The following is a 56778-nucleotide window of genomic DNA, read 5'->3' as shown; positions in this document are numbered from 1 at the left end:
GTGCCGACCTGGGTGCGGACGTGCATCAGGATGTTGCCGGCATCGACCGCGGGGAAGAAGTTGCGCCCGAGGAACGGCACCAGCGCGAACGACGCGCCGACCACGCAGAGGAAGCCGATCACGAACACCGGACGGTGCGCGAGCGCGAGCCCTAGGAAATTGTGATAGCCACCGCGAATGCGCTCGAAGCGAGCCTCGAAACCGCGCTGGAACCAGACCAGGGGATTGCGCGACTTCGGCGGACCGTCCTCGTGGTGGACATGCGCCTGCAACAAATAGTTCGCCATGGTCGGCACCAGCGTGCGCGACAGCAGGAACGACCAGATCATCGCGAACATCACCGCTTCCGCCATCGGCACGAACAGGAAGCGCGCCACGCCGGTGAGAAAGAACATCGGTACGAACACGATGCAGATGCACAGCAGGGAGACGAAGGCCGGCGTCACGATCTGGTTGGCGCCGTCGAGGATCGATTGCTCGACCGGCTTGCCTTGCTCCAGATGGTAGTTGATGTTCTCGATCGTCACGGTGGCGTCGTCGACGAGAATGCCGACCGCGAGCGCGAGGCCCCCGAGCGTCATGATGTTCAGCGTCTCGCCGATCGCCGACAGCATGATGATGGCGCCGAGCACGGAGAGCGGGATCGAGACCGCGATGATCACGGTCGAGCGCCAGCTGCCGAGGAACAGCAGGATCATGACGCTGGTGAGCAGCGCCGCGATCACGCCTTCGAACGCGACGCCTTCGATGGCGCCCCGGACGAATACCGACTGGTCGCCGATGAAGCCGATCTTGAGCGCGTCCGGCAGCTGGTCCTTGACGTCGATCACCTTCTGCTTGATGCCCGCGATGATGTCGAGCGTCGAGGTCGCGCCCGCCTTCAGCACCATCATCAGCACCGAGCGGTTGCCGTCGACATGGACGATGTTGGTCTGCGGCGGGTTGCCGTCCCTGACGGTCGCGACGTCGCGCACATAGACCATCGCGCCATTGACGGCCTTGATCGGCAGATTGCCGAGCTCGTCGATCTTCAGCGGCGAGTTGTTGAGCTGGATGATGTATTCGAACTGCCCGATCTTCTGGGTGCCGACCGGCGTGATCAGGTTCTGGGCCGCCAGCGCATTGGCGACGTCCTGGCCGGACAGGCCGCGGGCCTGGAGCGCGGTCGGGTCGAGGTCGATTTGGATCTGGCGCTGCTTGCCGCCGAACGGGTACGGGATCGCGGCGCCAGGCACGGTGACCAGCGGCGTACGGAGCTGGTTGATGCCGATATCGGCGAGGTTCTGCTCGGTCAGCCCGTCGCCCGACAGCGCCACCTGGACGATCGGCACGGTGGAGGCAGAGTAGTTCAGGATCAGAGGGGGCGTCGCGCCTGGCGGCATCTGCTTGATCAGCGTCTGCGAGATCGCGGTGACCTGCGCGTTGGCGGTGCGGATGTCGACGTTCGGCTGGAAGAAGATCTTGATGATGCCAAAGCCGTTATAGGAATTGGCGGTGATGTGCTCGATGTCGTTGACCGTCGTCGTCAGCGCGCGCTGGAACGGCGTGGTGATGCGGCCCGACATCTGGTCGGGCGGCAGGCCGGTGTATTGCCAGACCACGCCGATCACGGGGATGCGGATGTCCGGAAAGATGTCGGTCGGCGTCCGCAGCGCCGCCAGCGGTCCGATGATCAGAAGCAGGAGCGCGAGCACGACAAACGTGTAGGGCCGGCTCAGGGCAATACGGACCAGAGCAATCATTCGCCGGAAAATTCCAGGTCAAGCGAGGATACGGAATCCGCCCCCGCGGGGATCCCTTCCTCCCTTTACCCGAGCACCGCCGGAAACACCAACCTCCGGCGGCTACCTGCATTCACTTCCGTGCTACCGCACTGCGGAACACGCACTGCGGCCATGCGGCCGCCTCATGCCGCGCGGACCGAGTCCAGGAACTTGCCGACTTCGAACTTGAGGCGGCTCGAGTCGCGCGACAGCATCTGCGCCGCCGACAACACTTGCGAGGACGCCGACCCGGTTTCGGAAGCACCGTGCTGCACCTCGCCGACATTGGCCGACACCTGCTGGGTGCCTTGGGCAGCCTGCTGCACGTTGCGGGCGATCTCCTGGGTGGCCGCGCCCTGCTCCTCAACCGCCGCCGCGATCGCCGAGGAGATTTCCGACAGGCGGGCGATCGTGCCGCTGATCTCGCCGATGGCACCAACCGATTCCTGCGTCGCCGTCTGGATGCCGCCGATCTGCTGGCCGATTTCGCCGGTGGCCTTGGCCGTCTGCTCGGCGAGCGCTTTCACCTCCGAGGCAACCACCGCAAAGCCGCGGCCAGCCTCGCCGGCACGAGCCGCCTCGATCGTCGCATTCAGCGCCAGCAGATTTGTCTGGCCTGCAATGGCGTTGATGAGCTCGACGACGTCGCCGATCCGGGACGCCGCCCGCGATAATTCGCTGACACGTTCGGTGGTGGATTGCGCCTGGCTGACGGCCTCCCCTGCGATCCGGGCGGATTCCTGCACCTGCCGGCTGATCTCACGCACCGAGGAGGACATCTCTTCGGCGGCCGACGCCACTGAATGGACGTTGGTGGAGGCTTCTTCCGAGGCTGACGCGACCACCGTCGCCAATTCCTGCGCCCGACCGGCGGTCGAGGTCAGCGTCGAGGCCGACGCCTCGAGTTCGGTCGCCGCCGAGGACACGGTCTCGACGATTTCGCCGACCGCGGCCTCGAAGCCGTCGGCAAGCTTTGTCATGTCGGCCTTGCGCTGTCCCTCGGCACGGCGCTGCACCGCCTGTACCTCGTCGCGGCTGAAGCGGATGATCGTCTGCACCGTCTGCAGATTGCGCAGCGACTCGCCGATCTCATCGTCACGCTGGATCAGGATGCGGTTGTCCAGCTTGTCCTGGACGAGGTTGACCAAGGTTTCGTTGAGCTGCTGCATAGGCCCCTGGACAGCGCGCATGGTCGTGAGGCCGGCGAAGCCGAGGACGGCAGCGCCGGCGACGGCCAGCAGCGCCAGGCTCAGGCCGGTCGTACCGCCGGTCGAGAGCGCACCGCCGATGCCAAGCGCGAGCACGAACAGCAATTGCAGCGCCATCGTGGTGACGAGGCGCGCCTTCAGCGTCCTGGTGAAGACCGCAAAATGGTCGAGCAGCGAGCGGCGGCGGATGATGCCGGCGTCAACGCGATAGCCATGCGGCTTCTTCTCGCGGATCGCCGCGTAGACCTCTTCGGCCAGCTTGCGCTGGTCGGCCGGCAACTTGGTGCGGATCGACGTAAAGCCCGTGACCTGGCCGTTCTCGCGAATCGGCGATGCCGTCGCCAGCACCCAGTAGAAATCGCCGTTCTTGCGGCGGTTCTTCACCGCGCCGAGCCACGGCTTGCCGGCCTTCAGCGTGTCCCAGAGATTGTCGAATGCCTCCGGGGGCATGTCGGGGTGGCGGACGATGTTGTGCGGCTGGCCCATCAGTTCCGCGGACGTGAAACCGGCTGCTGCGAGAAAATCGTCGTTGAAGTAAGTGAGCTTGCCCTTGAGGTCGGTCCGGGAGACGATCAGCGTCTCGTCGCTGACGGGATATTCGACATCGGTGACTGGTAAATTCTTGCGCATGTGAGCCCCAAAAGTTGGATGAAATAAGCGGCTATTCCAATCAGGGCTGCAACCGGCGGTCCTTGAGACCATTCTCGTAAGCCGAATTTAACTATCAATGAAGGAGACCACCCGCCCACTTCCGCGGAACCCCATGATGGTACCTGCTACCGACATCGGGCTACCGGCGCTCGAAAAAAAAGAGCGGCGCTTGCGGCGCCGCTCGTTCGTCAATGGATGTTGACGCGGGGATTTACAGCGCGGATCCGTCGTTACGCCGCGCGGACGTTGGTCAGGAACTTGCTGACTTCGGTCTTGAGCCGGTTCGAGTCGTTCGACAGCATCTGCGCCGCCGACAGCACCTGCGAGGAGGCCGTGCCGGTCTCGGTCGCGCCGCGCTGCACGTCGGTGATGTTGGAGGAGACCTGCTGGGTGCCCTGCGCCGCCTGCTGTACGTTGCGGGCGATCTCCTGGGTCGCCGCGCCCTGCTCTTCCACGGCCGCCGCGATCGCCGATGAGATCTCCGACAGACGCTCGATGGTCGACGAGATCTCCTTGATGGCGCCGACCGAGTCGTTGGTCGCCGCCTGGATACCGGAAATCTGCTGGCCGATCTCACCGGTCGCTTTCGCGGTCTGCTCGGCGAGCGCCTTCACCTCGGAGGCGACGACCGCAAAGCCGCGGCCGGCTTCGCCGGCGCGTGCGGCTTCGATGGTCGCGTTCAGCGCCAGAAGGTTGGTCTGGCCGGCGATGGTGTTGATGAGCTCGACGACGTCGCCGATGCGCGAGGCTGCCTTGGAGAGCTCGCTGACGCGTTCGGTGGTGGTGCGCGCCTGGCCGACGGCGTCGCCCGCCATCCGCGCAGATTCCTGGACCTGACGGCTGATCTCGCCGACCGATGAGGCCATCTCCTCGGTGGCCGAGGCCACCGACTGCACGTTGGTCGAGGCCTCCTCCGACGCTCCGGCAACCGTGGTCGCCAGCCGCTGGGAGCGGTCGGCGGTCGAGGTCAGCGTCGAGGCCGAGGCCTCCAACTGGGTCGACGCCGACGACACGGTCTGAACGATCTCGCCGATCATCGTTTCGAATTCGCGGGTGATGTTGTCGACGCGGCGGCCGCGCTCGATCTTGGCTTCGGCATCGGCGGCGGCAGCCTCGTCGGCGGCCTTCTTGGCGATCAGCGCTTCCTTGAAGATCTGGAGCACCTCGGCCATGGCACCAATCTCGGTCTTCTCACCGCGATGAGGGACTTCGGCGGAAAGCTCGCCCTTGCCCAGCGCCTGCATCGGCTCGATGATCGAATTGATGCCGCTGGAGACGTCCTGGACGAGGTAGAAGCCGACGCCGATGCCGATGATCACGGCTGCGCCGAGGATGATCGAGACGAGCATGAAGGCATAATAGTAACTGTTGGCGGCATCCTGCGCGGCCTGGTCGCCACCCTTGGTGTTGAGCTCGATGTCCTTGCGCAGGATCTCGTCGGCCTGAAGCCCGATCTTGTTGACCGTCTTGGTGTTCAGCTCATGCGCCTCGTGCGGGACCTTGCCGGCCTCCTTGCGCGACAGCGCCATGACCTCCTGGGTGCCTTTCTTGTAATCGTCCCAGAACCTGGACCATTCACCGTAGAGTGCCCGTTCTTCAGGCGAGGTAATCATGTCCTCGTAAGTTTTGCGGAATTTGGTGTTGGCCTCGATCACGGTCGCAAGCGTCTTCTCTGCCGCGAGCTTCTCGTCCAGCGTTTCCGACAGCATGTGCTCCCGGATGACGTTGCGGTAAGTGATGACGCCGGCACGCAGGTCGCCGAGCACGCGCACGCTGGGCATCCAGCTCGTGGTGATGTCGACGGTGTTGGCATTCATCGACCGCATCTTCATGACGGCGAGCAGGCCCATGCCGGCCATCGCGACCAGCAGGAACGCCACGACACTGATGATCTTGGCGCGGATGGAAATGGTGGCGAGCATATGGAGTCTCTTTGTGCTGGCGCGGCGGCGCGTCCGGAAGTCTACGAATCAACCTAAGGGAGCAGCACCGACATCCAACACCAGAGCACCTGAGCAGACGTTAACGACGACTCCGTACGAGTACGGAAGCCTGAAACAAGTGAACACGACGCTAAAAAAGCCCTGCGCTCAGCGCATGAGCCTAAGCGCATCGGAGAAAAACTCGGGCCCGCCGAAATTTCCGGACTTCAAGGCGAGCAGCATGTCGCCTTTTTCAGCACCGACCGCGCGCAGCACCGGGACGCCCGCCGCAATCTCTACTCCGACGAGAAATCCCGGAATCTTCAATCGGTCGACCACGGCGCCGGATGTCTCCCCGCCGGCAACGACCAGTCGCTTGACGCCGGCCTGCACCAGACCTTGGGCAATGTCGGCCATCGCCTGCTCGATAGCGTGCCCGGTCGAGTCGCGGCCGTGGCGCGCCTGGAGCGCGGCGACCTGATCCGGTGTCGAGCTCGACGCGATCAGCACCGGACCGTCCGCCAGTCGCGGCTTCGCCCAGGCCAGCGCGCGCTGCGCCTCGTCCTCGCCCGTAGTAATACGGTCCGGATCGAGATGCAGCACCGGCATGACGCGCTCGGCATTCGCGATCTGCTGAAGCGTCGCCTGCGAGCAGCTTCCGGCCAGGCACGCCGCCGGTCCGCCGACCGCTCCCCCCGCCTCGCTGCTCGCCGCTGTCGATTTGACCTTGCCTGTCGAGACCAGCGCTCGCGCCAGCCCAAGACCCATGCCGGAAGCGCCGACTGACAGCCGATGCTGGACAGCGACGAGGCCGATGGTTTCGAGGTCGTGGTCGAACACGGCGTCGATGATCGCCGCGCCAATGCCCTTGCCCGCGAGTTCGGCGAGCCGCGTCCGCACGGCATCCGCGCCGCGCGTGACGGTGGCGAGGTCGATGAGGCCGATTTGCGCCTTGCTCTGGCGCGCCAGCACGCGCACCAGGTTGGAATCGTGCATCGGGTTGAGCGGATGGTCCTTCAGCGGGCTCTCGTTCAACGGCACGGCGCCGACGAACAGATTGCCCTGGTAGACTGTGCGGCCGGTCTCCGGAAACGCCGGCGTCACCAGCACGGCCGCCTCGCCGCAATCGGCGCGCAGCGCGTCCATCACCGGGCCGATATTGCCGGCATCGGTGGAATCGAAGGTCGAGCAGATCTTGAACAGCACGTGGCCGGCGCCACGGCCGCGCAGCCATTTGTCCGCCGCACGCGAGCGCGATACGGCAAGACCGGCTTCGATCGAGCGGCTCTTCAAGGACACCACGACGGCGTCGACCTCGGGCAGCGCGAGATCGTCCGCGGGCACGCCGATGGTCTGCACGGTGCGCAAGCCGGCGCGCGTCAGCGTGTTGGCGAGGTCGGAGGCGCCGGTGTAGTCGTCGGCAATGCAGCCAAGAGAGATTTTCGCTGCAACTGTCACGACTTCACTCCCGCATAAGGCTTGAACCAGGCAAGGCCGTCGGTGGTCTTGCCGCGCGGATTATATTCGCAGCCGACGAAACCGGCATAACCGAGCCGGTCGAGTTCGTCGAACAGGAACGGATAGTTCAGCTCCTCGCCATCAGGCTCGTTGCGCGAGGGGATGCTGGCGATCTGGATGTGGCCGATCACCGGCATCATCTCGCGCAGCCGCATCGTAACGTCGCCATGGATGATCTGGCAGTGATAAATATCGAACTGCAGTTTCAGGTTCGGAAGCCGCAGCTCCTGGATCAGGTCGCGCGCGAAGCCGAAATCGTTGAGGAAATAGCCGGGCACGTTGCGCGCATTGATCGGCTCGAGCACGATGTCGATGCCGTGCGGCGCAAAGAACTCGGCGGCCCACGCCACTGATTTGTAGAACGCCTCGATGGCGACGCGCTCGCCACGGTTGGCGATGCCCGCCATCAAATGCAAACGCTTGACGCCGGTTGCCTTGGCGTAGGGCAGCGCGGTCTCCAGGCTCGCCTTGAGCTCGGGGAATCGCGACGGGAGCGCCGCAAAGCCCTTCTCGCCGGCATTCCAGTCGCCCGGCGGGAGGTTGAACAGCGCCTGGGTCAAGCCGTTGCGCTTGAGCCGCTCGCCGACGGCCTCGGCCGGATGCTCATAGGGAAAGAGAAACTCGACGGCGGTGAAGCCGGCTGCCGCGGCGGCGTCGAAGCGGTCGAGGAACGGCACCTCGGTGAACATCATCGAGAGATTGGCGGCAAAACGGGGCATGGGGATCCTCTTGGCTATTTGTCGCCGGGCAGCTTGACGCCGGTGACCTGTGCATACATCCGCGCCACCGACGCATCGTCGTCGCGGCCCATGCCGGCGGCTGACGTCATCAAGAACATCTGAAGTGCTGCGGCGGAGACCGGAACCGGGAATCTGGCACTGCGCGCCATGTCCTGGATGATGCCGAGATCCTTGACGAAGATCTCGACCGCACTGCGCGGCGTGTAATCGCCGTCGAGCACGTGCGGCATGCGGTTCTCGAACATCCAGGAGTTTCCGGCGGACGCCGTGATCACCTCATAGACCTTGCGGATATCAAGACCCTGCTTGGCCGCGAACGCGATCGCCTCGCTGGCCGCGGCGATATGCACGCCGGCGAGCAACTGGTTGATCATCTTGAAGGCGGCGCCCTGGCCTGCGGCATCGCCGAGCTCGTAGAGCTTTGCGGCCATGGCATCGAGCGCGGGCCGCGCTTTCTCAAACGCAGCCGGACTGCCGGAGGCGAGGATCGTCAGCTCGCCCTGCGCTGCGCGCTGCGCCCCGCCGGAGATCGGCGCATCCAGATAGTGCCGGCCGGTCGCCTCCAACTGCTTGGCGAGACGCCGCGCCACGTCGGGATCCATGGTCGCCGACGACAGGAAGACGCTGTCCTCGGCCATGGTTTCGGCGACGCCATCCTTGCCGAACAGGATGGTCTCGGTCTGCGCGGCATTGACGACGACGCTGACGACGATGTCGGCGCCTTTGGCGGCTTCAGCCGGCGTCTTGGCGCCGGCGCCGCCCTCCGTCACGAAGCGCGCGACCGCATCAGCCGAGACGTCGCAGCCGGTGACGACATGACCGGCGCGCTTCAGCGAAGTCGCCATGCCAAACCCCATCGAGCCGAGCCCGATGACGGCGATGCGCTGATTCTGTGACGTGGAGGCGGACATGCAACTGATCCTTGCGACGTTTCCCGGACGGCCGCCCTTTGCGGCAGCTTGGCAACCGATTAACACGGCTTGGCCGCGCTGCCAAAGCGTGAGACAAACGGACATGACGGCCATGAGCAACGAGACACGGCTCCGCGAAGACATTTGCCGCTTCGGACGGTCCCTGTTCGAGCGTGGGCTGACGCCCGGCTCCTCCGGCAATATCAGCGTCAGGCTGGACGGCGGCGGCTGGCTGGTGACGCCGACCAATGCCTCGCTCGGCTTCCTCGATCCCGCAAAACTGTCGCGGCTGGACGATCAGGGCCGACTGGTTTCGGGCGATGCGCCGACCAAGGAAGTTCCGCTGCACAATGCGCTCTACGCCACGCGCGGGAGCGCACGGGCGATCGTGCATCTGCATTCCACCCATTCGGTCGCGCTGTCGATGCTGCCGGAGATCGACCCGCGCGCCGCGCTGCCGCCGATGACGGCCTATTATCTGATGAAATGCGGCGCCACCGGGCTCGTGCCCTATTACCGTCCCGGCGATCCCGCGGTCGCCGATGCGATCAAGGGGCTGGCGGGAAAATACTCATCCGTGCTGCTCGCCAATCACGGCCCGGTCGTCGCCGGCGACACGCTGGAAGCAGCCGTGTTCGCGACCGAGGAGCTGGAGGAGACGGCGAAGCTGTATCTGTTGCTGCGCGGGATGAACCCGCGGTATTTGTCGCCGGAGCAGGTGACGGATCTGGTGAAGGTGTTTGGGCTGACGCTGCCGGAGCACGGGCACGAGCATTGAGCCTCGTGCAGCCGAGGGCGAACTAACACCGCCCTACTCACCGCTGTCATTCCCCGCGAAGGCGGGGAATCCAGTACGCCGCAGCTTCTCGGCTCAATCACAACGGCCTCTGGAATACTGGATCGCCCGCCTTCGCGGGCGATGACGCCGAGTGTGTTGCGCGAGCGTGCCCAACACTTCGCGGCTACAGCCCCAGATACGCCTTGCGCACGTCCGGATTGCCCTTGATCTCGCTTGCCGCACCCTGCATCAGCACGCGGCCGGTTTGCAGGATGTAGGCGCGGTCTGCGATCTCGAGGCACTCCGCCATGCGTTGCTCCACGATCAGCACGGTCATGCCGGCATCGCGGATGTGCTTCACAGCCTGGAAGATCTCGTCGACAAGCTTCGGCATGATGCCCTGTGAGGGTTCGTCGAGCATCAACAGCCGCGGGCGCGTCATCAGCGCACGGCCGATCGCGAGCATCTGCTGCTCGCCGCCGCTTAGCGTCTCGGCGCGCTGCTCCAGGCGCTCGGAGAGGCGCGGAAACAGCTGGAACACGAGATCGAGCGGACTCTCGCGGTCGGCCTCGCCGCGGTAGAGATAGCTGCCGAGGCGCAGATTGTCGCGCACGGAGAGGCGCGGAAACAAGCGGCGGTTCTCCGGCACATAGGCGATGCCCGTGGCCGTGATATGATGCTGCGCCATCCCGTCGAGGCGCTTGCCGTCGAACGTCACCGTACCCGAACGCGGGCGCTCGGCGCCGGCGATGGATTTGAGCAGCGTCGACTTGCCCGCGCCGTTGGCGCCGGCGACGCAGACGATCTCGCCCTTGGCGACCTCAATGCTGACCGCGGAGATCGCGACCAGGCCCTGATAGGCGGTCGTGACTTCACGCACCGACAGCATGACGATCTCCCAGATATGCGCTGATCACCTTGGGATCGCGGACGATTTCAGTGGGCTTGCCCTCGACCAGCACCTTGCCGAGGTCGAGCACGATGGCTCGGTCGACCAGCGGCATCACGATCTCCATGACGTGCTCGACCATCAGCACGGTGATGCCGGCGTCACGCACCTTGCGCACCAGCGCGACACCGGTCTGCGCTTCGGTCGGCGTAAGACCGGTGAGGACTTCGTCGAGCAGCAGCAGCTTTGGTTCGGTCGCAAGCGCACGCGCGACTTCGAGGCGGCGCTTTTCGGCCGGCACGAGGTCGCTCGCGAGCACGTTGGCGCGCGCGGCAAGACCGGTGAACTCCAGCACCTCATGCGCCTTGCGGCGGGCCTCGCGCATTACGGTGTTGCGCACGAGAGCGCCGACGATGACGTTGTCGATAACGGTCATAGTCTCGAAGCTCTTGACGACCTGGAAGGTGCGCCCGACGCCGCGCTGGCAGCGCTCGGCGGCCGGCATGCTGGTGACATCCTCGCCGTCGAACCAGATCGAGCCTTGCGTCGGCGGCAGCACGCCGGCGATGAGATTGAACAGGGTCGACTTGCCGGCGCCGTTGGGGCCGATCAAGCCGACGATCTCGCCGCGGCCGACCGAGATCGAGACGTCGCTGTTGGCGACGAGGCCGCCGAACCGCTGCCAGACGCCGCGGGTTTCAAGCAGCGGGGTCATCGCGTGGCTCCCTTCCGCTTCGCACGAGAGAACAGGCTCACCAAACCCTGCGGCAGGGCGAGCGAAATCAGCACGATCAGCGTGCCGTAGACGATCAGGTCGACGCCGCGGCCCGAGCCGCCGATATAGGAGCGCGTCAGCTCCGTCATCGGGATCAGGATGGCCGCCCCCAACACGGGCCCCCAGAGGGTGCCGATGCCACCGAGCACGGCCGGCAACGCCATCAGCAGCGAGAACTGGAAGCCCATGACGCTTTCAGGATCGATATAGGCGAGAAACTGCGCATAGAAAGCGCCGCCGATGGCCACGAGGAAAGCGGAGACGGCAGCCGCGCCCATCTTGGAGTTGAACACGACGACACCGAGGCTCTCGGCCGCTTCCGGATTGTCCTTTACCGCGCGCCACCAGAAGCCCCATTTGGAGTCCTCCAGCCACCAGGTGACGAACCAGGCGAGGCTGCACAGCACCAGTGCAAAATAGAAGTACGGCAGCTTGCTGCGCATGAACTGGAATTTCAGCCAGCTGTCGCCGCGCACCGGAATGGTGATTCCCATCGCGGCCCCCGCCCATTCCCAGTTCTGGAACAGCAGCAGCCCGATCTCGGCGATGACGATGGTCGCGATCACGAAATAATGGCCGCGCAGGCGGAAGAAGGGATAGCCGAGCCCCATCGCGATCGCGGCCGCGACTGCGCCGCCGGCGAGCATCCCGAACCATGGCAGTACGCCGAACTTGGTGAACAGCAGCTCGGTGGTGTAGGCGCCGATGCCGAAATAAAGCGCATGTCCCAGCGAGATCTGTCCGCAATAGCCGGAGAGAATATTCCAGCTCTGCGACAGCGCCGCATACATCAAGGTCAGGATCAGGATGTTCTGGACGTAGACGTCCTTGATGAACAGCGGCGCGAGCGCCGCCAGGGCGGTCAGCACCGCAGCGATGATGAGGTCGCGGCGGCGCCGCGCGGCAAAATCCTTGTCCATCACATCGATCCGAACAGGCCGCGCGGCCGGATGAAGACGACCAGCAGGTAGACGGCGTAGATGCCGACCGATTTCAGGGACGGCGGCAGCACCAGCGCGGTGGTGGCCTCGACGAGACCGACGATGATCCCGCCGGCGAAAGCGCCGAACACGCTGCCGAAGCCACCGAGCGCGACCGTGACGTAGGCGATCAGCGCAAAGGACGCGCCGACGTCGGGATAGATATAGAAGAAGCTCGCCATGATCGCTCCGGCGAGACCGACCAGCGCGGCACCAAGCCCCCAGCCGAGCGCGAACACGCGATTCTTGTCGATGCCGACGAGGGCCACCGCGCCGGGATCTTCACGGGTGGCCTCCAGAGCGCGACCGAAATCGGTGCGATGGATGAAGAAGTAGAGGCCGGCAAAGGCCAGGATCGAAACCAGCGCACCCATGAGCTGCGGCTCGGGCAGGAAGACGCCGGCGATCGAGATCGTCTTGCCACCGAGCCAGGACTGCGGAACGCTGCGATAATCGGGCGTGAAGAAGAATTGCGCGAGGCCGCGCATCACGATGGCGAGGCCAAAGGTGGAGAAGATCTGCACCATGCCGGCATTGGCCTTGGCCCGCATGGCGAAGCGTACGATCAACAAATAGACGACCGCTCCGAATACGAACAGCGCGGCGGCCACCAGCGGGGCCGACAGCAAGGGGTCGATGGCGAAGAACGTGAACAGGAAGAAGCTCACATACATCGCGATCATCAGGAACTCGCCATGGGCGAAGTTCACGACGTCCATCAGGCCGAAGATCAGCGCGAGACCGACGGCGATCAGTCCGTAGAGCAGGCCCATGAGAAGGCCGCTCGCGAGACTTTGGATAATGGTTTGGGCTGTCAAAAGTCTGTCCCCCGAACTACGTCCTCATCCTGAGGAGCGCGCACCGCGCGCGTCTCGAAGGATGGCCCAGCCCTCGTCCTTCGAGACGCGGGCTGCGCGCCCGCTCCTCAGGATGAGGGCGGGAGCTACGATCTGTGCTCCCGCTCGCCGTGTCTTACTTCATCGGCCAGATCGCCTCGGCGATCGCGGCCTGCGGCGGGAAGATGGTGACGAACTTGCCGCCGACATATTGCAGCAGCACCGGGTCGGCGTCGTTGTTCTGGCCCATTTCGTCGAACTTGACGCGCTTCCAGGGCATGATCGTCTGCTCGCCCGGGATGTCGGTGGCAGCCAGCGCGTCGCGGATCTTCTCGCCGTCGGTCGACTTGGCGCGGCTGATGGCGTCGGCGAGGATGATCAGGCCCATGAACTGACGCGAGGTGAGATCGTTGAAATCCTTGCCCGACCGCGTCTTGAACATCTCGTTGATCTTGCCGACCATCGGGCGCTTCTGCGCGAGGTCGAGCGAGAAGGTGCCGCGCGAGATCACGCCTTCGAGCTTGTCGCCGACGGCGTCGTAGAGCGCCTTCTCGGAGAAGCCGGCGTCCTGCGCCACGATCGCGTTCGGCTTGTAACCGAGCTCGCCCATGGTCTTCACCAGCAGGATGCCATCGGTGGTGTAGCTCGAGGGCATCAGCACGTCGGCGTTCGCGCTCTTGAGTTGCTGCACCTCGGCCGAGAGCGAGGGCGAGTTGGCGCGATATTTGATGTCGGAGACGATCTTGTAGCCACGCTCGCCGGCGATCTTGGCCTGGGCGTTGCCGGAATCGGTGCCGAAGATGGTGTCCTCGTGGAACAGCGACAACGTCTCGATCTTGGTGCCCTTCTTCTTCAAGGCGTCGAAGAAGTCGAACATCGCGGCCGAGTACATCTCATCGTGCGGAGCGGCGCGGAAGTAATATTTCAGGCCGCGACGGTGCAGGCTGGGCGAGGAGTTGTCGGCGGAGACGAACGGGATCTGGTAGCGCTCGCAGATCTGGCTGACGGTGACGGCGACCGCGCTCTGATAGGTGCCGATGATGGCGGAGACCTTCTCCTGCGTGATCAGGCGCTCGGCCTCGGCGCGGCCCTTCTGCGGATCGGCCTGGTGGTCGGCGAAAACGAGGCGGACCTTGGCGCCGCCGAGACCCGGCAGGCCCGCGCCCTTGGCCAGCGGCAGGTCGAAATCGGTGTCCTTGTTGATGACCTCGAGCGCGGTCTCATACGCCTTCTGCGCGTCGACGCCCTGCTGTGCGCTGCCGCCGGAGAACGGATAGATCACGCCGATCACGACTTCCGAAGCCTGTGCGCGTGCTGCCAGCGGCAACAGCGCGGCCGTAGCGGTGGCTCCCAACAATACGTCGCGGCGAGTGATCGTCATGGCAAAGTCCCCTGTTACTGAATTTCGGCTGATCGAATGAAGCGATTGGTGGATGCGGTAAAGCTCGAAGAAGCAGCAAACGCTGCCCACTAAATCACGGCCATGGTCCTGTTCTTGAGATCCGTCACCAACATCAGGCCCGGCGAATGCGTGATCGCGAACGGCAGCCTTGCGGCGTTGATGACTGATTGCGGCGTCACGCCGCAGGCCCAAAACACCGGGATCTCATCGTCGGCGACCGGCACCGGATCGCCGTAGTCCGGCTTGGCGATGTCCTTGATGCCGATCAGATGCGGATGGCCGAGATGCACGGGCGCGCCGTGCACGGCCGGATAGCGCGAGGTGATCTGCACTGCACGGATTGCATCCGCCGGCTTGAACGGACGCATCGACACCACCATGGGGCCGGCGAAGGGACCGGACTCGCCGCAGGCGATGTTGGTGCGATACATCGGCACGCGCACATTGTGCTCGATGTGGCGGATCGGCATGCCCTCGTCGAGCAGCGCCTCTTCGAACGAGAACGAGCAGCCGAGCACGAAGGTCACGAGATCGTCGCGCCAATGCTTTGTCACATCGGTCGGCTCGTCCACGACTTCGCCGTCGCGCCAAACGCGATAGCGCGGCACGTCGGTGCGGATGTCGAGATCGGCGCCAAGCGCGGGGATGTGCGGGCTGCCGACGTCGGACATGCCGATGATCGGGCACGGCTTGGGATTGAGCTGGCAGAAGCGATGAAAGGCGCCGGCATATTCGGCCGGCAGGATCGCCAGATTGCCCTGGACGAAGCCGGGGGCCACGCCGGCAGTGGAGGCGACCAGCCCCTCGCGGTAGGCGAGCCGCGCCTTGCGGCTCGGGAGGGTGTCGGGCGTTTCAGTTTGCTGCACTGCCACCAAAACAGTCATGAGATCGACCTGCCTATAAACTCGACAAAGACAAGCCAACACCACGCGTGCTATAAAGTCTAATCTTCCTTTCTAATCAATATCGATAAATTTCTTTTATCGGGCAGGAAAATCCCTCCAATGCTGGACTTCAGATCGATCGAGACGTTCCTTTGGGTTGTGAAGCTCGGCAGCTTTCGCGGCGCCGCAGCACGCCTCAACACGACCCAACCGGCGATCTCGCAGCGCATCGCCCAGCTCGAGCGCGAGATGGGGGTGAAGCTGTTGAACCGCGACCACCGCGTGGCCTCGCCGACGCCAAGCGGCCGGCAGATGATGGTCTATGCGGAGAAGCTGATCGGCCTGCGCGCCGCGATGATCGCCGAGATCGGCGACCGCTCGGCGATGCGCGGCGTGATGCGGCTCGGCGTCGCCGAAACCATTGTGCACACCTGGCTGCCGCGGCTCGTAAAGAGCATGAACGAAGTCTACCCGAACCTGTCGCTGGAGATCGAGGTCGACATCACGCCGAACCTGACCGCGCGCCTGCTTGCGCAGGAAATCGAGCTTGCTTTCGTCGTCGGTCCGCTCTCAGCCTCCGGGGTGCACAACCGCGTCCTCGCCGACTATCCGATCGGCTTTCTGGCGAGTCCTTCGCTCGGGCTCGGCAAGGGTCCAGTGACGCCGGCGGATCTCGCGCGCTTTCCGATCATCACCTTCCCGCGCAAGACCAAGCCTTACGAGGTCGTGCGCGAGGTGTTCGACCGGCCGGAGCTGCCGCCGATCCGGCTGCACGCCTCCGCCTCGCTTGCGACCGTGATTCACATGGCGGTCGAGGGCCTCGGCATTGCCGTGATCCCCGACGCCATCGTCGAGAGCGAGCTCGCAGACGGGCGGCTGCAACTGCTCGACACCGATCTCAAAATCGCGCCGCTGACATTCACCGCCAGCTGGCTCGCCTCGCCCGATGTCGTGGCGGTGGAACGGGTCGCAGAGCTTGCATGTCAGATTGCGCAGGGCAGCCTTACAGTTGACGCGCCCGCGCCGGCGCGTCATTGAAACAGGCGCCGGATTACTGAGAGACTGACCGCATGAGCCGAGCCGCCACCAATTTGCAAATCGATTCCGCCCGCCTCTGGGGCTCCATCCACGAGACCGCGCAGTTCGGCGCGACGGCCAAGGGCGGCGTGCGGCGGCTGACGCTGAGCGCCGAGGACAAGCAGGTGCGCGACTGGTTCCGCAAGGCCTGCGAGGACGCTGGCTTAGAGGTGCACACCGATGCGCTCGGTTCGCAGTTCGGCCTGCGCAAGGGACGCGACATGTCGAAGCCGCCCGTCGGCATCGGCTCGCATCTCGACACGCAACCCACCGGTGGCAAGTATGACGGCATTCTGGGAACGCTCGGTGCGCTGGAAGTGATCCGCACGTTGAACGACGCCGGGATCGAGACCGAGGCGCCGATCTGCGTCGTCAACTGGACCAACGAAGAGGGCTCGCGCTTCGCTCCCGCGATGATGGCCTCCGCCGCCTATGTCGGCGACTTCACCACCGACGACATCCTGTCGCGCAAGGACGCCGACGGCACCACCGTCGGCCAGGCGCTCGACGGGATCGGCTATCGCGGCGACAAGCCGGTCGGCTTCCAGAAGCTCGGCTGCTTCGTCGAATTGCACATTGAGCAGGGCCCGATCCTGGAAGCCGAAGGAAAGACCATCGGCGTGGTCGATTCCGGACAGGGCGTGCTCTGGTACGACGGCAGGATTTCCGGCTTCGAAAGCCATGCCGGATCGACGCCGATGCCGCTGCGGCGCGATGCGCTGGCGACCCTGTCCGAGATCGTGCTGGCGATGGAGGCCATTGCGAGGAAGCACGGGCCGAAGGCAGTCGGCACCATCGGCGAGGCCGTGATTGCAAACCCCTCGCGCAACGTCATTCCCGGCGAGATCGCCTTCACGATGGATTGCCGCAGTGCGGATGGCGCGATCATGGATGCTCTCGATCGCGATCTTCGCAGCGCGATTGCCGAGATCGCCGCACGCCGCAAGGTCGAGGTGACGATCGACCTGGTCTGGCGCAAGCCGCCGACGCATTTCGATCCCAGATTGATTGCGGCAGTCGAGAACGCGGCAAAGACGCTCGGCTACTCCTCTCGCCGCATCACCTCCGGCGCGGGCCACGATGCCTGCAACCTCAACACAATCATCCCGGCCGCAATGGTGTTCGTGCCCTGCAAGGACGGCATCAGCCATAACGAGCTCGAAGACGCCACGCAGCCCGATTGCGCCGCGGGCACCAATGTCCTCATGCACACGGTGCTGGCGATCGCCGGCGTCGCATCCTGACCGGAGAGAACCATGCGCGGAGTTTTCGTCGACGCCAATGAAGCTCTCGCCATGATCATGGAGCGGCTGGAGCAGCCGGGCGATCCCAAGGTGCGGATCCACAGGGATCCCGACATCAAGCCCGAACAATATCCTGAAATCCTCGACGGCGCCGAGATCGCGATCGTCGACCACACCGCGCTGCCGACCGATGTCGCAAAGAAGTGCGCAGGCCTGAAGCACGTCGTGTTCCTCGGCACCGGCGCCCGTAGCTACATGAACCCGGAGGAGCTCGCCGAGCTCGGCATCTCCGTGCACCTGATCAAAGGCTACGGCGACACGGCGGTCGCGGAATGCGCGATCGCGCTGATGTGGGCTTCGGCCCGCGTCATCGCGATGATGGACCGCGAGATGCGCAGCGGAAACTGGCTCCGCGAAGACGGCATGCAGCTCACCGGCAAGACGCTCGGCCTGATCGGCTTCGGCGGTATTGCCGCTGAAGTCGCGCGCATCGCCTCGGGCAGCGGCATGAAGGTGATCGCCTGGAACCGCTCGCCGAAGAGCTATCCGGGCGTGGAATTCGCCGATCTCGATACGGTGTTGGCGAGAGCAGACGTCGTGTCGCTGCATCTGCTGCTCAACGACGAGACGCGCGGCATGATCACCCGCGAGATGATCGCGAAGATGAAGCCGGGCGTCATCCTCATCAACACCGCCCGCGCTGCCGTTGTCGATGAGATCGCCATGATCGATGCGCTGAAGTCGGGCCACATCCGCCATGCCGGCCTCGACGTCTTCAACATCGAGCCATTGCCCGGCGATCATCCGCTGACGAAACTGCCAAACGTGACATTGTCGGCGCATTCGGCGTTCCGGACCCCGGAGGCGAGCGAGAACCTGATTGGCGCGGCGTGGGAGCACTGCCGCCGGATCGTGAAGGGATGAGAGCACCAACAATGGCCGACTATCGCACCATCAAGGCACAGCCGCTCATCGAGGCCATCAGTGCCATCGTCAAGGCCGGCGGCTCCACGGACCGCGAGGCCGAGCTCGTATCCACCAATCTGGTCGAGGCCAATCTCAAGGGACACGACTCCCACGGCGTCGGCATGATCCCGCGCTATGTCCAGAGCGTCACCACGGGCGGCCTCGCCGTGAACCAGCACGTCAAGATCGTGCTCGACACCGGTCCGCTTCTCACCCTCGACGGCCTCACCGGCTACGGCCAGGTGATCGGCCATGAAGCGATGGAGCTGGCGGCCGAGCGCGCCAAGCACAACGGCGTGTGTCTCGTGGGCCTCTCCAACTCGCACCATATCGGGCGCATCGGCCACTGGGCCGAGCAGTGCATCGACCACGGACTGGTCTCGATTCACTTCGTCAACGTGATCTCGCGCCCGATCGTGGCGCCGTGGGGCGGCAGCGATGGGCGCCACGGCACCAACCCGTTCTGCGTCGGCATCCCGCGCGCGGGCAAGGACCCCATCGTGCTCGACTTTGCCACCAGCAGGATCGCGCAGGGCAAAACCCGCGTCGCCCACAACAAGGGCGTCGAGCTCGAGCCCGGCACGATCATCGACAACGAGGGCAAGCCGACCACCAACCCGCGCTACACCGTGATCCCGCCGCACGGCGCCATCCTGCCGTTCGGCGAGCACAAGGGGTCGGGGCTCGCGCTGGTGTGCGAAATCCTCGGCGGCGCGCTCTCCGGCGGGCAGGTGGTCAAGGGCCCGTCCGATGGCAAGCACAACGTCCTCAACGGCATGCTCTCGATCATCATCGATCCGACCAAGCTCGGCACCGCGGAGAATCTCGCGCGCGAAGTCGAGAGCTTCGTCGCCTGGCACACGGGCTCACCTCCGGCCGCCGGCGTCGACAAGGTGAAGATCGCCGGCGAGCCCGAGCGCGAGACGAAGCAGAAGCGGCTCGCGGAAGGCATCCCGGTCGATCCGACCACTTGGCGGGATATTCTGCTTGCTGGGAAAACGTTCGGGCTCGATGAGGCGGCGATCGAAAAACTCGCGGAGTAGTGAGACAGAGCACGCGGCTCTTCCCTTCTCCCCTTGTGGGAGAAGGTGGCGCCAAGCGCCGGATGAGGGGTCTCTCTCCGCGAAGAGAAATGCACAATTGAGAGGTCTGTCTCCGCGGAGACAACCCCTCACCCGTCTTCGATGCTTCGCATCGAAGCCACCCTCCCCCACAAGGGGGGAGGGAAAGCAGTGCTCTAATCCACCATGTCCGCAACCGCCTTGCCGCAAGCCGTGGTGTCGGCGTTGCCGCCGAGATCCTTGGTGCGGAGCGTGCGCTCCGCCAGCGTGCGCTCGATCGCATCGACGATCGACTTGCCGGCTTCCTTTTCGCCGAGATGTTCGAGCATCATCGCGCCGGACCAGATTGCGCCGATCGGATTGGCGATGCCCTGCCCCGCGATGTCGGGCGCCGAGCCGTGCACCGGCTCGAACACCGACGGGAAATTGCCCTCGGGATTGATGTTGCCCGACGGCGCGATGCCGATGGTGCCGGTGCAGGCCGGGCCGAGATCGGACAGGATGTCACCAAACAGATTGGAGCCGACCACGACGTCGAACCAATCCGGATGCAGCACGAAGTTCGCAGTCAGGATGTCGATGTGGTACTTGTCCCACTTCACACTTGGATACTTCTTCGCCATCGCCTCCACGCGCTCGTCCCAATAGGGCATGGTGATGGAGATGCCGTTCGACTTGGTCGCCGAGGTCAGGTGCTTCTTCGGCCGCGACTGCGCGAGCTCGAACGCGAACTTCAGGATGCGATCGACGCCGATGCGGGTCATCACCGTCTGCTGCGTCACGAACTCACGGTCGGTGTCCGGGAACATGCGACCGCCGACGGAGGAATATTCGCCTTCAGTGTTCTCGCGCACCACCCAAAAATCGATGTCGCCGGGCTTGCGGTTTGCCAGCGGCGACGGCACGCCCGGCATCAGCCGCACCGGGCGCAGATTCACATATTGGTCGAACTCGCGGCGGAACTTGATCAGCGAACCCCAAAGCGAGACGTGATCCGGAATCTTGGCCGGCCAGCCGACTGCGCCGAAGTAGATGGCATCGTGCTTGCCGATCTTATCCTTCCAATCGTCCGGCATCATCTGGCCGTGCTTCTCGTAATAGTCCCAGGACGAGAAGTCGAAATGATCGAAATGAAGGGACACCCCGTGCTTCTTCGCCGCGGTCTCCAGAACGCGCAGACCTTCGGGCATCACTTCCTTGCCGATGCCGTCGCCGGGAATGACCGCGATCCGGTATTGTTTCTTGCTCATCGAGAACGTCCTTGATTGCTCCGGCAGCCGCCGCCTTTTTGACCGCACTGCAATGGACCAAACGCGGCGGCAGTGCAACGCTGCACTGCAATGTTGACCATGGCGCGGCCGACCGCCTACTGATTTTATTCCCGTTCCTCTCCTGCGAGTTATTCCCATGGATCTGCATCTGCGTGGCAAGCGCGTCCTGATCACGGGCGCGTCCAAGGGTATTGGCGCAGCTGCCGCCGAGGCTTTTGCCGAGGAAGGCTGCCATCTCCTCCTCGCCGCCCGCAACGGCGATCAGCTCAAGGCTCTGGCCGAGCGCTTGCGCTCGGCGCACCAGATCGATGCCGCCACGAGCATCGTCGATTTGCGTAAGAGCGAGGATTTGACGCGGCTCGCCAAGGAAGCCGCCGACATCGACGTCCTCGTCAATAATGCCGGCGACATTCCCGGCGGCTCCATCGACAAGATCGACGAGGCGACCTGGCGCCACGCCTGGGAATTGAAAGTGTTCGGCTACATCAACCTCACGCGCATGATCTATGCGCAGATGAAGGCGAAGGGCGGCGGCGTGATCGTCAACGACATCGGCGCCGCCGGCGAGAAATTCGACGCCAACTACATTTGCGGCAGCGCCGGCAATGCCGCACTGATGGCCTTCACCCGCGCGCTCGGGGGCAAGAGCCTCAACGACAACATCCGCGTGGTCGGCATCAATCCCGGCCCTGTCGGCACCGACCGTCACGTCACCCTGCTGAAGACGCGGGCAAAACACCAGTTCGGCGACGAGAGCCGCTACAAGGAATTCCAGAAGAGCCTGCCGCTCGGCAGGCCTGCGCATGCGCGCGAGATCGGCGACCTCATGGCGTTCCTGGCGTCGGATCGCGCCGGCTACACGTCCGGCGTGATTTACACGGTGGACGGCGGCATCAGCGCGGGATGGGGTTAACTCTATCCTCGCCATTGCGAGCGAAGCGATGCAATCCAGAAATGTGTCTGCGGCAAAAGTCTGGATTGCTTCGTCGCTTCGCTCCTCGCAATGACGGAGCCTAGAACAAGCACAGGAGTAAAATAGTTGTCTCAAGACCTGATCCGCGAAACCGCTTGCACCGTCGTCGACAAGCTGCGGTCCGGCGACGTCTCGCCGCTCGAGCTCTTGGATGTACTGGAAAAGCGCATCAGCCAAGTCGACGGCAAGGTCAACGCGCTGCCGACGCTGTGCTTCGATCGCGCGCGGGATAGCGCAAAGGCGCTGATGCGGAATCCGGCGGGTGCGCGCGGATTGCTCGCCGGTCTGCCGGTGCCAATCAAGGACCTGACCGATGTTGCTGGCGTGCTGAACACCCAGGGCTCGCCGATCTTCAAGGACAACATCCCGGCGACGTCCGACATCCTGGTCGAAAACCTCGAGGCCAACGGCGCCGTCGTCTACGCCAAATCCAACACGCCGGAGTTCGGCGCCGGCGCCAACACCTTCAACGAGGTGTTCGGCGCAACTCTCAATCCCTGGGATACGTCCAAGTCGGCAGCCGGCTCGTCAGGCGGCGCGGCCGTTGCGCTCGCCACCGGCATGGCCTGGCTCGCGCAAGGCTCCGACATGGGCGGCAGTCTGCGCAGCCCGGCAGCTTTCTGCGGTGTCGTGGGCATGCGGCCGAGCATCGGCCGGGTCGCGCATACTCCAAAATCAGCCATCGATCGTAACCTCGGCGTCGTCGGTCCGATGGCACGCAACGTCGAGGATCTCGCGCTGCTGCTCGATGCCATGAGTGGCGACTATGCAGCCGATCCATTGTCGCTTCCCGCGCCTGCGACCTCATTCCTGTCAGCGGCACAATCAGGCAAGAAACCGAAGCGCATCGCCTACTCGCCCGATCTCGGCATCACGCCGGTCGATCCCGAAGTCAAAGCGATCACACGCAAGGCGGCTGAACGCTTCGCCGAAGCCGGCGCCATCGTCGAGGAGGCGCACCCGGATTGGCGCGAGGCGCATGAGTGCTTCCACGTGCTGCGCGCGTTCGATTTTGCGATCAGCAAGGCCAATCTGTTGCGCACCAAGCGCGACCTGCTCAAGCCCGAAGTGATCTGGAACATCGAGGAAGGCCTCAAGCTCACGATCGAGCAGCTCGAACGCGCCGAGGCGCAGCGCGTCGGCATGACCGCGCGTGCGGTCGAGTTCTTCAAGAGCTACGATCTGCTGCTGGTACCGACCACGATCGTGCCTCCCTTCCCGATCGAGCATCGCTATGTCGCCGAATGCGCCGGCAAGACGTTCGACAATTACGTCGAGTGGCTCGGCATCGTCTATGCCATCACGCTCGCCTGCTGTCCCGCGCTGTCGCTGCCGTGCGGCTTCACCGCATCGGGACTTCCGGTCGGCCTGCAGGTCGTCGGGGCTCCGCGCGCGGATGCGCAGGTGATCGCCGGCGCCAAGGTGCTGGAGGATATTTTGGGCGTGCGCGGCACGACGCCGATTGATCCGCGCGTGAAGAATTAGGACTCGGAAGGCGCAGCGCGCTCGGTAGACCCCCTCGCCCCGCTCTTGCGGGGAGAGGGCTGGGGTGAGGGGCTGCTTCCGCGAAGACGGTGGCAGTTCAACTCGCGGAGATTTCCCCTCGCCCGATCGCTTCGCGATCGACCTCTCCCCGCAAGCGGGGAGAGGTGAAGAAGCATCACCTTCCGTCCGTCGCCTCCAGACTCCGACTATACCGCGACATCGCGAAGCAGAAGACAAAATAGATACCGGCGATGAAGATGTAGACTTCGACCGAGAATTGCTGCCACGCCGGATCGATGATCGCGGTCTTGGCCGTCGTCAGCAAGTCGAAGATACCGATGATCAGGACGAGGCTGGTGTCCTTGAAGAAGGCGATGAAGGTATTGACCAGCGGCGGGATGACGTGGCGGATCGCCTGCGGCAGGACGATCAGCCGGTTCTTGCGCCAGTAGGACAGGCCGAGCGCGGCGGCGGCCTCGTATTGCCCGCGCGGCACGGCCTGGAGGCCGCCGCGAATGACTTCGGCAAGATAGGCACCAGCGAACAGGATGATCGCGACCTGCGCGCGCAGGAGCTTGTCGATGTTGAATCCGTTCGGCATGAACAGCGGAAACATCACGCTCGCCATGAACAGCAGACTGACCAGCGGCACGCCGCGGATCAGCTCGACATAGAGCACGCTGAGGGAGCGGATCGCCGGCAGTTTTGAGCGCCGGCCAAGCGCGACGAGGATGCCGAGCGGGAAGCCGAAGGCCAGACCGAAGGTAGCCAGGATCAGCGTCACCGGCAAGCCGCCCCAACGGTCCTGCGAGACGAACGACAAGCCGAGTATGCCGCCCCACATCAGCACGCTGATCAGCGCGAGCGCTCCGATCCAGAGATAGGCCAACTCGCGCCGCCATAAGGCGCGGCGGGTGGAGAGATAGAACAGGGCGATGAACAGCAGTACCGCCAGCGCCGGCCGCCACTGCTCGTCGAACGGATAGGTGCCGAACAGGATGAAGCGGTATTTTTCGGGGATGATCGCCCAGCATGCACCGACGCCGCGTACCGCGCGGCAGGCGCTGGAATCGTTCGCCGGGGTGAGCCAGATCGCATTGGCGATGCCCCATTGCGCGAAGCTGAAAAGGCCTTTTGCGAGCACCGCCAGCAACACGACCGAGAGGATGCCGTTCGGGATCGACGAGAACAAATTGGCGCGCAGCCAGCGCAGCACCGGATTGCCGATCTGCGGGCGGCGGGCGGCGCGCGGTGCTTCCGGAATGTCGGCGATCGCCGTCATGGTCAGCGCTCCACCAGCGCGATGCGCGAATTATACCAGTTCATGAAGAAGCTGATGCCGAGGCTGATGGTCAGAAACACCGCCATGATCAAGGCAATGGCCTCGATCGCCTGGCCGGTCTGGTTCAACGTCGTGTTGGCGATCGAGACCACGTCCTGATAGCCGATCGCCACCGCCAGCGAAGAGTTCTTGGTCAGGTTGAGGTACTGGCTCGTCATCGGCGGCACGATGACGCGTAACGCCTGTGGCAGGATGATCTGCCGCAGCATGAAGCTGCGGCGCAGTCCGAGCGCATTGGCGGCATCCCACTGGCCGCGCGGCACCGACTGGATGCCGCTGCGCACGATCTCGGCGATGAAGGCCGAGGTGTAGGTGACGAGCGCGATCAGCAGCGCGAAATATTCCGGCGCGAGCGTCAGTCCGCCGACGAAGTTGAAGCCGCGCAACTCAGGCCATTCGATCGTCCAGGACACGCCGAGCAGCACGGACACCGCCGCGGGCAACACAACGAGCAACCCGAGCACAAAAGGCCAGGCCGGCCGCGGCTTGCCATCGCGCATCTGCTGCGCGATGAGCCGCCGCCGGATGACGTAGAACACGACGAGCCCGAGCACTGCCGTGCCGAGCACCCAAAGCTGCGGCGTCTCGATCGGAATCGCCGGCAGGATCAACCCGCGATTGGACAAGAACACGCCCTCGATCGGCCGCCATGCCGCGCGCGCGGCCGGCAGCGCCTGCATCAGCACGTACCAGAACAGGAGCTGGAGCAGCAGCGGGATGTCGCGGAGCGTTTCGACATACACCGCGGCGAGCCGCGACAGCAGCCAATTGGCCGACAGCCGCGAGATGCCGATCACCGTGCCCAAGATGGTTGCAAGCACGATTCCGATCACGGCGACGCGCAGGGTGTTGGCGACGCCGACGACGAAGGCCCAGAGATATGAGTCTCTCGGATTGTAGGCGAGCAGGCTATCGGAGATGGGCATGCCGGCCTCACGGCCGAGGAATGCAAAACCGGTCGTGATGCGGCGCGCGGAGAGATTGGTGACGGTGTTGGACCAGAGGAAGACGATGACCGCGACTGCGATCCCGACCACCACGGCCTGCCAGAACAGGCCTTTCAGCTCGCGTTGTCCGAAAGCGCCGAAGAAGCGGCGGTGCGGCGGCGGTCTCGGAGCGTCTGACGTCACAGCACAAAAATCCTTCTCAAGACGGCGATTTCCGGCGGCGTACGTCAACTGTTGCACCAAACTCTACTTTGTGCAACAAATGTTTCATGGCCGAGCCCGCGAAATCCTCGCCGCTGAGCGAACTGCGCATTGCATTGCCATCGCTTCCGATGCGACTGCAGGAGGTCGGGCGTTTCGTCGCGGCGAATGATTACGACGCCACCACGCGTTCGATGCGCGATCTCGCAGCGGTCGCCGGCGCCGATCCCGCCGCGTTCACGCGGCTTGCCAAGGCGATCGGCTATTCGGGCTGGGATGAATTGCGTGCGGCGCTGACGGAGGCGCGGCGGCCCTCGCAGATCGCGCCCTTCTCCGGCCGCGCCAAAAGTCGCCGCCACGGCCCGAACGCCGATGTTGCGCTCGTCACCGAGAAGCTGCAGGCCGAGGCCGCCGGCCTTCCGCGCATCCCGGCCCAGCCGATTGCGGAAGCGGCGCGTGCGCTCCACGACGCCAAGCGGATCTGGATCACCGGCTACCGAAGCTGTCGCAGCGTCGCGGAACTGCTGAACTACGAACTCCGGCTGTTTCGTCCCGAACAGGTGCAACTCGTCGGCGCGTCCGGCCCCGATGATCTCGACATGGGCGCGTTCCGGCCCGGCGAGGCCGTCATCGTCATCGGCTTCATGCCCTACACCCATGCGAGCGTCCGGGTCGCGCAGGCCGCCTATCGCGCCGGCGCGGCCCTGATCGCGATCGCCGATAGCCCTTCGGCGCCGATGGCTGAAGGCGCCGATCACGTGCTGCTGTTCGAGGCGGCCTCCTCTCCCGGCTTTTTCCCGAGCCTCACCGGCGCCATTGCGATCGCGCAATCGCTCGCCGCCGTGACGTTTTCGCTCGGCGGCACGACCGCGAAGAAGCGCCTTGAGAATACCGAGGCGCGGCTCGCCGCGGCTTCAACTTACGTATCCGAGAAAGGTTGACCATGGCCGCTCGCACCAGCCGTGTGCTGCATCGCTCGCTGCGCGAAACGCCGCCCAAGGCGATCGGCGGCGAAGGCGTCTATCTCTTTGCCGAGGACGGACGCCGCGTGATCGACGCCTCCGGCGGCGCGGCGGTCTCTTGTCTTGGCCACCAGCATCCGCGCGTGATCGCAGCGATCACGAAGCAGGCTTCGACGCTGGCCTACGCTCACACAGCCTTCTTCACGTCCGAGCCGGCGGAGGCGCTGGCCGAGAGGCTGGTCGGGCATGAGCCCGGTGGCCTCGCCTACGCCTATTTCGTCAGCGGCGGATCGGAAGCGATCGAAGCCAGCATCAAGATCGCGCGGCAGTATTTCATCGAACGCGGCGAGCCGCAGCGGCAGCACTTCATTGCGCGGCGGCAGAGCTATCACGGCAATACGCTCGGCGCGCTCGCGGCGGGCGGCAATGCCTGGCGCCGCGCGCCCTACGCGCCGCTGCTCTCAGACGCCTTCAGCCATGTGACCCCGGCTTTCGCTTATCACGAGAAGCACGAGAGCGAATCCGACGCACAATTCGTTGCCCGGCTTGCGGCCGAACTCGAAGCCGAGTTTCAGCGCCTCGGCCCCAACACGGTCGCCGCATTTCTCGCCGAGCCCGTCGTCGGCGCCACCGCTGGTGCTGTGACGGCGCCGGACGGCTACTTCAAGGCGGTGCGCGAGATCTGCGACCGACACGGCGCCCTGCTCATTCTCGACGAGGTCATGAGCGGCATGGGCCGCACCGGCACCGCGCACGCCTGGGAGCAGGAAGGCATCGCGCCCGATATCCAGGCGATCGCCAAAGGTCTCGGCGGCGGCTACCAGCCGATCGGCGCGATGCTCGCCAGTGGCAAGGTCATCGACACAATCCGCTCAGGCTCGGGCGCCTTCCTGCACGGCCACACCTATCTGGCGCACCCTCTCGCTTGCGCTGCTGCGCTCGCGGTGCAGGACGTGATCCGCGAGGACGGCCTGCTCGATCGGGTCAAGGAGCGCGGCAAGCAGCTCGAGCAGCGGCTCACCGAGCGCTTCGGCAATCACCGCCATGTCGGCGACATCAGGGGCCGCGGCCTGTTCTGGGCGATCGAGCTCGTCGCCGATCGCGCCAGCCGGACCTCGTTCGATCCCGCGCTGAAGCTGAACCAGAAGATCAAGGCCGAGGCCTTCGCCAACGGTCTCGGCTGCTATCCCGGTGGCGGCACCGTGGACGGCGTCCGTGGCGACCACGTGCTGCTGGCGCCGCCCTATATCACCTCCGCGGAGGAGATCGACCTGATCGTCGACAAGCTCGGCACGGCTGTCGACAACGTATTGTGTCGTGTCAATCAGTGAGGGGAGAATAGCATGATGAGGAAAGTGGTTATCGTAGCCGGCTTGCTCGCGGCATCGACAGTCGTCGCGGCGGCGGCAACGCTCGACACTGTGAAGAGCCGCGGCACGCTGATATGCGGCGTCAGCGCCGGTTTTGCCGGCTTCTCCGCACCGGATTCGCAAGGCAACTACAAGGGTCTCGACGTCGATTATTGCCGCGCACTCGCCGCCGGCGTGCTCGGCGATGCCACCAAGGTGCGTTACGTCTCGCTGACCGCGCAGAACCGCTTCACCGCGCTCCAGTCCGGCGAGATCGACGTGCTCTACCGCAACTCGACGCAGACCTATCTGCGCGGTGTCACGCTCGGCCTGCGGCAGGGTCCAATCAACTTCTACGACGGCCAGGGCTTTGTGGTGAAGAAAGACCTCGGCGTGAAGGAGATCAAGGATCTCAAGGGCGCCACCGTCTGCGTCGCGCAGGGCACCACGCATGAGGTCACGCTCGGCGACTACGGCCGCGCCAACGGCATCGACTGGAAGCCGCTGGTGTTCGACCGCGTCGACACCATGTACCAGACCTTCTTCGGCGGCCGTTGCGATGCCATGACCCAGGACGCTTCCGCGCTCGCCGGCGCCGTGACGACCGCGGCGCCGAACGCGGCCGACTACGTCGTGCTGCCGCAGACCATCAGCAAGGAGCCGCTCGGCCCCTTCACCCGCAATGGCGACGAGGTCTGGAGCGACATCATCACCTGGCTGCATTACGGCTTGATCGAGGCCGAAGAGCTCGGCGTCACACAAGGCAATGTCGACGAGATGGCGAAGTCGCAGACGCCCGCGATCCAGCGCCTGCTGGGCGCCTCCGGCGATCTCGGCTCGCGCCTCGGGCTCGACAACAAATGGCTGGTCACGGCCCTCAAGGCCACCGGCAATTACGGCGAGATCTACGAGCGCAATGTCGGCAAGGCGAGCCCGCTCAAGCTCGAGCGCGGCCTCAACGGCCTCTGGAGCAAGGGCGGCTTGATGTACGCGGTGCCGTTCAAGTAAACGTTTTGCGTGTCCCGGACGCGCTGCGTCCGGGGCACGCGACCTCCCATCAGGTAACGTTCAATGCCGACGTCTCCTCGCATCGCCCTCATCCACGCCCTCAAGCATTCCATCGCTCCGATCGAAGCTGCGTTCGCGAAGGCGTGGCCGGAAGCACGGCTGATGAACCTGCTCGACGACAGCCTCTCGTCGGATCTGGCGCGTGACGGCAAGCTCAATGATGCCATGACCGAACGCTTTCTTGCGCTCGGCCACTACGCCGCGGCGACAGGCGCGGATGCGATCCTGTTCACCTGCTCGGCCTTCGGTCCCTGCATCGAGGCGGTCGCGCGCGCGCATGCGCCGATGCCGGTGCTCAAGCCGAACGAAGCCATGATCGAACGGGCGGTGACGATGGGCCAGCGCATCGGCCTGCTCTCGACCTTCGCGCCGACGCTGGCCTCGATGCCGCCGGAGTTTCCTTCCTCCGTCCAGATCGTACCGAAGCTTGCCGAAGGAGCGCTGGCCGCGCTCGACCGCGGCGACCGCGCGACTCACGACCGGCTGATCGTGGAAGCCGCACATGATTTGCGCGATTGCGACGTCGTCGCGCTCGCGCAGTTCAGCATCGCGGCAACTGCGCCCGTAGTGGCAGAAGCTACCGGCCGCCCCGTCGTGACCACGCCTGAAAGCGCCGTCGAGAAGCTGATGAAGTTGCTGAAAGCGAAGACCTAGGCGCCAGCCTTTTTCCGGCGCCGCGCACCCTTGATCGCCGCCGCAAGTGCCGCCTTCGTTTCGCTGACAAAATCCTCGACAAGATCCTCGCGCGTGGCATGGGCCGCCTCGCCGGTGAACAGTCCCTGCTCGGCCAGCATCACCACGCCGTGCACCGCCGCCCAGATCTTGAGCGCCTGCCGCTCGCGCAAGTAATCAACTGCCGGAGCTTCCAGCGCCTCGACCACGAGCGCAAAGGTTTCGCGCGTCGCTTCGTGCAGCTCGCTGCCTTTCGCCGCACACGACACCGTGCGCGAGGCGAACATCAAGCGATAGACACCGTTGCGACGTAAGCCGAAATCCAGCGTCGCCTGCGCCAGCAGCGACAGTTTCGACCGCTTCGACTGCTTTGCCATCGCCGCCCGCAAGATCCCGCTGAGCTGCCGGAACGCCTCCGCCGTCACCGCCGCAAGCAGCGCCTCGCGATCGGCAAAATGGCGGTAGGGCGCCGGCTGCGAGACGCCCAGCTGCTTTGCCAGCGCTTTGATGCTGATCGCCTCCGTTCCACCCTGCTCGGCTTCGCGCAGTGCGGCCTTGATCAAGGCGTCGCGGAGATCGCCATGGTGGTAGGTGTTCTCGGGCTTGCGGGCGAGTTGTGAACGCATGTTGCGCAGAGCCTATAAGTTTGCGCTTGACAGGGGAAGCCTGCCGCGAATGTAATAGCCTATAACTTGAACAAAAATTCAAATGGGAGCGCGCGCCGGCTTCGGCCGGGGTGCACACGACCGAGGAAGCCGCCATGACAGAGCGACTGAGGGTTCACGTCGATCCCGACAAATGCCAAGGGCACGCGCGCTGCAAGGCGCTGGCGCCGGAGTTGTTCGAGCTCGACGAATACGGCAACGCCCACGAAGCCGGCGACGGCACCGTCCCGCCCGGCCTCGAAGACAAGGCCTGGCTTGCCAAATCCAATTGTCCGGAAATCGCGATCGACGTGATCGAGGAGTAGCGCGCCCGGCTTCTGCCCGCGTGCCTTCCGTGACCACGAGCCCCGAGGGATTTCGAGATGTCCGACATCAGCCAGCCCGCCGCCCATCCGCCCGTGACCGACTGGGTCCATGATTTCGACCACACCGATCCGCAATGGACGGAAGATCCCTTCCCGATCTGGGACGAGCTGCGCGCCGCAAGCCCGATCGTGCATACCGACCGCTTCCTAGGCTGCTATCTGCCGACGACCTATGAAGCGGTGCGCGAGATCGCCAACGACAGCGAGCATTTCTCCTCGCGTCGCATCATCGTCCGCGACGTGCGGCCGGAAATCACCAGCAGAAACGCCGCCCCGCCGATCACGTCCGATCCGCCGGTGCACAAGCCAGCCAAGCAATTGCTGCTGCCGCCGTTCACGCCGGACGCGATGAAGAAGCTGGAGCCGCGGGTGCGCGCGATCTGCAACGAGTTAATCGACGGCTTCATTGCTGAAGACCGGCTCGACGCGGCAGAGCGCTACACCAAGCACATTCCGGTTCGCGCAATCGCCCACATGCTCGGTATCCCCGAGACAGACAGCGATCTCTTCATCCGCTGGATCCACATGATCCTGGAACTTGGCATCAAGGACGAAAACACGTTGCTACAGGCGGTGCACGAGATGAGCGGCTATTTCAGCGGCCATATCGAGGCGCGCAAGCAAAAGCCGACCGACGACCTCATTTCCTACCTGATGAATGCCCGGGACAAGGACGGCAATCCGCTCGAGGATTCACACGTGCTGGGCTCGTTGCGCCTGCTCCTGATTGCCGGCATCGACACCACCTGGAGCGCGATCGGCTCCTCGCTGTGGCATCTTGCCCGGACGCCCGCCGATCGCGAGCGCCTGATTGCCGAGCCCGGGCTGATCCCGACCGCGGTGGAGGAGCTGCTGCGCGCCTATTCGCCGGTGACGATGGCCCGCGAAGTCGTCAAGGAGACCACGGTCTCAGGCTGCCCGGTCAAGGCAGGCAACATGGTGCTGCTGTCCTTCCCGGCCGCCAACCGTGACCCGAAAATGTTTCCGGATGCTGACAAGGTCGTGATTGACCGCCGCGAGAACCGCCACGCAGCTTTTGGCCTCGGCATCCACCGCTGCGTCGGCTCGAACCTTGCGCGCATGGAGATGCAGGTTGCGCTGGAGGAATGGCTGAAGCGAATTCCGGACTTCGCCCTCGATCCGGCAGGCACGGTGACCTGGTCCCAGGGAACCGTCAGAGGCCCCCGCCAGTTGCCATTTTTGCTTGGAAAGGCGATGTAGACCTTTCCAAACTGCGATACGGAGAGGCCGGACGTGACTGAGCAGCTAAACCGACCGGCCTCCGACCACATTGACATCGCCGACGCCAAGCGCCGGATCAAGGCGATCTTCATCGGCTCGATCGGCAATCTCGTCGAGTGGTACGACTTCTACGCCTATACCGCGTTTGCGCTCTATTTCGCTCCCGCCTTCTTTCCCGGCAACGACCCCGTCGTCCAGCAATTGAATGTCGCCGTCGTATTCGCGGCGACCTTCCTGATGCGGCCGCTGGGCGGCTGGCTGTTCGGCTATATCGCCGATCATTACGGGCGGCGCATCTCGCTGACGCTGTCGGTCGTCTTCATGTGCTTCGGCTCGCTGATCATCGCGTTGACGCCGACCTACGCCACGATCGGCTTCGCCGCGCCGGTGATCCTGGCGCTCGCCCGCGTCATCGAAGGCTTGAGTCTCGGCGGCGAATACGGCGCCAGCGCCACCTACCTCAGCGAGGTCGCCGACCCCAAGCACCGCGGCTTCTATTCGAGTTTCCAATACGTCACCCTGATCGGCGGCCAGCTCACCGCGATCATCGTGCTGCTGCTTCTGCAAAAGATCTTCCTCACGCCGGAGGAATTGAGAGCCTGGGGCTGGCGCATCCCGTTTGCGATCGGTGCGGCGCTCGCGATCTTTGCCGCGGTGATGCGGCGCGGCTTGCACGAGACCGAGGCCTTCGAAGAAGCCAAGAAGGTGGTGAAGCCGACCGGCTCGCTCACCAATTTGCTGCGCTATCCCCGCGAGTTGCTCCTGGTGGTCGGCCTGACCGCGGGCGGCACTGCGGCGTTCTACACCTTCACCACCTACATGCAGACCTTCGTCAAGCTTTCGGTGGGGTTGACCGAGGACCAGACCACTTTCGTGATCTTCGGCACGCTGATCTTCGCGACCATCCTGCAGCCGATCTATGGCGCCATCTCCGACAAGATCGGCCGCAAGCCGCTGCTGATCTTCTTCGGCGCCGCCGGCACGCTCGCAACCGTGCCCCTGCTGATGACGCTGAAGGAGACCAAGTCGCCCTTCATCGCGTTCATCCTGATCTGCTGCGCCTGGCTGTTCGTCGCCGGATACACCTCGATCAACGCCGTAGTGAAGGCCGAGCTGTTCCCGACCAATGTCCGCGCCCTCGGCGTCGGCCTGCCCTATGCGATCACCGTCTCGCTGTTCGGCGGCACGGCGCCGGCGATCGCGCTCTATTTCAAGAGCATCGGGCATGAGGCGTGGTTCTACTACTATCTCGCCGGTATCATCTGCCTGTCACTGATCATCTATTCCACCATGCGCGACACCAAGCACGCCTCTGCGATGCACCGCCACGAGTAGCCGATGGCCGAAGACAACGAGCCGCCCGACAGCAAGCTGACGCGCACCAAGGAAAAATGGGCGCGTGAAGGCCGCTTTTTGACCGGCAAGATCACGCGCCCGGAAGATCAGCGCCTGCCGCCCGGCCAGCATCTGACAAAAGATTGGCCGGTGCTCGATCTGGGCGTCGTGCCGCCGATTTCGCGCGAGCGCTGGCGGCTCGACGTCTACGGCGCGATCGAGACCCCCGTGTTCTGGACCTTTGCAGAGTTCGCCGCCCAGAAGCAGGCGCGGTTCACCTCCGACATCCACTGCGTCACCACATGGTCGCGCTACGACAATGAGTGGGAGGGGCTCGCCACGCGCGAGCTGCTCGCAGCCTGCCAGCCGCGCCAGGACGCGCGCTTCGTCGTGCTGCATTCCCATGACGGCTACACCACTAACCTCGCGCTGGACGACTTTGCCGCCGATGACGCATTGCTCGCCCATAGCTGGTCCGGTGAGCCATTGTCGGCCGAACATGGCGGCCCGGTGCGGCTGGTCGTGCCGCATCTGTATTTCTGGAAGAGCGCCAAATGGGTTCAGTCGATCGAATTCCTGACCGAGGACGCGCCGGGCTTCTGGGAAGTCCGCGGCTATCATAACCGCGGCGATCCCTGGGCAGAGCAGCGCTATTCGGGCGATTAGATTCAAAGCAAGGACGGGGGGAAGCCCATGCCGACAGAGCGCTTTCAATTCATCGGCGAAGGCGGCCATCAACTTTCGGCCGCGCTGGAGCTACCCGACGGCGAGCCCGCGGCCTTCGCGCTGTTCGCGCATTGCTTCACCTGCGGCAAGGACACGCTGGCCGCCAAACGCATCTCGGTCGCGCTCGCCGCCAAGGGCATCGCGGTGCTTCGCTTCGACTTCACCGGGCTCGGCTCGAGTGAAGGGGATTTTGCCAATTCGACGTTTTCCTCAAACGTGGCCGATCTCGTGCGCGCGGCCGATCATCTGCGTAGCGTCCGCAAGGTGCCATCTATCTTGATCGGTCACAGCCTCGGCGGCGCCGCGATCCTTGCGGCAGCAGGACAAATCCCGGAAGCCAAGGCGGTTGTGACCATTGCGGCACCGTCCGATCCCGCCCACGTCACCGGCCTGTTCAAAGAGCATCTCGACGACATTCGCACGCAAGGTGAGGTCGAAGTCTCGCTTGCAGGACGCCCGTTCCGGATCAAGCGCGAATTCCTCGACGACATCGCCGAGCACGAACTGATGAAAGACGTCACCGGCCTGCACAAGGCGCTGTTGGTGATGCATTCTCCGGTCGACGATACCGTCGGTATCGAGAATGCGACGAAGCTCTTCGTCTCCGCCCGGCATCCCAAGAGCTTCGTCTCGCTCGATCATGCCGATCATCTCCTGACCGGGCCGGCCGACGCGCTCTATGCAGCCGACGTGATCGCGGCCTGGGCAAGCCGGTACATCGACACAGCCAAACCCGCGAAGGCAATGGATCTCCCCGAGGCGCCGCGCCGGGTCGTGGTGCAGGAGACCCGCAAGAGCAAGTTCAACCAGACCATCTCCGTCGGTCCGCATCAGCTCATCGCGGACGAGCCGGTCGCCGCCGGCGGCGAGGATGCCGGCCCAGGTCCCTACGATCTCCTGCTCGCTGGCCTCGGGGCCTGTACCTCGATGACTATGCGTCTCTATGCCGACCGCAAGTCGCTGCCGCTCGATCGTGTCACCGTCTCGCTGAAGCATTCCAAGATCTATGCAAAAGACTGCATGGAGTGCGAGACGCGCGAGGGCATGCTCGACCAAATCGAGCGCGACATCGCGATGGACGGCGCGCTCGATCCCGAGCAGCGCAAGAAACTGATGGAGATCGCCGACAAGTGCCCGGTGCACCGGACGCTGACCTCGGAAATCCGCATCGTGACGAGGGCTGTGGCCTAGGACGCTGGCGCTAGAAGCACGACGCCATCGTTCGCAATGCCGCGGTGATCTCGCCCTCGCGCCAGGCCGCGAAGCCGAGCAACAGACCGTGATCGCGCGGCCTGCCAACTGCCAAGCCGGACAGGGCACGCGTTTCAACGCCCGCTTCGACCAGCCGCTTGACCGCCGCGTGATCGGCGCGACCGCGCTTGAGGCGCGCGACGAGCTGAATGCCGCCCGGGGGCACTTCGGCCGCGAGCACGTCGCCTAAATGGCGCTCCAATCCCTGCACGAGGTGATCGCGGCGGGCGTGATAGATCCGACGCACCCGGCGCAGATGCGCCAGGAAATGCCCGTCGGCAATGAACTCGGCCAGCGCTTCCTGGACGTGGCTCGGGGCGATCAGCCCGATGTGCCGCTGTGCGATCTCCAAGGTGTTGACCAGGGACGGCGGAACGACGAGGTAACCGAGCCGGATGTCCGAGGTCATGGCCTTGGAGAACGTGCCGACATAGAACACGCGGCCATGGGCATCGAGTCCCTGCAAGGCCGGCACCGGCCGGCTGTCATAGTGGAATTCGCCGTCGTAATCGTCCTCCACGATCCAGGTCTTGCCGCGCCTGCTCAGGCCAAGAAATTCCGTGCGGCGCGAGAGCGACATCAGGCGACCGGTCGGGTGTTGGTGCGACGGCGTCATGAAGATCAATGTCGGGGTCGCCATCCCCGGAATCCGCTGCATGCCCTGCTCGTCCAACCTGATCCCGGTCACGCGCGCACCGGAGGCGCGGAAGGCGGCTGCGGCGCCGGGGTAGCCGGGATCCTCGACCCAGACGTCGTCGCCGGGCGTGATGAGGGCAGCCGCAATCAAGGTCAGCGCCGCCTGTGCGCTCGGCAGAATCAGGATCTGATCCGCCGTCGCGCGCACACCCCTGCTGGCCGCGAGATAGTGTGCCAGCGCCTCGCGCAGGCGCGTCCGGTTGACCGGTCCAAGCTCGCGCTTGGCCGCGCGCACGGCGCTGCGGCGCAGGCAGCGCGCCCAGACCTCGTTTGGAAACTCCCTGAAATCGCCGTGCCCGGGACGCAAGGGTCTCAGTCGCGCCTGATAAGACATCGGCCAGTCGGTTTGCGTGAGGCTCGAGGCCCAGGGCGAAAGCCGCGGCTTGCCAGGGCGCATGCGAGATGCGACGGCACCCGCCTCTGCGACGCGCTCGCCGCCGTCGACTGTGACCATCGGACGGCGGCCGTGCGAGGCTTCGAGATATCCCTCGGCGGCGAGCTGCTCGAACGCATAGCTGACGGTGTTGCGCGAGACGCCGAGATCGCTCGCAAGCCGGCGGCTCGACGGCAGCGTGCGGCCTTTGCCGAGGCGGCCCGTCGCGATCAAGCTTCGGAGCTGGCTCGTCAGCTGAGCCACCAGTCCGTTGTCGTCGGCCCGGTTCAGGTCGATCAGGGCGGAAATCATGCTGTCCGGAACTGGCACCTTAATCCTTTCCGATCTGGCACTTTTTCAGGTGCCAAACGGGATGCTATTCGCCTGATAGAACTGCTTCAAGGATTTCCGATGAACTCCCTCTCACCCCGCGCGGCCGTCGGCCTGTTCCTCATCGTCGTGCTGGCCTGGGGCGTGAACTGGTCGGTGACGAAGCAGCTCGTCCAGTTCCTCCCGCCCCTGTGGACGTCGGCAATCCGGAGCTGGATCGCGCTGGCCGGATTGTTCGCGATCCTCGGACTGAGCAACAATCTGGTGATCCCGGAGCGGCGCGACATTCCGGTAATCCTCAGCGTCGCACTGCTGCACATGACGGTGTTCTCGGTGCTGGTTGCGACTGGTGTGCGCTTCCTGCCCGCAAGCAAGGCCATCGTGCTGGGCTACACCACGCCGCTCTGGGTCGCGATCGCCGCGCCGCTGCTCGGGAAGGACACGCTGACCGCGCCAAAGCTGGCCGGCGCCTTGCTCGGGCTGATCGGCCTTGCCGTGATCCTGAATCCGGCATCGATCGACTGGACCAACACCAACGTCGTGCTCGGCGCAGGCATGATCATCCTGGCCGCGATTTCATGGGCCGCAAACATCATCTATATCCGCGCGCATCGCTGGATCGCGTCCCCGCTCCAGCTTTTGATCTGGCAGGTGCTCGTGGCGACGATCGTGCTGACGGGATCGGCCGCCGTGACGCACGGACTGCCGCACGCGGAATGGTCGTGGAGGCTCGTGCTGCTGTTCCTGTATTCCGGCTTGATCGGGACGGCGCTGGCCTATTGGGCGATGTCGATGGTCAACAAGAGCATCTCGGCGCTGACGACGTCGCTCGGCACCACCGGGACGCCGCTCGTCGGTATAGCCACAGCCGCGATCCTGCTGGGTGAACCCATCGACATGAGCCTTGTCATCGCAGCCGCGCTGATCGTCACGGGCATCGGCCTCGCGACGCTGGGCGACCGGTTGCTCCGCCGTCAGGCTACGGCCAGCGGCTGAACACGCAGGCTTCCGCGCAGGCCAGCTGTCGTGCCCAGCAGGATGCCGGTGACCGCGACGAACGAGCCCAGCGCCAGCGTCGACACGCCGGTGAGCCCTTGCCCGATCGAACAGCCGAACGCCATCACGCCGCCGATGCCCATCAGCGCAGCGCCGCCGGCCGATCGCAGCATGTGACGTGGCGAGGAATAGCCTTCGAGATGGAAGCGGCCCGTGGCAAGGGCGGTGACCAGACTGCCGGCGAAGACGCCGGCAACTGTCGCGATGCCGAAGTTCAGCGTCAGACCGGTCGAGAGCATGGCATATTGCAGGCTGTCCGCGATCGGCGCGATGAACGTGAGCGAGGTCACAGGGACGGGGTTGAAATCATCCGCGCCGAGATAGCCGGTGACGAACCAGCCGCCCGCGACGAGGAGACCGACGATGACACCGGCCGCAATCTGGCCGGGCGAACGCCGGAACGCCGGGTGCGCGAAAGCAAACAGGATCAGCACAACGACGATGACAGCAGCGGCCATCGCGCGCGAAACCGCTTCAGCCGGACCGAACACGGCCAACAATGACGGCAGCGAATTCACGTTGACCGTGGTTTGCGAGGCCTGGACCAGCGCGATGCGCGCCGGCGCGATCAGGCCCTTGAGCGTCATCTGCGCGGCGATGGCGAGCACGACCACCACGACGAAGGAGCGGAGATTGCCGCGACCGAGCAGCACCAGCGCGCGCGAACCGCAGCCGTTCGACAGCACCATGCCGTATCCGAACAGAAGCCCGCCGAGAAACAGTACTGGCACCGAAAAGGACTGTTGCAGGTAGATCGATTTGCCGAGATCAACCATGCCGTTGCCGGCGAGGAATTGGCTCGCTGCCGTCGCGACCGCGATCGCCAGCGCATAGGTGCGTACCAGCCGCCCATCCCCCTCCGACAGCCAGCCGCGCATGCTGCTCATCAGGCAGAAGCCGCTGAGCAGGCCGACGGCGCCGTAAACCAGGCCAATGACGAGGCCGGCGAGGACGACGAGCTGGGTGGACGATTCCATGATCAAGGCTTCAGGATCACACGATCCCGCGACGAGCCGGCAACGGCGACATAGGCCTCCTTCGCGCGTTCGAGCGGATAGACGGCGTTCGCCTTGATCGGGAACGGTTTCAGGTGCCCGCTCGCGAAGCCCGGGCCGAGCTCACGCAGCACAGCGCCTGTCGCGATCGACGACAGGCCGAGCGTGTCGATGCCGACATAGGTATGTTGCCCGCGATAGAATTCGAGAATGTTGAACTGCACGATGCGGTCGATCGCGGCGATCAGGATCTGGCGACCGCGAAGCGCGAGCGACTTGTGCGCCGCCTGGAAATAGGGATCGCCGACCGTGTTGAAGACGATGTCGGCGCCTCTACCATCGGTCAACTCGCGCACGCGTGTGGCGACGTCGGTCGCGGAAGCGTCGATCACCTCGATGGAGGCGTTGGTGTGGCCCTCATAAGCTTCCGCCTTGCGCACCACGCCGATGACACGCGCGCCCTGCCATGTCGCGATCTGCACCGCTGCTTGACCGACCTTGCCGTTGACGCCGAACACCAGCACCGTTTCCCCGGGCTTTGGAATGCCGGCGCGGCGAAAACCCTCCATTGCGGTGACAAAGGGCACCCCGATGCCGGCGGCCTCCTCCCAGGACACGGTCTTGGGCTTATCGACCACCGCGTCGGATTCAACGACGAGATGGCTGGCGTGAGTGCCGTCGCGACGGATGCCGAGATCGCCGGAGGAGCCGAACACCTCGCGGCCGATGGTACCGGCCGGCCCCTCGATCACCACGCCGGCGTAATCTCGACCCGGCGTGCGTGGGAAGACGGCATACGGCATCAGCCCGGTCGCGGCCTTGACGTCCGAGGGATTGACGGCGGCGGCCCTGACCTCGATCAGGAGATCGCTAGGGCCGCGAGCGAGCGTCTGACGCTCAACCACCGGCGCAATCGCAGCCGCATTCTCGGCCTTCGCGTTGAGGCGCACACAGCGCGCGTCGATGGCTTTGGGATCGGCTGTTGACATGGAAAAACCCGCGATTTCTCGCGGGCCTTGTCGCCTCTGCGGACGATCAAGTCAATCCGTCAAGTCAATCCTTGGGCCGCTTGTCGTAGAGGCGCTTGGCCTTGCCGAGCGAGCGTTCCAGCGTCGCCGGCGCAACAACCCGCACGTTGGAGCTGATCCCGATCGAGTTCTTGATATGGGTTGAGATCCGATCGGCATGGTCGAGGAGACCCCGGCCATCCCAGCTCTCGGGCCGCGCCTCGGCAATGATGGTCAGTTCGTCCATGCGGCCTTCGCGGGTGAGTTCCAGGACGAAATGCCCGCCGCACCAATCGGTCGCGAGCAGAACCTCCTCGATCTGGGTCGGGAACAGATTGACACCGCGCAGGATGATCATGTCGTCCGAGCGCCCCGTCACCTTCTCCATCCGCCGCATGCCGGGCCGCGCCGTGCCCGGCAGAAGCCGCGTCAGGTCGCGGGTGCGATAGCGGATCACCGGAAAGGCTTCCTTGGTGAGCGAAGTAAACACCAGTTCGCCCTTCTCCCCGTCGGGCAGCACCGCACCGGTCTCGGGGTCGATGACTTCAGGATAGAAATGATCCTCCCAGATGTGCAGGCCGTCCTTGGTCTCGATACACTCCTGCGCAACGCCGGGCCCGATCACCTCGGATAGGCCGTAAATGTCGGTCGCGTCCATGTCGAAGGCTTCTTCGATCTCGCCGCGCATCGCATTGGTCCAGGGCTCGGCACCGAAGATGCCGACCTTGAGCGAGCATTGACGCGGATCGAGCTTCTGGCGCTTGAACTCGTCGAGGATCGCCAGCATGTAGCTCGGCGTCACCGTGATGATGTCGGGCCGGAAGTCGTTGATGAGCTGCACCTGCCGCTCTGTCATCCCGCCGGAGATCGGCACCACGGTGCAGCCGAGCTTTTCGGCGCCGTAGTGCACCCCTAACCCGCCGGTGAAGAGACCGTAGCCATAGGCATTGTGGATGATCATGCCGGTGCGACCGCCGGCGGCGCGGATCGAGCGCGCCATCACGTCCGACCATGTGTCGATGTCGCGTTGCGTATAGCCCACCACGATCGGCTTGCCCGTCGTGCCGGAGGACGCATGCACGCGCACCAGCTTTTCACGGGGCACGGCAAACATGTTGAAAGGATAATTGTCGCGCAAGTCGGTCTTCACCGTGAACGGAAATTTCGCAAGGTCCGAGAGCTCTCGAAAGGCGGACGGGTGCACGCCGGCCGCGTCGAAGGCGTTGCGATAATGCGCGACGTTGTCGTAGGCGTGCTTCAGCGACCAGGCCAGCCGCTCCGTCTGGAGCGCCTGGATCTCGTCACGTGACGCGCGCTCGTGCGCGTCCATTTCGGCGCGGTAGGTGTTCCCACCTTCCTTGAGCCTCGTCAGAGCCATCCTCGTTTCCCCACATGAGTTCGTTCTTCTTTATTGGTCTTGCGCGGGCAGCCACGTGCCAGGAATCACACGTGAATGCCCGCGAAATTCGGCGATGACTGTATCGCCGGCGGTGACGCGCACGTCATAGATGCCGGAGCGCCCGCCGCGCGTGACCTCGCGCGCCTTTGCGACGAGGCGATCGCCGAGCTTGCCCGGCTTGATGAAGGTGATCTGGCCCTGCGCCGCTACGACGCGATCGTTGTGCGAGTTGCATGCGAAAGCGAAGGCCGAATCGGCCAGCGTGAAGATGAAGCCGCCATGGGCAATGCGCTGGCCGTTGACCATGTCCGGCCGTACAGTCATAGCCAGCGTGGCATAGCCCGGCCCGACCTCGACGATCTCCATGCCGAGTCCTTTGGAGGCATCGTCCTCCGCCCACATCGCATCGGCGCAGGCGCGGGCAACATCCTCGGGCGACAAGGTGGCTTTGACGTTCACGCGCTCCTCCCGTCCGATTGTTTGGACACGATGTTCTGCTGCCTGGCTAAGACTGTCAAACTTGGTCGTAATCGACCACGACCCGCTCCGACGATGGCTTGGCCTGACAGGTCAGGACAAAGCCGGCCTTCAGCTCCCAGGGTTCCAGCGAGTAGTTGATGTCCATCGGCGCCTCACCCTCCACCAGTTTTGCACGGCAGGTCGAGCACATGCCGCCCTTGCAAGCGAAGGGCAGATCGACACCGGCGCGTAGCGCGGCATCGAGGATCGCCTCGTCCTCGGCAACCGGCACGTCGCGGCGCTTGCCGTCGATGATCAGCGACGCGATCGCTTTCGGCGGCGCGTCCGGGGCAACCATCTTTTTCGGCCGCGGCTTGCCGCCGAACTCGGAGACAAACCGCTCGACATGGATGCGCTCTTCCGCGATGCCTAGTCCTCGGCAAGTCGCCTCGATCTCTTCGCTCATGCCGAGGGGGCCGCAGATGAAGACGTGATCGATGCTCGCGGCCGGCACCAGCGAACGCAGCAGCACCCTCACCTTGTTGCCGTCGAGCCGGCCGTGCAGGATCGGAATGTCCTGTTCCTCGCCCGAGATGACGTGGAAGATCGAGAGGCGGTCGATGAAGCGATCCTTGAGCTCTTCGAGCGCCTCGAGGAACATGATGTTGTCGGTCGTGCGATTGCCGTAGAACAGGAAGAATTGGCTGTCCGGCTCGCGCGCAAGCGTGCCCTTGACGATCGACAGGATCGGCGTGATGCCGGAGCCTGCGGCAAAGCCGACATGGATGCGGCCGGCGCTGGCCGGCGGGATCACGCCGAAGCGTCCCGTGGGCGTCATCACGTCCAGCGCGTCGCCGCACTTCAGATCGTCCGCCGCCCAGCTCGAAAACGCGCCGCCGTCCACCTTCTTCACGGCGATGCGGATCTCGCCGTCCTCAGGACCGGAGCAGATCGAATAGGAGCGGCGCACTTCCTCGCCATCCAGCACGGTGCGGAGCGTGAGGTATTGGCCGGGCGTGAAGGCGTAGTCGGTCGCAAGCTCCGCCGGGATGGCGAATGTCAGCGATATGGCGTCCGACGCCTCGCGGCGGAGGTCGTTGACGGCCAGGCGATGGAAACGTGGTGCGGCTGCTGACATGATCAATGACATTTGAAATAATCAAAGGGTTCGCGGCAGGCCCTGCAGCGCCAGAGCGCCTTGCAGGAGGTGGAGCCGAATTCGGACAGCAGCTCGGTATTCGCCGAGCCGCATTGCGGGCACGCAACGGCTTGCTCGCCGAACAGTGCGCGGCGTGAATTCGAAGCTTGCGGCGGCGCGATTCCGTAGGCGTGAAGCTTCCGCCTGCCCTCCTCGCTCATCCAGTCGGTGGTCCAGGCCGGCGACAGTACGGTGCGGACCTTTGGACTGCGGAAACCCGCGCGCTCCAGCGCGACCTCGATTTCCAGCGCGATCATGTTCATGGCCGGGCAGCCCGAATAGGTCGGGGTGATCGCGACCTCGACGTGATCACCATCGAGGACAACATCACGCAGCACGCCGAGATCGGCGATGGTCACAACCGGAATTTCGGGATCGACCACGCTCGCCGCGGCATCCCAGGCCCGTTGGCGCAGTTCGCTATGGGGCTCCAGCACCATCACCATGTCTGCCCCGGGAAGGTGCGCTGTACCGACTGCAGCTCGGACAGAAGATGGCCAAGATGTTCGCTGTGCCGGCCCACGCGGCCGCCCTGCTGCATCCAGTCGTTCTGCGGCAGTTTGAGCGTGGCTTCGCCGATCACGTCCGAGAGTGTCGTCAGCCAGGGACCTCGCAAGGTCCCTGGGTCTACGGCGATACCGGCATGGATCAAGGCGCGCTCGCCGTCGTGGACGGCAAACATCTCACCGGTGAACGCCCAGAGATGATCGATCGCGGCCTGCGCGCGGGCATGGCTCTCGTCGGTGCCGTCGCCCAGCCGGATGATCCACTCCGAGGCATGGCGAAGGTGATAGGCGCTCTCCTTCTCCGACTTGGCGGCAATGGCCGCAAGCGCAGCGTCGCGCGAAGTCATCATCGCCCGCCAGTAGAGATCAGCGAAGGCGGAGTAGAAAAACTGCCGCACCAGTGTCTGGGCGAAATCGCCATTGGGCTGCTCGACCAGCAGCAGATTGCGGTACTGCCTGACGTCGCGCAGGTAGGCGAGCTTGTCCTCGTCGTTGTCTTTGCCTTCGGCCTTGGCGGCGTAAGAGTAGAGCTCGCGGGCCTGGCCGATGAGGTCGAGCGCGATGTTGGAGAGCGCCATGTCCTCTTCCAGCATCGGCGCATGTCCGCACCATTCCGAGAGCCGGTGGCCGAGGATCAGCGCATCGTCGGCGCGGCGCAATGCGTAAAGCACTAGCGGCGTTTCGGAGACCTGGATGTTCGCGACGGGCATCACATGTGCCCCACTTCCTCGGGCACCTCGTAAAACGTCGGGTGCCGGTAGATCTTCGATTCCGCCGGCTCGAACATCATGCCCTTCTCGGCGGGATCGCTTGCGGTGATCGCCGTCGACGGCACGACCCAGATCGAAAGGCCCTCACCGCGACGCGTGTAGATATCGCGGGCGGCCTGCAAGGCCATCGTGGCGTCGCTCGCATGCAGCGAGCCGACATGCTTGTGCGCAAGCCCGTTGCGGCTGCGAATGAAGACTTCCCACAGCGGCGTGTTCGGCGTGGCCATCGTGATCTCCCTACTCTGCCGCTTGTGCAGTTCGACGCTGCGCGCGCTTGGCGGCATAGCTAGCTGCCGCCTCGCGTACCCAGGCGCCCTCGTCGTGCGCCTTGCGGCGCGCAGCCATTCGGTCACGGTTGCACGGGCCGTTGCCGGCGAGCACCTGCTTGAACTCGGTCCAGTCGATCTCGCTGTAACGCCAGTGCCCGTCCGCACCCTGAATCATGCCGGGATCGGGAATGGTGAGGCCGAGATATTGCGCCTGCGGCACGGTGGCGTCGACGAACTTCTGCCGCAGCTCGTCATTGGAGAAGCGCTTGATCTTCCATTTCGTCGAGATGTCGCTGTGCTGGCTGGTGGCATCGGGCGGGCCGAACATCATCAGCACCGGCCACCACCACCTGTTCAAGGCATCCTGCGCCATCGCCTTCTGCTCGTCGGAGCCGCGGCACAGCGTCAGCATGATCTCGTAGCCCTGGCGCTGGTGGAACGACTCCTCCTTGCAGACGCGGATCATCGCGCGCGCATAAGGACCGTAAGAGCAGCGGCACAGCGGGATCTGGTTCATGATCGCGGCGCCGTCGACCAGCCAGCCGATGGTGCCGATGTCGGCCCAGGTCAGCGTCGGATAGTTGAAGATCGAGGAATATTTTGCCTTGCCCGCGAGCATGGCGTCGACCAGCTCTTCGCGCGACGTGCCGAGCGTCTCGGCCGCGGCATAGAGGTAAAGCCCATGGCCGCACTCGTCCTGCACCTTGGCGAGCAGCGCGGCCTTGCGGCGCAAGCTTGGCGCGCGCGTGATCCAGTTGCCTTCGGGCAGCATGCCGACGATTTCGGAATGAGCGTGCTGGGAGATCTGCCGGGTCAGCGTCTTGCGATAGGCCGCCGGCATCCAGTCGTTCGGCTCGATGCGCTCCTCGGCATCGATGCGCGTCTGGAACTGCGCCGCCTTGGCCGCATCCTCGAGGCCGCGATCATCGGTCTCGGCCGTGTTCAGCGCCTGGGTATACATGCGCATCCTCCCATTTTATTGAGAGGCAATATATAACAAGAATTATCTCATGCAAGATATTTCTGTAACATAACGATCAAGCTTGGAATCTCCGTTCCAAGAGTCTTCGCGCCGGCGGCAATGACCCCTTTTCATTAGTTCCATGACCATCAAGCCATTGTTCCGACGGGACAAGCAGCGCGCGATAGATGTCGCCGCACAACGCACGGGCGGCCTTGCCCGGCCAGTTCGCCGGAAGCAGAGTTTCGGGCAGCAGCGGATCGCGCAACACGACCCGGCGGTAATGGTGGATCAAGAGGATCCGCGCCGTGAAGGCGTCGGCCTCGGACAAGTCCGTGCCGCGCGCGATCGCGGCGCGCAGCGGCTCGAACGTCTTCATAAACTTGAGATAGGCGTCCGCAGTGCGATCCAGCGGCCAGCTCGCACTGAGTAGCCGGCGGCCGCTGTCATCCTCGGCCGAGACTTCCAGACGGATGGCGCCCGCGGCCTCATCCGGCACTGGCACACCTGACGGGGCCACCCACACGCCCGGCAGCGGGCTGCCGAAGCCCGCATTGCGGAGCGCCTCGCGCGAGGCATCGCGATCCTCACCATTGCCGATCAGAAGCAGCTCGAAGCGTCCGGTCCAGTCGGATGGCGGCGGATCGTAGATATGGCGTGTCGCGGCCTCGAAGATCTGGCGGCCCTTGTCGGCCAAGCGGTAAAAACTATTGCGGCCGAGCTTTTCGCGCGACAGCCAGCCATCGGCGGCAAGTCGCGACATCGCGGTACGCACCACGCCGCTGTCGATGTCCAGGCTCTCGAAGAATTCCAGCAGCGTGCCGAGCCATACCGAGCCGCCACGCGGCACGATGGCGTCGCCGAAGACGGTAATGACGATTGAGCCGGTGCGCGAAGGCTCGCGCTTGAGCTGCTCGATGATGCGGGACAACGGATGCGCCATGCGCGAGGCATAGCGCGTTTGGTGCGGGCGCGACAATGGACGGGTGCGACGGTCTTGTTGCTCCCTCTCCCCGCTCTTACGGGGAGAGGCAAAGAACTACCGATGCGGGTCGGGATAGACCACGCTGCGCCAGCCGCTGCGGTCGAAGGGCCGCCAGCTGCCTTCCTTTTGCGCAAGGCGATCAGCCACCGCGAATACCGCGGCGGGATGATGGCCCATGCCGCAATGGCTGCTCTCGATCTCGATGCTCTCGGTCTGCGCGCCCGACTTCTCCATGCAGCCCTGCCAGGCGCAGACGCCGTCGGTGCGGCTGAAGATCGCCGTGGTCGGCACCGGCGGCGGGACGGCGAGATCGCCGCCGAACTGCGGATCGACCTCGTCGGACTTCCGCCCGCTCGCCCATTCATAGACGCGCCAGGCATTGGTCGAATGCGGATCGCCGGCAAAGGGGCTGCCGAGGGTGATCACCTGGCGCACGCGGTCGGGCATCATCTTGGCGAGCTGGCGCGCATAGAGACCGCCGAGACTCCAGCCGACCAGGCTGATCTTGCGGCCATGCCTGTCGCTGAGCTCCTGAACCAGATCCACCATCGCGTACTGCACGCCCTCGCGCAGGCCGTAATTGCGGCCCTGGCGCCAGCCGCTCACCGCATAGCCCTTGCCCGACAGAAACGTCCGCAGCGCGCGCGTGGACCCGTCGGAGGCCACGAGGCCCGGCAGCACCAGCACCGGATGTCCATCGCCGCGCGGCGCAAGGCTGAGCAGCGGCAGCGCGCCGAGGAACGCGCCGAACTCGTGGATCGCTCGCCCTTCCAGGAACATCAGGGTGCGAGACGGCGGGCTCAGCGTCTGGGCAGTAGCGGTCATCAATGGTCCCCTTGGGAGAATTGCTGAAAAGGCCACCGGTTGTTTGCCGGCAAATGGGTATGGGATTCCAACACGCCGGCTTCTTGATCGTTCCGCAACGCAACATGAATCAGCTAGGCAGCGGGTTCCCGACATTCAAGCGGGAGACACACCGGGCCACAATAGGCCGGCGCGCTAATGCTGGCGTCCGTGACGCAAAAGTCACAACAATCGAAGCAGGAATTCTACGGAGTAAAGCGCAAGGCCCGCCAGCCCGCCGATCAGCGAGCCGTTGAAGCGGATGTATTGCAGGTCGCGGCCGATGTTGATTTCGATCAGCGAAATCAGCTGCGCCATGTCCCACGACTTGACCTGGTCGGAGATGAAGGTTGAAACACCGCTCTTCTGGTCCGCGACGAAACTGCGGAGCACCGCGACCAGACCCTTGTTGATCTCGCCGCGAAGCTCGGCATCGCCGGCAAGCGCTTCGCCCGCCGCGACGCACATGCCGGCGAGATGATGCTGCAGCACCTGCGTCTCGCCGCTTGCACTACGCTCGATGAATGACCGCGTGTTGGCCCAGACGGTGCGGGCGAGATCGGCAAGCTCGGGACGCGCGAGCAGATCGCGCTTCAAGCCGTCGATGCGGTCGACATAGGCCTGGTCGGTGCCGAGCCGGTCGACGAAGCTCAGCACCATGCGATCGAACTCGCCGCGGAACGGATGTTTGGGATCGCTGCGCACTTCATTGAAGAACGCGGTGGCGGAGGCCACGATCTTGTTCACCAGAAATTTGTCGGCCCGGTAGAGCCTGAGCAAGGTCGGCAACTCCGCACGCACCTTCTCGCGGATCATCCCCATCGTCTCGGTCTGGTTCAGCGTCTCGTGCATCACGCGCAGGAGATCGTCGAACAGGATCTGGTGGCGTCCCTCCGCGACGAACCCGCGCAACGTGCCGGCCGCGAGCGGCGCCAGATCGATGGCCTGGAGCTGCGAGGACATGCGGCGAAGGATGAAGGTCATCAGGCCCGAGCTTTCCGTCGCAGAGACGGCCTCCGGCAGCAGGCGCAACGCAAAGCGCGCGAGGTCGTCGCTGCGCTTGCGGTCGCGCAGCCAGTCGGCGACGAAGGAGCCGAAATCGATCTCCTTCAGCTTGGCCTCAACGGGAGCAGCCTCGAGGAAATGCACCTGGATGAACTCGCCGAGCTTGTCGGCGATACGGGCCTGGTTGCTCTGGATGATCGCGGTGTGCGGGATCGGCAGACCCAGTGGACGCTTGAACAGCGCCACCACCGCATACCAGTCGGCGAGCCCGCCGATGGTCGCGGCTTCGGCGAAGGCCGCTATGAAACCGAACACGGGATGCACGGGCAGCAGCCATTTCGCGACGACGAACAGGACAAGCGTCGAGCCCAGCACCAGCGTCGCCAGCGCTTTCACGCGGCGAAGCTCGGCTGCGCGTTCGGCGTCGCCTGGGGAATCGAACGAGAAGGTGGCGGGTGGAGTCATGGTAGATACTTAGCGCGTCGATCTCCGCGTGTCCCGGACGCGGTGCAGCGCGGAGCGATGCGCCGCAGAGCCGGGACCCAGCATGGACCCCGGATCAGCAGTGCACCACGCCGCAAACGCGGCGCGCTGCACAGCATCCGGGGAACGCAACAGACAAAAAACAAGGCCCGCCGAAGCGGGCCTCAAATTCAGTTTTACTCAGGGCGTCGTATCAGGCGGTCTTGTTGTAGACCTTGGCAAAATTGTCCTGAGCGGACTTCGCACCGTTAGCGGCGAGCTTGCCGAAATAGTCGGTGGTCGCCTTGGCGCGCGAGACGAACGCTTCGCCGCGGGCGCGGAGCAGGCCGGACTGGATCTCGACAGCTTCGCTGAACGACTTGGCGGACGCGAGCTTGTCGATGCCCGCGAAGAATGCCTCGGCATCCTCGTAGATCGCCTGCTGGATGTTGCGGCTGATCTTGCCGGCTTCGGTGACGGACTCGGTCACCGCGTTCTCGACGGCAGCGGTCACGCGCTCGGAGCCAGCGAACACCTCGGCAGCACGGTCCTTGGCGGTGTTGGCGGACTTCTTGACGAACTCGCGGGCGGCCTCGGGAACTTCCAGGTTCTGGATGTTCTTGAACGCGTCCTTGAAGCCTTCGAAAGCGGTGTTGGTTTCGGTGGTCATTGGGGTCTCTCCATCCTCATTGGGTTGAGCTATGGGCTCACCCCGTCCGGTTTTGGCCCGGGGCATGGCTTATATGGCATAGTTAATTGTGCGATGCAATATAGATATTGCAGTGCGATATCACGAAATCGTGAATAGCCCTAATGTGAGGCAATCTGGCGCCTCCCTGACCATCCGGGTCCCAACACCCGCTCAGAGGTTCTCAGTGCTGGACGGCGCCGGGCAGCCCATAGGCCTCCATCTGGGCCTGCACCTGCAAGATGTTATGACCGAGCACGACGATGTCGTGGGTCTTGCCATCGACGTCCCGGACATGATCGCGCAGCAAGGCCTCGGCCTTGAAGCCGAGGCTCTCGAACAGCGTGATCGCTGCCTGCTGGTCGACCGTCATCTGAACCGAGAGCTTCTCGAGGCCGGCGCCGAGCGCGAGTGCGAAGGTCTCCTGCGACAGCGTCCGTCCCACCCCCTTCCCGCGCACGTCGAGCGAAACCACCATCCGGATCTCGCCGACATGGGGCGACCAGGAGTGCGGGTCGCGCACGAGCGTGCCGCAGCCGACGACCGTGCCGCCCCTGACCGCGAGCAGGCTCGTGATCGCGCCGCGCTCGATCTCCTTGACCCATGCGGAGAGCACCTTCGCCTCACTGATGTTGCGCGGCAGGAACAACAGGTCGTGGGTCGGCAGGCCCTTGCCGAACGCGAGCACCGCGGCTTCGTCTGCCGGGGACATCAGGCGTATCTCGATATCGCCGGCGTCCGTCTTCACATGACGCGGATAGGAACGCTGCTCACTCATGTCGATCTCTTCCCCAACCAGGAATCCAGTTTCGGCCACAGCCGCTTCACCGCATTGGCGCCGGCGACGAGCGAGACATGACCGCCTTTCAGCATCACCTCCTCCTTGTCCTCCGATCCGATCTTGGCGATCAGGTGCTTTGCCGCCTCATACGGCACGATGTGGTCGTGCTCCGCCACCGCGTGCAGGAACGGCACCTTGATGTCCTCGAGCTTCGCCGCACGGCCGCCGACCGACATGGTGTCGTTGAACAGCTTGTTGTCCCACATCAGGTCCTTGGTGATGGTGCGGAAATATTCGCCGGCCAGCGGCAGCGTGTCGGTCGCCCAGCGGTCGAACATCCGGTAGGATTTGACGAACTCGTCGTTCCAGATGTTTTCCCAAAGCTGGATCTGGCTGACGGTGCGGGAGGCCGGGCGCAGCATCTCGAACGACGACAGAATCATCTCGGGCGGCACGTTGCCGACGCTGTCGACGAGGCGATCGACGTCGAAATAGCGACGGTCGGAGAAGTTCGAGAACAGTTTCATCTCGCGAAAGTCGATCGGCGTGGTGAAGCAGATCAAATTCTTCATCGGCCCGTCCTTGTGGATCGAGCCGTAGAGCAGCGACAGCACGCCGCCGAAGCAATAGCCGATGACGGAGACGTCCTGTTCGCCGGAATCCTGCTGCACGCGGCGGATGCAGTCCGGGATAAAGTCGAGGACATAGTCCTCCATGCGGAGGCTCTTCTCCTCCGGCCGTGGCGCGCTCCAGTCGAGCATGTAAACGTCGTAGCCGCGCTTCAAGAGGAACTCGATGAAACTCTGGCCGGGCACGAGGTCGAGAATGTAACCGCGATTGGTGGTCGCCATCACGATCAAGATCGGAATTCGATAGATCTCGTCGGACATCGGCCGATAATGGTAGAGGCTCATCGTGCCGCGCGAATGCAACACGTCCTTCGGGGTTGAGCCGAGCGTGGGACCGGACGTCGAGAAATATTCGACGCCCTTGATGCTGCGCTGAATGGCGCGTTGCACCTCGGACTGGATGCGCTCCGGGATCCCTGCGAAATCTAATCCGGCGGGTGCATTCATGTCTGCTCTCCGCCTTCAGATGGCGGCCGCTTGGTGCGCGGCGGGCGCAATGCGGGATCGGGACCCTGAGATGGGCCGGAACTTGCAGCCATCTGGCTCAGCATCGACTTGATCTCACCGATCTGTCCTTCGATGGACTGCAGCCGTTCCGCAAGGCCGGTGACCTGGTCCCGGCTCGGTAGATTCATGGAGACCAGATATTTCTCCATGAGGTCGCCGAGCTGCTTCTGAGCACCTGCAGCAACGCCGCCGGCCCGGTTCACGGCTTGCGAAAACTCGGGCGACGACATCGCCTGATTGGCGAAGGAGTTGAACCCCTTCTCCATCTCGCCAACCATCTTCTGCCACATGGCAATGGGGTCGTTGCTCTTGTCGGTCATCGGCGTCCTCCTGAACTCGAGAGCTTCGATGCCCTTCCTTTTTTTCACCATACCACACCGTTGCGCGGTGCCGGTCAACCGGCAAGCAGCGGGTCCGGTGTCGCGAACGCAGCTTCAATGCGAGGGGAAACCGTGCCATACAGCATTAATCAAAAGCCGAGGGAACGCACCCGTGAACGCCTATCATCCGCCGCAAACCGTCCACGCCAACGGCATCGACATCTGTTACGAGATTTTCGGCAACGACAATGCCGACCCGCTGCTGCTGATCATGGGATTAGGCGCCCAGATGATCCACTGGGACGATGCGTTCTGCGAGCAGCTCGCCGCGCACGGCTTTCGCGTCGTTCGGTTCGATAATCGCGACATCGGCAAGTCGAGCCATCTCACCGGCGGCAAGCGCCTGACGCCGCTCGAGCTGTTGAAGCTCCGCTTCCTCAGGATTCCTGTGGCCGCAACCTACAAGCTGATCGACATGGCGAAAGACACGGTCGGGCTGATGGATGCGCTCGGCATCAAGTCGGCGCATCTGGTCGGGGCGTCCATGGGCGGCATGATTGCGCAGGAAGTGACGTTGTCGTTTCCCGAGCGCGTGCGCTCGCTGACCTCGATCATGTCGACGACCGGCAATCCGCGCGTGCCGCCGCCGACACGTGAGGCCGCCGCGATGCTGATGGCGCCGCCGCCGCGCAGCAAGGAGGAGTTCATCGTCCGCTACGGCCAGACCTGGAACGTGTTGCGGGCCGGGTCCTTTCCGGAAGAAGAGGCGCTCGATCCCGGTCGTGCCGAGCGCGTGTTCGCGCGCGGACTCAATCCGGCCGGCGTCGGCCGGCAGCTCCGCGCGGTGCTCGCCTCAGGCAGCCGCAAGGAGCGGCTGCATGGCGTGAAGATGCCGACGCTGGTCATTCACGGTACCGTCGATCCCCTGGTCCGTCCCGAGGGCGGCAGGGACACGGCAGAGTCAATTCCGGGCGCCAAGCTGTTGATGATCGAAGGCATGGGCCACGCGCTGCCGATGCGGTTCTGGCCGGAAATCATCGGCGCCATCGCCAAGCACGCGCATGGCGCAGCGGCGCAGGCGGCGTAGATTGACCGGCGCAGAAGGTCGCCTCGCAGTGACCATGTGAGCTGCCGGTTACTCTCTTAACGGAAGCCGGCCTGAAAGCCATACAGGCCTCTTCAATCGCCGAGAACCTCAATCGCCAACAAAGAGGCTGCGGCCTCTCGGAGTTCACATGCATCTCATCGTCCGGTCGGCCGCAATCGTCGCTGCTTCAGTCCTCACGCTGTCCCTCGCCAGTGGCGTCGCGATGGCGGGTAGCGCGCAAGAGGAAGCCAATCGCAAAACTGTCCTTGCGTTCTACGAGAAGGGGCTCAACCAAAAGGACGCCGATGCAGCCCTCGCCCATGTCGGCGACCGCTACGTCCAGCACAATCCCAACGCGGCCGACGGTCCGGACGGATTCCGAAAGTTCATCGGCTTCCTCCGCGAGAAATTCCCGAACTCGCACAGCGAGATCAAGCGCAGCTTCGTGGATGGGGACTACGTGATCCTGCACGTTCACGCGGTTCGCGAGCCCGGCAGCAGGGGCAACGCGATCGTCGACATCTTCAAGCTGGAGAACGGCAAGGTCGTCGAACACTGGGATGTCGTTCAACCGATCCCGGAAAATCCGGCGAACAGCAACACGATGTTCTGACGGATTGAACTGATGGCTGCGCAGACAGCCTAACTCTTCCTGGCCAACCAGATCACGTGACGCGCGCCACCGCCTCTTCCGGTGGCGCGAATGTTGACTTCATTGACGTCGAAGCCGGCGCTCCCGAGCCGCTTGGTGAAGGCCGGGTTGGGTCCCGAGGACCAGACCGCGAGCACGCCGCCCGGCCGCAACGCCGTCTTCGCCGCTTTCAACCCGCTCGCATTGTAGAGCGCATCGTTGCCCTTCCGGGTCAGCCCTTCCGGTCCGTTGTCGACGTCGAGGAGGATGGCATCGAATGCCGACCGCCGCGCCCGGATGATTTCGCCAACGTCGGTTTCCCGGATGCTCACCCTGACATCATCGAGACTGTCGCCGAACACCTGCGCCATCGGGCCCCGCGCCCAGGCGACCACCGCCGGCACGAGCTCGGAGACCACAATCTTCGCCTTGCTTCCGAGCACGGTCAGCGCCGCACGCAGCGTAAAACCCATGCCCAGGCCCCCGATAAGGATGACAGGTTTCGCGACCGTCTCGATCTGCTTCGCCGCGAGCGTGGCGAGCGCGGCTTCCGAGCCCGACAGGCGGTTGTTCATCAGCTCGTTGGTGCCGAGCTTGATGGAAAACTCCTTGCCTCGCCGCATCAGGCGAAGCTCTTCATCGGAGCCGGGGATTTTGGCGGTATCGATCTTTTCCCAGGGAATCATGCGACAGCTTTAGCACGTCCGGCCGCCGGCCTACCCACCTGCCCACACGTCCAGCACATACCTGTTCGTGGCGCCCATCTCCTCGATCCAGCGGGCAGCCGTGGCGGCATCGCTGCCGCTCTTCTCGCGATGGATCGCGACCAGCGCCGCCTTCACGTCGGGCTCCATCTTGCTGCCGTCACCACAGACATAGACGATCGCGCCCCGCTCGATCAGCGGCCAGACCTTGTCTTTCTGCGCGGCGAGGACGTGCTGCACATAGGTCTTCGGGCCTTCCGCGCGCGAGAACGCGGTGAACAGCTCGGTGACGCCGCTTGCCGCCAGCGCCTTCAGCTCGTCCGCGTAGAGAAAATCCTGATCGGGATGACGGCAGCCGAAAAACAGCATGGCCGGGCCGAGGGCGGCGCCCTTGGCCTTGCGCGCGGCGCGCTCCTGGAGGAAGCCCCGGAACGGCGCCAGTCCCGTACCCGGGCCGATCATGACGATCGGCACGGATGGATCGTCCGGGAGCCGGAAGCCGGCCTTGGTCTCACGCACGGTTGCATGGATCACGTCGCCCGCGCGTCGATTGGCGAGGTAGTTCGAGCAGATACCCTTGTAGGTGCCGCGGCCCGAGGCGGCCGGTCCTTCAACCACGCCGACAGTGACGCTGCAACGAACCTGGTCCACCGACGGCGAAGACGAGATCGAATAATAACGCGGCGCCAGCAGCGAGAGCATTTCCAGATAGACGTGGAACGGCAATTCGCAGGCCGGATATTCGAGCAGCAGATCGAACACCGATTTCCGCTTGGCCAGAATCTCGCTGCGATAGCGCTCCAGCGGCTGGGGCTCCTCGCCGACGAAGGCCAGCAGCTTCGGCTTGGTTACCGGGCAGCGCGTGTGTTCGGCCATGATCTTGATCTGGTTCCGCGTCGCGACCTGCTGCAGCTCGACGAACTCGCTGAGCAGGCGGCCGACCGACACGGCATCGCCGACCGGCAATTGCGCGCGGCGGCCTTCGGCGACCTGAAGCCTGATCTGGTCGGCCGGCAGGAAGCCGAAGCGACGGGCGACCGAATCCACCAGCGTCGGATCGTTGCGCGGAACCACACTCAGATGGTCGCCTACGCGGTAATTGATGTTGGACGGCAGCTGCACCTCGATGTGGCGGGTCGAACGCTCTGACGGATTGGAACCAGCCTTGTTCTGTAGCTCGTCATTGACGAGCACCTTCATCGCCACCGCGCCGCCCTGGGCAACGATGGTGTTGACGGCGGTCACCGCGACCGGCTCGATCGCGTAGAGCGGATCGTCCTCCGCGGTACGGGTGAAATTCCAGTCGATGCCGAATTCCTTGGTCGCGACCTGGGCGGCCGCCGGGAACCATTTCTGGAACTGGCCGTCGAGATCGCTGCGCGCATCGCCTTCGCCGCGCGGATAGACCGCGCGCGCGCCATGCTTCGACAACTGCTCATCGATGAAACGCGGCACCGACTGGTAGGTCGCGGCCCAGTCGCTGTTGCCGCAGCCGAACACCGCGTAACGCACATTGGCAAACGCATCCTTCGGCAGCTCGTCACCGAGCCATTTGACGAATTGCGTCGCGTTGTCCGGCGGCGCGCCGTTATAGGAGGCGCAGATGATCAGCACGCCGCCCTCCCGCGGCAGCTTGCCGACGTAATCGTCGAGCGGCCCCAGATGCACGGCAAAGCCGTTGATCTCGGCAAGGTCGGCCATGCGCGTCGCGAGCTCCTCGGCGGTGCCGAGATTGGAGCCGTAAAGGACCAGCATCGGCGTGTTGTGGCCGGGACGTGCGGTGGGCTGACGCGGGGCCTTCGGCGCCGACGACACCGCCACAGGTCCGCCATAGGCACCGCGCTCGCGATCGGCGCGCGGACGGACCTTGATCTTGAAGCCTTCTGGCTTCATCGTCAGCGTTTCCTTCAGATGCATCTGGTAGCGCTGGTGGTCGATCAGCTTGAATCGCTGGAGGATCATGCCGAGCGCGAGCGCGGCCTCGTGCATGGCGAAGCCGCGGCCGATGCAGGCGCGCTGGCCGTTGCCGAACGGCTTCCAGGCATTGATCGGCCGTTTGGCTTCCGCCTCCCGGCTGAAATTCTCCGGATCGAACGCGTCCGGGTTCGGACCCCAGACCGAGGGATCGCGATGCAGCGAGGTCACCAGGATGGTGGTGAACGTACCCTTCTTGAGCTTGTACTTGCCGCCGCCGATGGTCTCGTCGTTCAGCGGCGAGATGCCATAGGCCGGCGCCGGCGGCCATAGCCGCAGCGCTTCCTTGAGAATCTGCGTGATGTAGGTGAGCTGCGTGACCTGCTGATAGGTCGGACGCACGTCGACATTGGGACCGAGGACGCGATCGACCTCGTCATAGGCCTTCTTGAGAATGTCGGGGTGTTTCAGCAGCGCATACAGCGTGCAGGACAACAGGCCGCTGGTGGTCTCGTGGCCTGCGATCAGGAACGTGTTGATCTGATAGCGAATGTTGACGTCGTCGAGCTGCTCGCCGGTCGAGCGATCGACCCCGGTCATCATCGCCGCAAGCATATCCTTCTTGTCGTCGGTGGCATCGCCTCCCTTGCGGCGCTCCGCAATGATCTCGTCGACCATCCTATTCATGAAGTCGACGTCTTCGGCCATGGTCTTGCGCCGCTTCTGCATCCAGAGCTGCTCCAA

General features: G+C 64.4%; 54 protein-coding genes (2 of these 54 running past the window's edge). 19 read left to right on the top strand and 35 right to left on the bottom strand.

Annotated elements, in window-relative coordinates; all coding sequences use genetic code 11:
* From AC0L3S_RS14645 to ltnD, 6 genes are all read right to left on the bottom strand, one after another.
* Positions 1-1742, bottom strand: partial view of an efflux RND transporter permease subunit gene (locus AC0L3S_RS14645; RefSeq protein ID WP_473279534.1) — the 5' portion only. It extends 1438 nt beyond the left edge of the window; only the first 1742 of its 3180 coding nucleotides appear in the window; it begins with the start codon at positions 1740-1742; its stop codon lies off the left edge, out of view.
* 164 nt (positions 1743-1906) lie between these two features.
* Positions 1907-3601: a methyl-accepting chemotaxis protein gene (locus tag AC0L3S_RS14640; protein WP_473279533.1), complete on the bottom strand. Its 1695-nt coding sequence runs from the start codon at positions 3599-3601 to the stop codon at positions 1907-1909.
* Positions 3602-3852: 251 nt separating this feature from the next.
* Entirely contained in the window at positions 3853-5544 is a 1692-nt protein-coding gene (locus AC0L3S_RS14635; protein ID WP_473264085.1) for a methyl-accepting chemotaxis protein, read from the bottom strand.
* A gap of 168 nt (positions 5545-5712) precedes the next feature.
* The gene (otnK, locus tag AC0L3S_RS14630) at positions 5713-7002 is read right to left on the bottom strand and encodes a 3-oxo-tetronate kinase (protein ID WP_473264086.1); all 1290 of its coding nucleotides are present in this window, start codon (positions 7000-7002) and stop codon (positions 5713-5715) included.
* Positions 6999-7781, bottom strand: a complete 783-nt coding sequence (gene otnI / locus AC0L3S_RS14625; RefSeq protein WP_473264087.1) for a 2-oxo-tetronate isomerase — start codon at positions 7779-7781, stop codon at positions 6999-7001. Before otnI ends, otnK begins: the two co-directional genes overlap by 4 nt.
* A gap of 14 nt (positions 7782-7795) precedes the next feature.
* Positions 7796-8713 carry an L-threonate dehydrogenase gene (gene ltnD, locus AC0L3S_RS14620; protein WP_473264088.1) on the bottom strand — a complete coding sequence of 306 codons (918 nt, stop codon included), beginning with the start codon at positions 8711-8713 and terminating at the stop codon, positions 7796-7798.
* Positions 8714-8816: 103 nt separating this feature from the next.
* Here ltnD and otnC point away from each other — a divergent pair, with 103 nt between their 5' ends.
* Complete coding sequence (gene otnC / locus AC0L3S_RS14615; protein WP_473279532.1) at positions 8817-9491, top strand: 3-oxo-tetronate 4-phosphate decarboxylase; 675 nt, start codon at positions 8817-8819, stop codon at positions 9489-9491.
* A gap of 184 nt (positions 9492-9675) precedes the next feature.
* On the opposite strand, the gene AC0L3S_RS14610 is transcribed toward otnC, so the two are convergent.
* The 6 genes from AC0L3S_RS14610 to AC0L3S_RS14585 all read right to left on the bottom strand — a co-directional run bounded on the left by AC0L3S_RS14610 (position 9676) and on the right by AC0L3S_RS14585 (position 15257).
* On the bottom strand, positions 9676-10380 hold the full coding sequence (locus tag AC0L3S_RS14610; protein WP_473264090.1) for an ABC transporter ATP-binding protein: 705 nt from the start codon (positions 10378-10380) through the stop codon (positions 9676-9678).
* Positions 10364-11095 (bottom strand): ABC transporter ATP-binding protein, encoded by a 732-nt coding sequence (locus AC0L3S_RS14605; protein ID WP_007593737.1) that lies wholly within the window; start codon positions 11093-11095, stop codon positions 10364-10366. The genes AC0L3S_RS14610 and AC0L3S_RS14605 overlap by 17 nt, the downstream gene beginning before the upstream one ends.
* Positions 11092-12075, bottom strand: coding sequence for a branched-chain amino acid ABC transporter permease (locus AC0L3S_RS14600; RefSeq protein WP_007593738.1), 984 nt, complete (start codon positions 12073-12075; stop codon positions 11092-11094). Before AC0L3S_RS14600 ends, AC0L3S_RS14605 begins: the two co-directional genes overlap by 4 nt.
* Entirely contained in the window at positions 12075-12953 is an 879-nt protein-coding gene (locus tag AC0L3S_RS14595) for a branched-chain amino acid ABC transporter permease (RefSeq protein ID WP_026233279.1), read from the bottom strand. Before AC0L3S_RS14595 ends, AC0L3S_RS14600 begins: the two co-directional genes overlap by 1 nt.
* Positions 12954-13107: 154 nt before the next feature.
* Positions 13108-14352 (bottom strand): ABC transporter substrate-binding protein, encoded by a 1245-nt coding sequence (locus AC0L3S_RS14590; protein ID WP_473279531.1) that lies wholly within the window; start codon positions 14350-14352, stop codon positions 13108-13110.
* Between the two features lie 89 nt (positions 14353-14441).
* Positions 14442-15257: a putative hydro-lyase gene (locus AC0L3S_RS14585; RefSeq protein ID WP_007593743.1), complete on the bottom strand. Its 816-nt coding sequence runs from the start codon at positions 15255-15257 to the stop codon at positions 14442-14444.
* Positions 15258-15377: 120 nt separating this feature from the next.
* Here AC0L3S_RS14585 and AC0L3S_RS14580 point away from each other — a divergent pair, with 120 nt between their 5' ends.
* From AC0L3S_RS14580 to AC0L3S_RS14565, 4 genes are read left to right on the top strand one after another with little or no spacing between them, the layout of a single operon-like run.
* Positions 15378-16295 carry a LysR family transcriptional regulator gene (locus tag AC0L3S_RS14580; protein WP_473264094.1) on the top strand — a complete coding sequence of 306 codons (918 nt, stop codon included), beginning with the start codon at positions 15378-15380 and terminating at the stop codon, positions 16293-16295.
* Between the two features lie 32 nt (positions 16296-16327).
* A complete protein-coding gene (locus tag AC0L3S_RS14575) occupies positions 16328-17578 on the top strand; it encodes an allantoate amidohydrolase (RefSeq protein WP_473279530.1) in 1251 nt (416 codons plus the stop codon).
* Positions 17579-17590: 12 nt separating this feature from the next.
* Positions 17591-18502, top strand: coding sequence for an NAD(P)-dependent oxidoreductase (locus AC0L3S_RS14570; RefSeq protein ID WP_473279529.1), 912 nt, complete (start codon positions 17591-17593; stop codon positions 18500-18502).
* A gap of 11 nt (positions 18503-18513) precedes the next feature.
* Entirely contained in the window at positions 18514-19587 is a 1074-nt protein-coding gene (locus AC0L3S_RS14565; protein ID WP_473279575.1) for a malate/lactate/ureidoglycolate dehydrogenase, read from the top strand.
* Between the two features lie 194 nt (positions 19588-19781).
* On the opposite strand, the gene AC0L3S_RS14560 is transcribed toward AC0L3S_RS14565, so the two are convergent.
* Positions 19782-20855 carry a tartrate dehydrogenase gene (locus AC0L3S_RS14560; RefSeq protein ID WP_247288600.1) on the bottom strand — a complete coding sequence of 358 codons (1074 nt, stop codon included), beginning with the start codon at positions 20853-20855 and terminating at the stop codon, positions 19782-19784.
* Positions 20856-21012: 157 nt separating this feature from the next.
* Between AC0L3S_RS14560 and AC0L3S_RS14555 the strand changes: the two genes are divergently transcribed.
* Both AC0L3S_RS14555 and AC0L3S_RS14550 read left to right on the top strand, forming a co-directional pair.
* Positions 21013-21789 (top strand): SDR family oxidoreductase, encoded by a 777-nt coding sequence (locus AC0L3S_RS14555; RefSeq protein WP_473279528.1) that lies wholly within the window; start codon positions 21013-21015, stop codon positions 21787-21789.
* Positions 21790-21915: 126 nt separating this feature from the next.
* Complete coding sequence (locus AC0L3S_RS14550) at positions 21916-23334, top strand: amidase (RefSeq protein WP_473279527.1); 1419 nt, start codon at positions 21916-21918, stop codon at positions 23332-23334.
* 175 nt (positions 23335-23509) lie between these two features.
* On the opposite strand, the gene AC0L3S_RS14545 is transcribed toward AC0L3S_RS14550, so the two are convergent.
* Positions 23510-24616, bottom strand: coding sequence for an amino acid ABC transporter permease (locus tag AC0L3S_RS14545; protein WP_473279526.1), 1107 nt, complete (start codon positions 24614-24616; stop codon positions 23510-23512).
* Positions 24617-24618: 2 nt separating this feature from the next.
* Positions 24619-25806 (bottom strand): amino acid ABC transporter permease, encoded by a 1188-nt coding sequence (locus tag AC0L3S_RS14540; protein ID WP_473279525.1) that lies wholly within the window; start codon positions 25804-25806, stop codon positions 24619-24621.
* A gap of 86 nt (positions 25807-25892) precedes the next feature.
* Between AC0L3S_RS14540 and AC0L3S_RS14535 the strand changes: the two genes are divergently transcribed.
* The 4 genes from AC0L3S_RS14535 to AC0L3S_RS14520 all read left to right on the top strand — a co-directional run bounded on the left by AC0L3S_RS14535 (position 25893) and on the right by AC0L3S_RS14520 (position 29857).
* The gene (locus AC0L3S_RS14535) at positions 25893-26765 is read left to right on the top strand and encodes a MurR/RpiR family transcriptional regulator (RefSeq protein ID WP_473264103.1); all 873 of its coding nucleotides are present in this window, start codon (positions 25893-25895) and stop codon (positions 26763-26765) included.
* A 2-nt stretch (positions 26766-26767) separates the two neighbouring features.
* Positions 26768-28117 carry an aspartate aminotransferase family protein gene (locus AC0L3S_RS14530; protein WP_473264104.1) on the top strand — a complete coding sequence of 450 codons (1350 nt, stop codon included), beginning with the start codon at positions 26768-26770 and terminating at the stop codon, positions 28115-28117.
* A gap of 12 nt (positions 28118-28129) precedes the next feature.
* The gene (locus tag AC0L3S_RS14525) at positions 28130-29143 is read left to right on the top strand and encodes an amino acid ABC transporter substrate-binding protein (RefSeq protein WP_473264105.1); all 1014 of its coding nucleotides are present in this window, start codon (positions 28130-28132) and stop codon (positions 29141-29143) included.
* 63 nt (positions 29144-29206) lie between these two features.
* Positions 29207-29857 carry an aspartate/glutamate racemase family protein gene (locus AC0L3S_RS14520; protein ID WP_473279524.1) on the top strand — a complete coding sequence of 217 codons (651 nt, stop codon included), beginning with the start codon at positions 29207-29209 and terminating at the stop codon, positions 29855-29857.
* Here the strand turns inward: AC0L3S_RS14520 and AC0L3S_RS14515 are convergent.
* The gene (locus AC0L3S_RS14515) at positions 29854-30501 is read right to left on the bottom strand and encodes a TetR/AcrR family transcriptional regulator (RefSeq protein ID WP_473279523.1); all 648 of its coding nucleotides are present in this window, start codon (positions 30499-30501) and stop codon (positions 29854-29856) included. The genes AC0L3S_RS14520 and AC0L3S_RS14515 overlap by 4 nt on opposite strands.
* 134 nt (positions 30502-30635) lie before the next feature.
* On the opposite strand from AC0L3S_RS14515, the gene AC0L3S_RS14510 reads away from it, so the two are divergent.
* The 5 genes from AC0L3S_RS14510 to AC0L3S_RS14490 are packed head-to-tail and all read left to right on the top strand — an operon-like array spanning position 30636 to position 35399.
* A complete protein-coding gene (locus AC0L3S_RS14510) occupies positions 30636-30845 on the top strand; it encodes a ferredoxin (protein WP_007607931.1) in 210 nt (69 codons plus the stop codon).
* 57 nt (positions 30846-30902) lie between these two features.
* Complete coding sequence (locus AC0L3S_RS14505; protein ID WP_473279522.1) at positions 30903-32126, top strand: cytochrome P450; 1224 nt, start codon at positions 30903-30905, stop codon at positions 32124-32126.
* 33 nt (positions 32127-32159) lie between these two features.
* Entirely contained in the window at positions 32160-33482 is a 1323-nt protein-coding gene (locus AC0L3S_RS14500) for an MFS transporter (protein WP_473279521.1), read from the top strand.
* Positions 33483-33485: 3 nt separating this feature from the next.
* Entirely contained in the window at positions 33486-34148 is a 663-nt protein-coding gene (locus AC0L3S_RS14495; RefSeq protein WP_473264110.1) for a sulfite oxidase-like oxidoreductase, read from the top strand.
* 27 nt (positions 34149-34175) lie between these two features.
* Positions 34176-35399 (top strand): bifunctional alpha/beta hydrolase/OsmC family protein, encoded by a 1224-nt coding sequence (locus AC0L3S_RS14490; protein ID WP_473279520.1) that lies wholly within the window; start codon positions 34176-34178, stop codon positions 35397-35399.
* Between the two features lie 10 nt (positions 35400-35409).
* Here AC0L3S_RS14490 and pdxR read toward each other — a convergent pair whose 3' ends face one another.
* On the bottom strand, positions 35410-36840 hold the full coding sequence (pdxR, locus tag AC0L3S_RS14485; protein ID WP_473279574.1) for a MocR-like pyridoxine biosynthesis transcription factor PdxR: 1431 nt from the start codon (positions 36838-36840) through the stop codon (positions 35410-35412).
* A gap of 99 nt (positions 36841-36939) precedes the next feature.
* On the opposite strand from pdxR, the gene AC0L3S_RS14480 reads away from it, so the two are divergent.
* Positions 36940-37854, top strand: coding sequence for a DMT family transporter (locus AC0L3S_RS14480; protein WP_473279519.1), 915 nt, complete (start codon positions 36940-36942; stop codon positions 37852-37854).
* On the opposite strand, the gene AC0L3S_RS14475 is transcribed toward AC0L3S_RS14480, so the two are convergent.
* From AC0L3S_RS14475 to AC0L3S_RS14400, 16 genes are all read right to left on the bottom strand, one after another.
* Positions 37833-38891: a YeeE/YedE family protein gene (locus tag AC0L3S_RS14475; protein ID WP_473264113.1), complete on the bottom strand. Its 1059-nt coding sequence runs from the start codon at positions 38889-38891 to the stop codon at positions 37833-37835. The two genes, AC0L3S_RS14480 and AC0L3S_RS14475, sit on opposite strands and share 22 nt — an antisense overlap.
* A gap of 2 nt (positions 38892-38893) precedes the next feature.
* The gene (locus tag AC0L3S_RS14470; protein ID WP_473279518.1) at positions 38894-39898 is read right to left on the bottom strand and encodes a quinone oxidoreductase family protein; all 1005 of its coding nucleotides are present in this window, start codon (positions 39896-39898) and stop codon (positions 38894-38896) included.
* Positions 39899-39962: 64 nt separating this feature from the next.
* The gene (gene paaK, locus AC0L3S_RS14465; RefSeq protein WP_473279517.1) at positions 39963-41294 is read right to left on the bottom strand and encodes a phenylacetate--CoA ligase PaaK; all 1332 of its coding nucleotides are present in this window, start codon (positions 41292-41294) and stop codon (positions 39963-39965) included.
* A 30-nt stretch (positions 41295-41324) separates the two neighbouring features.
* Positions 41325-41774 carry a hydroxyphenylacetyl-CoA thioesterase PaaI gene (gene paaI, locus AC0L3S_RS14460; protein ID WP_473279516.1) on the bottom strand — a complete coding sequence of 150 codons (450 nt, stop codon included), beginning with the start codon at positions 41772-41774 and terminating at the stop codon, positions 41325-41327.
* Between the two features lie 55 nt (positions 41775-41829).
* Positions 41830-42912, bottom strand: coding sequence for a 1,2-phenylacetyl-CoA epoxidase subunit PaaE (gene paaE / locus AC0L3S_RS14455; RefSeq protein ID WP_473279515.1), 1083 nt, complete (start codon positions 42910-42912; stop codon positions 41830-41832).
* A 2-nt stretch (positions 42913-42914) separates the two neighbouring features.
* A complete protein-coding gene (gene paaD, locus AC0L3S_RS14450) occupies positions 42915-43418 on the bottom strand; it encodes a 1,2-phenylacetyl-CoA epoxidase subunit PaaD (protein ID WP_473279514.1) in 504 nt (167 codons plus the stop codon).
* Positions 43412-44188, bottom strand: a complete 777-nt coding sequence (gene paaC / locus AC0L3S_RS14445) for a 1,2-phenylacetyl-CoA epoxidase subunit PaaC (RefSeq protein ID WP_473279513.1) — start codon at positions 44186-44188, stop codon at positions 43412-43414. The genes paaD and paaC overlap by 7 nt, the downstream gene beginning before the upstream one ends.
* On the bottom strand, positions 44188-44475 hold the full coding sequence (paaB, locus tag AC0L3S_RS14440) for a 1,2-phenylacetyl-CoA epoxidase subunit PaaB (RefSeq protein ID WP_008136594.1): 288 nt from the start codon (positions 44473-44475) through the stop codon (positions 44188-44190). The genes paaC and paaB overlap by 1 nt, the downstream gene beginning before the upstream one ends.
* Positions 44476-44485: 10 nt before the next feature.
* A complete protein-coding gene (gene paaA, locus AC0L3S_RS14435; RefSeq protein WP_473279512.1) occupies positions 44486-45478 on the bottom strand; it encodes a 1,2-phenylacetyl-CoA epoxidase subunit PaaA in 993 nt (330 codons plus the stop codon).
* 76 nt (positions 45479-45554) lie between these two features.
* A complete protein-coding gene (paaX, locus tag AC0L3S_RS14430) occupies positions 45555-46421 on the bottom strand; it encodes a phenylacetic acid degradation operon negative regulatory protein PaaX (protein WP_473264120.1) in 867 nt (288 codons plus the stop codon).
* A gap of 96 nt (positions 46422-46517) precedes the next feature.
* The gene (locus AC0L3S_RS14425) at positions 46518-47288 is read right to left on the bottom strand and encodes an esterase/lipase family protein (RefSeq protein ID WP_473279511.1); all 771 of its coding nucleotides are present in this window, start codon (positions 47286-47288) and stop codon (positions 46518-46520) included.
* Positions 47289-47489: 201 nt separating this feature from the next.
* Positions 47490-48776: a DUF445 domain-containing protein gene (locus AC0L3S_RS14420; RefSeq protein WP_473279510.1), complete on the bottom strand. Its 1287-nt coding sequence runs from the start codon at positions 48774-48776 to the stop codon at positions 47490-47492.
* A gap of 211 nt (positions 48777-48987) precedes the next feature.
* Positions 48988-49443: a phasin gene (locus AC0L3S_RS14415; protein WP_027568907.1), complete on the bottom strand. Its 456-nt coding sequence runs from the start codon at positions 49441-49443 to the stop codon at positions 48988-48990.
* Between the two features lie 202 nt (positions 49444-49645).
* A complete protein-coding gene (locus AC0L3S_RS14410) occupies positions 49646-50239 on the bottom strand; it encodes a GNAT family N-acetyltransferase (protein ID WP_473279509.1) in 594 nt (197 codons plus the stop codon).
* Positions 50236-51318, bottom strand: a complete 1083-nt coding sequence (locus AC0L3S_RS14405) for a PHA/PHB synthase family protein (RefSeq protein WP_026233284.1) — start codon at positions 51316-51318, stop codon at positions 50236-50238. Before AC0L3S_RS14405 ends, AC0L3S_RS14410 begins: the two co-directional genes overlap by 4 nt.
* Entirely contained in the window at positions 51315-51698 is a 384-nt protein-coding gene (locus AC0L3S_RS14400; protein WP_473279508.1) for a hypothetical protein, read from the bottom strand. Before AC0L3S_RS14400 ends, AC0L3S_RS14405 begins: the two co-directional genes overlap by 4 nt.
* A 172-nt stretch (positions 51699-51870) precedes the next feature.
* Between AC0L3S_RS14400 and AC0L3S_RS14395 the strand changes: the two genes are divergently transcribed.
* Positions 51871-52785, top strand: a complete 915-nt coding sequence (locus AC0L3S_RS14395) for an alpha/beta fold hydrolase (RefSeq protein ID WP_473279507.1) — start codon at positions 51871-51873, stop codon at positions 52783-52785.
* A gap of 148 nt (positions 52786-52933) precedes the next feature.
* Positions 52934-53398 carry a nuclear transport factor 2 family protein gene (locus AC0L3S_RS14390; RefSeq protein ID WP_473279506.1) on the top strand — a complete coding sequence of 155 codons (465 nt, stop codon included), beginning with the start codon at positions 52934-52936 and terminating at the stop codon, positions 53396-53398.
* A 29-nt stretch (positions 53399-53427) separates the two neighbouring features.
* Here the strand turns inward: AC0L3S_RS14390 and AC0L3S_RS14385 are convergent, their stop codons facing one another.
* Together AC0L3S_RS14385 and AC0L3S_RS14380 are read right to left on the bottom strand one after the other, a co-directional pair.
* Entirely contained in the window at positions 53428-54102 is a 675-nt protein-coding gene (locus AC0L3S_RS14385) for a spermine/spermidine synthase domain-containing protein (protein WP_473279505.1), read from the bottom strand.
* Positions 54103-54132: 30 nt separating this feature from the next.
* Positions 54133-56778, bottom strand: the 3' portion of a protein-coding gene (locus AC0L3S_RS14380) for a bifunctional cytochrome P450/NADPH--P450 reductase (RefSeq protein ID WP_473279504.1). Its footprint extends 588 nt past the window's final position; the window shows 2646 of its 3234 coding nt (coding positions 589-3234); the start codon falls outside the window, past its right edge — the gene reads right to left on this strand; it ends in the stop codon at positions 54133-54135.

The organism is Bradyrhizobium sp. Ken01 (assembly GCF_055807355.1).
The sequence above is the reverse complement of the archived record's forward strand: the minus strand, read 5'-3'. Positions and strand labels throughout refer to the sequence as shown.

Coding starts and splice junctions, on each gene's coding strand:
- AC0L3S_RS14640 (WP_473279533.1), bottom strand. CDS start 3,601: ATGCGCAAGAATTTACCAGTCACCGATGTCGAATATCCCGTCAGCGAC.
- AC0L3S_RS14635 (WP_473264085.1), bottom strand. CDS start 5,544: ATGCTCGCCACCATTTCCATCCGCGCCAAGATCATCAGTGTCGTGGCG.
- otnI (WP_473264087.1), bottom strand. CDS start 7,781: ATGCCCCGTTTTGCCGCCAATCTCTCGATGATGTTCACCGAGGTGCCG.
- ltnD (WP_473264088.1), bottom strand. CDS start 8,713: ATGTCCGCCTCCACGTCACAGAATCAGCGCATCGCCGTCATCGGGCTC.
- otnC (WP_473279532.1), top strand. CDS start 8,817: ATGACGGCCATGAGCAACGAGACACGGCTCCGCGAAGACATTTGCCGC.
- AC0L3S_RS14610 (WP_473264090.1), bottom strand. CDS start 10,380: ATGCTGTCGGTGCGTGAAGTCACGACCGCCTATCAGGGCCTGGTCGCG.
- AC0L3S_RS14605 (WP_007593737.1), bottom strand. CDS start 11,095: ATGACCCCGCTGCTTGAAACCCGCGGCGTCTGGCAGCGGTTCGGCGGC.
- AC0L3S_RS14600 (WP_007593738.1), bottom strand. CDS start 12,075: ATGGACAAGGATTTTGCCGCGCGGCGCCGCCGCGACCTCATCATCGCT.
- AC0L3S_RS14590 (WP_473279531.1), bottom strand. CDS start 14,352: ATGACGATCACTCGCCGCGACGTATTGTTGGGAGCCACCGCTACGGCC.
- AC0L3S_RS14585 (WP_007593743.1), bottom strand. CDS start 15,257: ATGACTGTTTTGGTGGCAGTGCAGCAAACTGAAACGCCCGACACCCTC.
- AC0L3S_RS14580 (WP_473264094.1), top strand. CDS start 15,378: ATGCTGGACTTCAGATCGATCGAGACGTTCCTTTGGGTTGTGAAGCTC.
- AC0L3S_RS14575 (WP_473279530.1), top strand. CDS start 16,328: ATGAGCCGAGCCGCCACCAATTTGCAAATCGATTCCGCCCGCCTCTGG.
- AC0L3S_RS14570 (WP_473279529.1), top strand. CDS start 17,591: ATGCGCGGAGTTTTCGTCGACGCCAATGAAGCTCTCGCCATGATCATG.
- AC0L3S_RS14565 (WP_473279575.1), top strand. CDS start 18,514: ATGGCCGACTATCGCACCATCAAGGCACAGCCGCTCATCGAGGCCATC.
- AC0L3S_RS14560 (WP_247288600.1), bottom strand. CDS start 20,855: ATGAGCAAGAAACAATACCGGATCGCGGTCATTCCCGGCGACGGCATC.
- AC0L3S_RS14555 (WP_473279528.1), top strand. CDS start 21,013: ATGGATCTGCATCTGCGTGGCAAGCGCGTCCTGATCACGGGCGCGTCC.
- AC0L3S_RS14545 (WP_473279526.1), bottom strand. CDS start 24,616: ATGACGGCGATCGCCGACATTCCGGAAGCACCGCGCGCCGCCCGCCGC.
- AC0L3S_RS14535 (WP_473264103.1), top strand. CDS start 25,893: ATGGCCGAGCCCGCGAAATCCTCGCCGCTGAGCGAACTGCGCATTGCA.
- AC0L3S_RS14530 (WP_473264104.1), top strand. CDS start 26,768: ATGGCCGCTCGCACCAGCCGTGTGCTGCATCGCTCGCTGCGCGAAACG.
- AC0L3S_RS14525 (WP_473264105.1), top strand. CDS start 28,130: ATGATGAGGAAAGTGGTTATCGTAGCCGGCTTGCTCGCGGCATCGACA.
- AC0L3S_RS14520 (WP_473279524.1), top strand. CDS start 29,207: ATGCCGACGTCTCCTCGCATCGCCCTCATCCACGCCCTCAAGCATTCC.
- AC0L3S_RS14515 (WP_473279523.1), bottom strand. CDS start 30,501: ATGCGTTCACAACTCGCCCGCAAGCCCGAGAACACCTACCACCATGGC.
- AC0L3S_RS14510 (WP_007607931.1), top strand. CDS start 30,636: ATGACAGAGCGACTGAGGGTTCACGTCGATCCCGACAAATGCCAAGGG.
- AC0L3S_RS14505 (WP_473279522.1), top strand. CDS start 30,903: ATGTCCGACATCAGCCAGCCCGCCGCCCATCCGCCCGTGACCGACTGG.
- AC0L3S_RS14495 (WP_473264110.1), top strand. CDS start 33,486: ATGGCCGAAGACAACGAGCCGCCCGACAGCAAGCTGACGCGCACCAAG.
- AC0L3S_RS14490 (WP_473279520.1), top strand. CDS start 34,176: ATGCCGACAGAGCGCTTTCAATTCATCGGCGAAGGCGGCCATCAACTT.
- pdxR (WP_473279574.1), bottom strand. CDS start 36,840: ATGATTTCCGCCCTGATCGACCTGAACCGGGCCGACGACAACGGACTG.
- AC0L3S_RS14480 (WP_473279519.1), top strand. CDS start 36,940: ATGAACTCCCTCTCACCCCGCGCGGCCGTCGGCCTGTTCCTCATCGTC.
- AC0L3S_RS14475 (WP_473264113.1), bottom strand. CDS start 38,891: ATGGAATCGTCCACCCAGCTCGTCGTCCTCGCCGGCCTCGTCATTGGC.
- AC0L3S_RS14470 (WP_473279518.1), bottom strand. CDS start 39,898: ATGTCAACAGCCGATCCCAAAGCCATCGACGCGCGCTGTGTGCGCCTC.
- paaK (WP_473279517.1), bottom strand. CDS start 41,294: ATGGCTCTGACGAGGCTCAAGGAAGGTGGGAACACCTACCGCGCCGAA.
- paaE (WP_473279515.1), bottom strand. CDS start 42,912: ATGTCAGCAGCCGCACCACGTTTCCATCGCCTGGCCGTCAACGACCTC.
- paaD (WP_473279514.1), bottom strand. CDS start 43,418: ATGGTGATGGTGCTGGAGCCCCATAGCGAACTGCGCCAACGGGCCTGG.
- paaC (WP_473279513.1), bottom strand. CDS start 44,188: ATGCCCGTCGCGAACATCCAGGTCTCCGAAACGCCGCTAGTGCTTTAC.
- paaB (WP_008136594.1), bottom strand. CDS start 44,475: ATGGCCACGCCGAACACGCCGCTGTGGGAAGTCTTCATTCGCAGCCGC.
- paaA (WP_473279512.1), bottom strand. CDS start 45,478: ATGTATACCCAGGCGCTGAACACGGCCGAGACCGATGATCGCGGCCTC.
- paaX (WP_473264120.1), bottom strand. CDS start 46,421: ATGGCGCATCCGTTGTCCCGCATCATCGAGCAGCTCAAGCGCGAGCCT.
- AC0L3S_RS14425 (WP_473279511.1), bottom strand. CDS start 47,288: ATGACCGCTACTGCCCAGACGCTGAGCCCGCCGTCTCGCACCCTGATG.
- AC0L3S_RS14420 (WP_473279510.1), bottom strand. CDS start 48,776: ATGACTCCACCCGCCACCTTCTCGTTCGATTCCCCAGGCGACGCCGAA.
- AC0L3S_RS14415 (WP_027568907.1), bottom strand. CDS start 49,443: ATGACCACCGAAACCAACACCGCTTTCGAAGGCTTCAAGGACGCGTTC.
- AC0L3S_RS14410 (WP_473279509.1), bottom strand. CDS start 50,239: ATGAGTGAGCAGCGTTCCTATCCGCGTCATGTGAAGACGGACGCCGGC.
- AC0L3S_RS14405 (WP_026233284.1), bottom strand. CDS start 51,318: ATGAATGCACCCGCCGGATTAGATTTCGCAGGGATCCCGGAGCGCATC.
- AC0L3S_RS14400 (WP_473279508.1), bottom strand. CDS start 51,698: ATGACCGACAAGAGCAACGACCCCATTGCCATGTGGCAGAAGATGGTT.
- AC0L3S_RS14390 (WP_473279506.1), top strand. CDS start 52,934: ATGCATCTCATCGTCCGGTCGGCCGCAATCGTCGCTGCTTCAGTCCTC.
- AC0L3S_RS14385 (WP_473279505.1), bottom strand. CDS start 54,102: ATGATTCCCTGGGAAAAGATCGATACCGCCAAAATCCCCGGCTCCGAT.